Source organism: Enterococcus sp. AZ048, assembly GCF_051715125.1.
Classification (GTDB): Bacteria; Bacillota; Bacilli; order Lactobacillales; family Enterococcaceae; genus Enterococcus_A; species Enterococcus_A gilvus.
Genome location: NZ_JBIOTD010000001.1, coordinates 1,082,672 through 1,140,342, shown reverse-complemented (window position 1 = coordinate 1,140,342; position 57,671 = coordinate 1,082,672). Strand labels below are relative to the sequence as shown.

The 57,671-nt window shown below is 42.1% G+C and carries 59 protein-coding genes and 1 tRNA gene (2 of these 60 running past the window's edge); 11 read left to right on the top strand and 49 right to left on the bottom strand.

Annotated elements, in window-relative coordinates; translation table 11 throughout:
- The 3 genes in view from IGI66_RS05645 to zapA are tightly spaced (at most 60 nt apart) and all read right to left on the bottom strand, a layout consistent with a single transcriptional unit that may run on beyond the window.
- On the bottom strand, positions 1–592 hold the 5' portion of the coding sequence (locus tag IGI66_RS05645; protein WP_086305751.1) for an endonuclease MutS2. Its footprint begins 1,769 nt before the window's first position; the window shows 592 of its 2,361 coding nt (coding positions 1–592); its start codon is at positions 590–592; its stop codon lies off the left edge, out of view.
- Positions 593–652: 60 nt separating this feature from the next.
- Positions 653–1,201, bottom strand: a complete 549-nt coding sequence (locus IGI66_RS05640; RefSeq protein ID WP_086305750.1) for a CvpA family protein — start codon at positions 1,199–1,201, stop codon at positions 653–655.
- A 12-nt stretch (positions 1,202–1,213) separates the two neighbouring features.
- The gene (zapA, locus tag IGI66_RS05635; protein ID WP_438847978.1) at positions 1,214–1,648 is read right to left on the bottom strand and encodes a cell division protein ZapA; all 435 of its coding nucleotides are present in this window, start codon (positions 1,646–1,648) and stop codon (positions 1,214–1,216) included.
- Positions 1,649–1,783: 135 nt separating this feature from the next.
- Between zapA and rnhC the strand changes: the two genes are divergently transcribed.
- On the top strand, positions 1,784–2,686 hold the full coding sequence (gene rnhC, locus IGI66_RS05630) for a ribonuclease HIII (protein WP_438847976.1): 903 nt from the start codon (positions 1,784–1,786) through the stop codon (positions 2,684–2,686).
- A gap of 100 nt (positions 2,687–2,786) precedes the next feature.
- Here rnhC and IGI66_RS05625 read toward each other — a convergent pair whose 3' ends face one another.
- From IGI66_RS05625 to IGI66_RS05600, 6 genes are all read right to left on the bottom strand, one after another.
- Entirely contained in the window at positions 2,787–3,977 is a 1,191-nt protein-coding gene (locus IGI66_RS05625; protein ID WP_438847974.1) for an amidohydrolase family protein, read from the bottom strand.
- A 101-nt stretch (positions 3,978–4,078) separates the two neighbouring features.
- On the bottom strand, positions 4,079–5,545 hold the full coding sequence (locus IGI66_RS05620) for an amidase (RefSeq protein ID WP_438847972.1): 1,467 nt from the start codon (positions 5,543–5,545) through the stop codon (positions 4,079–4,081).
- Positions 5,546–5,788: 243 nt separating this feature from the next.
- Entirely contained in the window at positions 5,789–6,448 is a 660-nt protein-coding gene (locus IGI66_RS05615; RefSeq protein ID WP_288227646.1) for an amino acid ABC transporter permease, read from the bottom strand.
- Entirely contained in the window at positions 6,448–7,290 is an 843-nt protein-coding gene (locus IGI66_RS05610; RefSeq protein WP_086305746.1) for a transporter substrate-binding domain-containing protein, read from the bottom strand. The genes IGI66_RS05615 and IGI66_RS05610 overlap by 1 nt, the downstream gene beginning before the upstream one ends.
- Before the next feature lie 164 nt (positions 7,291–7,454).
- Positions 7,455–8,927 carry a ribosomal protection-like ABC-F family protein gene (gene abc-f / locus IGI66_RS05605; RefSeq protein WP_438847970.1) on the bottom strand — a complete coding sequence of 491 codons (1,473 nt, stop codon included), beginning with the start codon at positions 8,925–8,927 and terminating at the stop codon, positions 7,455–7,457.
- A 261-nt stretch (positions 8,928–9,188) separates the two neighbouring features.
- Positions 9,189–10,292 (bottom strand): alpha-hydroxy-acid oxidizing protein, encoded by a 1,104-nt coding sequence (locus tag IGI66_RS05600; RefSeq protein WP_086305744.1) that lies wholly within the window; start codon positions 10,290–10,292, stop codon positions 9,189–9,191.
- A gap of 291 nt (positions 10,293–10,583) precedes the next feature.
- Between IGI66_RS05600 and IGI66_RS05595 the strand changes: the two genes are divergently transcribed.
- Positions 10,584–10,760, top strand: a complete 177-nt coding sequence (locus tag IGI66_RS05595) for a hypothetical protein (protein ID WP_010781159.1) — start codon at positions 10,584–10,586, stop codon at positions 10,758–10,760.
- Between the two features lie 68 nt (positions 10,761–10,828).
- Here IGI66_RS05595 and brnQ read toward each other — a convergent pair whose 3' ends face one another.
- From brnQ to IGI66_RS05575, 4 genes are all read right to left on the bottom strand, one after another.
- The gene (gene brnQ / locus IGI66_RS05590) at positions 10,829–12,181 is read right to left on the bottom strand and encodes a branched-chain amino acid transport system II carrier protein (protein ID WP_438847967.1); all 1,353 of its coding nucleotides are present in this window, start codon (positions 12,179–12,181) and stop codon (positions 10,829–10,831) included.
- A 644-nt stretch (positions 12,182–12,825) separates the two neighbouring features.
- Positions 12,826–13,149, bottom strand: coding sequence for a DUF1292 domain-containing protein (locus IGI66_RS05585; protein WP_086305741.1), 324 nt, complete (start codon positions 13,147–13,149; stop codon positions 12,826–12,828).
- Between the two features lie 15 nt (positions 13,150–13,164).
- A complete protein-coding gene (ruvX, locus tag IGI66_RS05580) occupies positions 13,165–13,593 on the bottom strand; it encodes a Holliday junction resolvase RuvX (protein WP_010781173.1) in 429 nt (142 codons plus the stop codon).
- Positions 13,590–13,859, bottom strand: a complete 270-nt coding sequence (locus IGI66_RS05575; protein WP_010739601.1) for an IreB family regulatory phosphoprotein — start codon at positions 13,857–13,859, stop codon at positions 13,590–13,592. Before IGI66_RS05575 ends, ruvX begins: the two co-directional genes overlap by 4 nt.
- Before the next feature lie 251 nt (positions 13,860–14,110).
- On the opposite strand from IGI66_RS05575, the gene IGI66_RS05570 reads away from it, so the two are divergent.
- Positions 14,111–14,578 (top strand): TspO/MBR family protein, encoded by a 468-nt coding sequence (locus tag IGI66_RS05570; RefSeq protein WP_010781174.1) that lies wholly within the window; start codon positions 14,111–14,113, stop codon positions 14,576–14,578.
- A 237-nt stretch (positions 14,579–14,815) separates the two neighbouring features.
- Here the strand turns inward: IGI66_RS05570 and IGI66_RS05565 are convergent, their stop codons facing one another.
- The 4 genes from IGI66_RS05565 to IGI66_RS05550 all read right to left on the bottom strand — a co-directional run bounded on the left by IGI66_RS05565 (position 14,816) and on the right by IGI66_RS05550 (position 18,257).
- Entirely contained in the window at positions 14,816–15,748 is a 933-nt protein-coding gene (locus IGI66_RS05565; protein WP_438847964.1) for a DUF2922 domain-containing protein, read from the bottom strand.
- A gap of 49 nt (positions 15,749–15,797) precedes the next feature.
- Entirely contained in the window at positions 15,798–16,187 is a 390-nt protein-coding gene (locus tag IGI66_RS05560) for a hypothetical protein (protein WP_438847962.1), read from the bottom strand.
- A 302-nt stretch (positions 16,188–16,489) separates the two neighbouring features.
- Positions 16,490–17,830 (bottom strand): type I glutamate--ammonia ligase, encoded by a 1,341-nt coding sequence (glnA, locus tag IGI66_RS05555; protein ID WP_010781177.1) that lies wholly within the window; start codon positions 17,828–17,830, stop codon positions 16,490–16,492.
- A gap of 46 nt (positions 17,831–17,876) precedes the next feature.
- Positions 17,877–18,257, bottom strand: coding sequence for a MerR family transcriptional regulator (locus tag IGI66_RS05550; protein WP_010744471.1), 381 nt, complete (start codon positions 18,255–18,257; stop codon positions 17,877–17,879).
- A 182-nt stretch (positions 18,258–18,439) separates the two neighbouring features.
- Here IGI66_RS05550 and IGI66_RS05545 point away from each other — a divergent pair, with 182 nt between their 5' ends.
- Entirely contained in the window at positions 18,440–18,622 is a 183-nt protein-coding gene (locus IGI66_RS05545; RefSeq protein ID WP_438847959.1) for a hypothetical protein, read from the top strand.
- Between the two features lie 28 nt (positions 18,623–18,650).
- Here the strand turns inward: IGI66_RS05545 and IGI66_RS05540 are convergent, their stop codons facing one another.
- From IGI66_RS05540 to IGI66_RS05520, 5 genes are all read right to left on the bottom strand, one after another.
- Positions 18,651–19,904, bottom strand: coding sequence for an aminotransferase class I/II-fold pyridoxal phosphate-dependent enzyme (locus tag IGI66_RS05540; protein ID WP_316407175.1), 1,254 nt, complete (start codon positions 19,902–19,904; stop codon positions 18,651–18,653).
- Positions 19,888–21,132, bottom strand: coding sequence for a GTPase HflX (gene hflX / locus IGI66_RS05535; RefSeq protein ID WP_438847957.1), 1,245 nt, complete (start codon positions 21,130–21,132; stop codon positions 19,888–19,890). Before hflX ends, IGI66_RS05540 begins: the two co-directional genes overlap by 17 nt.
- Before the next feature lie 77 nt (positions 21,133–21,209).
- Positions 21,210–22,133: a tRNA (adenosine(37)-N6)-dimethylallyltransferase MiaA gene (gene miaA, locus IGI66_RS05530; protein WP_438847955.1), complete on the bottom strand. Its 924-nt coding sequence runs from the start codon at positions 22,131–22,133 to the stop codon at positions 21,210–21,212.
- On the bottom strand, positions 22,130–22,864 hold the full coding sequence (locus IGI66_RS05525) for a glycerophosphodiester phosphodiesterase (protein WP_010781182.1): 735 nt from the start codon (positions 22,862–22,864) through the stop codon (positions 22,130–22,132). Before IGI66_RS05525 ends, miaA begins: the two co-directional genes overlap by 4 nt.
- 79 nt (positions 22,865–22,943) lie before the next feature.
- Positions 22,944–23,459 carry a hypothetical protein gene (locus IGI66_RS05520; RefSeq protein ID WP_010781183.1) on the bottom strand — a complete coding sequence of 172 codons (516 nt, stop codon included), beginning with the start codon at positions 23,457–23,459 and terminating at the stop codon, positions 22,944–22,946.
- 391 nt (positions 23,460–23,850) lie between these two features.
- Between IGI66_RS05520 and clpP the strand changes: the two genes are divergently transcribed.
- The gene (gene clpP, locus IGI66_RS05515) at positions 23,851–24,444 is read left to right on the top strand and encodes an ATP-dependent Clp endopeptidase proteolytic subunit ClpP (RefSeq protein ID WP_010739616.1); all 594 of its coding nucleotides are present in this window, start codon (positions 23,851–23,853) and stop codon (positions 24,442–24,444) included.
- Between the two features lie 57 nt (positions 24,445–24,501).
- Here clpP and IGI66_RS05510 read toward each other — a convergent pair whose 3' ends face one another.
- The 4 genes from IGI66_RS05510 to IGI66_RS05495 all read right to left on the bottom strand — a co-directional run bounded on the left by IGI66_RS05510 (position 24,502) and on the right by IGI66_RS05495 (position 27,162).
- Positions 24,502–25,143, bottom strand: coding sequence for a lactate utilization protein (locus tag IGI66_RS05510; protein WP_367377802.1), 642 nt, complete (start codon positions 25,141–25,143; stop codon positions 24,502–24,504).
- A 112-nt stretch (positions 25,144–25,255) separates the two neighbouring features.
- Positions 25,256–25,972, bottom strand: a complete 717-nt coding sequence (locus tag IGI66_RS05505; RefSeq protein WP_438847952.1) for a DNA/RNA non-specific endonuclease — start codon at positions 25,970–25,972, stop codon at positions 25,256–25,258.
- 43 nt (positions 25,973–26,015) lie between these two features.
- Entirely contained in the window at positions 26,016–26,960 is a 945-nt protein-coding gene (locus tag IGI66_RS05500; RefSeq protein ID WP_010781186.1) for an SPFH domain-containing protein, read from the bottom strand.
- Entirely contained in the window at positions 26,947–27,162 is a 216-nt protein-coding gene (locus IGI66_RS05495; RefSeq protein ID WP_010781187.1) for a hypothetical protein, read from the bottom strand. The genes IGI66_RS05500 and IGI66_RS05495 overlap by 14 nt, the downstream gene beginning before the upstream one ends.
- A 146-nt stretch (positions 27,163–27,308) precedes the next feature.
- Here IGI66_RS05495 and IGI66_RS05490 point away from each other — a divergent pair, with 146 nt between their 5' ends.
- A complete protein-coding gene (locus IGI66_RS05490; protein WP_010781188.1) occupies positions 27,309–27,998 on the top strand; it encodes a CPBP family intramembrane glutamic endopeptidase in 690 nt (229 codons plus the stop codon).
- 403 nt (positions 27,999–28,401) lie between these two features.
- Here IGI66_RS05490 and IGI66_RS05485 read toward each other — a convergent pair.
- Positions 28,402–28,472, bottom strand: a tRNA-Gly gene (locus IGI66_RS05485).
- Positions 28,473–28,601: 129 nt separating this feature from the next.
- Between IGI66_RS05485 and IGI66_RS05480 the strand changes: the two genes are divergently transcribed.
- Positions 28,602–28,946 carry a thioredoxin family protein gene (locus IGI66_RS05480; protein ID WP_438847949.1) on the top strand — a complete coding sequence of 115 codons (345 nt, stop codon included), beginning with the start codon at positions 28,602–28,604 and terminating at the stop codon, positions 28,944–28,946.
- A 70-nt stretch (positions 28,947–29,016) separates the two neighbouring features.
- Here the strand turns inward: IGI66_RS05480 and IGI66_RS05475 are convergent, their stop codons facing one another.
- Positions 29,017–29,655, bottom strand: coding sequence for a redox-sensing transcriptional repressor Rex (locus IGI66_RS05475; RefSeq protein WP_010781253.1), 639 nt, complete (start codon positions 29,653–29,655; stop codon positions 29,017–29,019).
- A 202-nt stretch (positions 29,656–29,857) separates the two neighbouring features.
- Between IGI66_RS05475 and IGI66_RS05470 the strand changes: the two genes are divergently transcribed.
- From IGI66_RS05470 to IGI66_RS05460, 3 genes are all read left to right on the top strand, one after another.
- Positions 29,858–31,777 (top strand): ABC-F family ATP-binding cassette domain-containing protein, encoded by a 1,920-nt coding sequence (locus IGI66_RS05470; protein ID WP_438847947.1) that lies wholly within the window; start codon positions 29,858–29,860, stop codon positions 31,775–31,777.
- Between the two features lie 66 nt (positions 31,778–31,843).
- Positions 31,844–32,506 carry a C39 family peptidase gene (locus tag IGI66_RS05465; RefSeq protein WP_288227747.1) on the top strand — a complete coding sequence of 221 codons (663 nt, stop codon included), beginning with the start codon at positions 31,844–31,846 and terminating at the stop codon, positions 32,504–32,506.
- A gap of 457 nt (positions 32,507–32,963) precedes the next feature.
- Positions 32,964–35,327 (top strand): phosphoketolase family protein, encoded by a 2,364-nt coding sequence (locus tag IGI66_RS05460; RefSeq protein WP_431381061.1) that lies wholly within the window; start codon positions 32,964–32,966, stop codon positions 35,325–35,327.
- 47 nt (positions 35,328–35,374) lie between these two features.
- Here the strand turns inward: IGI66_RS05460 and IGI66_RS05455 are convergent, their stop codons facing one another.
- The 9 genes from IGI66_RS05455 to IGI66_RS05415 are packed head-to-tail and all read right to left on the bottom strand — an operon-like array spanning position 35,375 to position 42,862.
- Positions 35,375–36,010, bottom strand: coding sequence for a bifunctional 4-hydroxy-2-oxoglutarate aldolase/2-dehydro-3-deoxy-phosphogluconate aldolase (locus IGI66_RS05455; protein ID WP_086305726.1), 636 nt, complete (start codon positions 36,008–36,010; stop codon positions 35,375–35,377).
- Positions 36,011–36,035: 25 nt separating this feature from the next.
- Positions 36,036–37,103, bottom strand: a complete 1,068-nt coding sequence (gene uxuA, locus IGI66_RS05450; protein ID WP_438847944.1) for a mannonate dehydratase — start codon at positions 37,101–37,103, stop codon at positions 36,036–36,038.
- A gap of 22 nt (positions 37,104–37,125) precedes the next feature.
- The gene (locus IGI66_RS05445; protein ID WP_438847942.1) at positions 37,126–37,569 is read right to left on the bottom strand and encodes a PTS sugar transporter subunit IIA; all 444 of its coding nucleotides are present in this window, start codon (positions 37,567–37,569) and stop codon (positions 37,126–37,128) included.
- A 17-nt stretch (positions 37,570–37,586) separates the two neighbouring features.
- Positions 37,587–38,459 carry a hypothetical protein gene (locus IGI66_RS05440; protein WP_010781260.1) on the bottom strand — a complete coding sequence of 291 codons (873 nt, stop codon included), beginning with the start codon at positions 38,457–38,459 and terminating at the stop codon, positions 37,587–37,589.
- A gap of 28 nt (positions 38,460–38,487) precedes the next feature.
- Positions 38,488–38,994 (bottom strand): PTS system mannose/fructose/N-acetylgalactosamine-transporter subunit IIB, encoded by a 507-nt coding sequence (locus IGI66_RS05435; protein ID WP_114524166.1) that lies wholly within the window; start codon positions 38,992–38,994, stop codon positions 38,488–38,490.
- A 22-nt stretch (positions 38,995–39,016) separates the two neighbouring features.
- Positions 39,017–39,874, bottom strand: a complete 858-nt coding sequence (locus tag IGI66_RS05430) for a PTS system mannose/fructose/sorbose family transporter subunit IID (RefSeq protein ID WP_010781262.1) — start codon at positions 39,872–39,874, stop codon at positions 39,017–39,019.
- 16 nt (positions 39,875–39,890) lie between these two features.
- On the bottom strand, positions 39,891–40,733 hold the full coding sequence (locus tag IGI66_RS05425) for a PTS mannose/fructose/sorbose/N-acetylgalactosamine transporter subunit IIC (RefSeq protein WP_010781263.1): 843 nt from the start codon (positions 40,731–40,733) through the stop codon (positions 39,891–39,893).
- A 15-nt stretch (positions 40,734–40,748) separates the two neighbouring features.
- Positions 40,749–41,849, bottom strand: coding sequence for an iron-containing alcohol dehydrogenase family protein (locus IGI66_RS05420; protein WP_438847939.1), 1,101 nt, complete (start codon positions 41,847–41,849; stop codon positions 40,749–40,751).
- Between the two features lie 14 nt (positions 41,850–41,863).
- Positions 41,864–42,862 (bottom strand): D-isomer specific 2-hydroxyacid dehydrogenase family protein, encoded by a 999-nt coding sequence (locus IGI66_RS05415; RefSeq protein ID WP_301517395.1) that lies wholly within the window; start codon positions 42,860–42,862, stop codon positions 41,864–41,866.
- 284 nt (positions 42,863–43,146) lie between these two features.
- On the opposite strand from IGI66_RS05415, the gene IGI66_RS05410 reads away from it, so the two are divergent.
- Positions 43,147–44,007: a MurR/RpiR family transcriptional regulator gene (locus IGI66_RS05410; RefSeq protein WP_086305718.1), complete on the top strand. Its 861-nt coding sequence runs from the start codon at positions 43,147–43,149 to the stop codon at positions 44,005–44,007.
- Between the two features lie 191 nt (positions 44,008–44,198).
- Here the strand turns inward: IGI66_RS05410 and IGI66_RS05405 are convergent, their stop codons facing one another.
- The 12 genes from IGI66_RS05405 to hxlA all read right to left on the bottom strand — a co-directional run.
- On the bottom strand, positions 44,199–45,233 hold the full coding sequence (locus IGI66_RS05405; RefSeq protein ID WP_438847936.1) for a proline racemase family protein: 1,035 nt from the start codon (positions 45,231–45,233) through the stop codon (positions 44,199–44,201).
- 162 nt (positions 45,234–45,395) lie between these two features.
- Positions 45,396–46,031, bottom strand: a complete 636-nt coding sequence (locus IGI66_RS05400) for a YczE/YyaS/YitT family protein (RefSeq protein ID WP_288227133.1) — start codon at positions 46,029–46,031, stop codon at positions 45,396–45,398.
- Complete coding sequence (locus IGI66_RS05395; RefSeq protein ID WP_316407166.1) at positions 46,024–47,919, bottom strand: BglG family transcription antiterminator; 1,896 nt, start codon at positions 47,917–47,919, stop codon at positions 46,024–46,026. Before IGI66_RS05395 ends, IGI66_RS05400 begins: the two co-directional genes overlap by 8 nt.
- A gap of 55 nt (positions 47,920–47,974) precedes the next feature.
- Positions 47,975–49,417, bottom strand: coding sequence for a glycoside hydrolase family 1 protein (locus IGI66_RS05390; RefSeq protein ID WP_288227934.1), 1,443 nt, complete (start codon positions 49,415–49,417; stop codon positions 47,975–47,977).
- A gap of 42 nt (positions 49,418–49,459) precedes the next feature.
- Entirely contained in the window at positions 49,460–49,801 is a 342-nt protein-coding gene (locus IGI66_RS05385) for a PTS lactose/cellobiose transporter subunit IIA (RefSeq protein ID WP_431381064.1), read from the bottom strand.
- A gap of 40 nt (positions 49,802–49,841) precedes the next feature.
- A complete protein-coding gene (locus IGI66_RS05380; RefSeq protein WP_431381065.1) occupies positions 49,842–51,113 on the bottom strand; it encodes a PTS sugar transporter subunit IIC in 1,272 nt (423 codons plus the stop codon).
- A gap of 3 nt (positions 51,114–51,116) precedes the next feature.
- Positions 51,117–51,422, bottom strand: a complete 306-nt coding sequence (locus IGI66_RS05375) for a PTS sugar transporter subunit IIB (RefSeq protein WP_301516481.1) — start codon at positions 51,420–51,422, stop codon at positions 51,117–51,119.
- 144 nt (positions 51,423–51,566) lie between these two features.
- Positions 51,567–54,227 carry an HAD-IC family P-type ATPase gene (locus IGI66_RS05370; RefSeq protein WP_438847933.1) on the bottom strand — a complete coding sequence of 887 codons (2,661 nt, stop codon included), beginning with the start codon at positions 54,225–54,227 and terminating at the stop codon, positions 51,567–51,569.
- 289 nt (positions 54,228–54,516) lie between these two features.
- Positions 54,517–55,638, bottom strand: coding sequence for an aminotransferase (locus IGI66_RS05365; protein ID WP_438847931.1), 1,122 nt, complete (start codon positions 55,636–55,638; stop codon positions 54,517–54,519).
- A 128-nt stretch (positions 55,639–55,766) separates the two neighbouring features.
- Complete coding sequence (locus IGI66_RS05360) at positions 55,767–56,420, bottom strand: HAD family hydrolase (protein WP_438847929.1); 654 nt, start codon at positions 56,418–56,420, stop codon at positions 55,767–55,769.
- Between the two features lie 49 nt (positions 56,421–56,469).
- Positions 56,470–57,030, bottom strand: a complete 561-nt coding sequence (hxlB, locus tag IGI66_RS05355; RefSeq protein WP_314577649.1) for a 6-phospho-3-hexuloisomerase — start codon at positions 57,028–57,030, stop codon at positions 56,470–56,472.
- Between the two features lie 11 nt (positions 57,031–57,041).
- Positions 57,042–57,671, bottom strand: the 3' portion of a protein-coding gene (gene hxlA, locus IGI66_RS05350) for a 3-hexulose-6-phosphate synthase (protein WP_010781272.1). It continues 6 nt past the right edge of the window; only the last 630 of its 636 coding nucleotides appear in the window; its start codon lies off the right edge, out of view; it ends in the stop codon at positions 57,042–57,044.

Below are 57,671 nucleotides of genomic sequence, written 5' to 3'. Positions count from 1 at the left end.
TCACATAACGGTCATTTCTCATTGTAATGAGACTGTCGCTCAAATATTTTGCGTTCTTTCCGCGAATCAAGCCATCTAATTGTTCTCTGATCGTTTGCTCGCTGCGTCGGATTTGACTGCGAATAGTCCTCAATTCTGTAGAAGCTTCATCTCGCACTCGCCCGTCTTCTTCGACTGAGCGACGAAGTTTGCCGCTTAATTCAGGCAACGTCGTCAATTGCTCCTCCCAGAAATACAAACGTTGAAATTCCAGTTCGCTATCTTTCAGATCCTCAATGAAACGAACCAGCTCACTTGTCGTGGATAGAACACGCGAGACTTCCGCCAATTCAAGTCCGTTCAAGTTTGCACCAATCTCGATCCGTTTCATGTGCGGTTTGATGTTGTTTAATTTAGGGATTGGAAGACCGCCACGCAAACGTTGGACTTTCATTCCATCTTCGGTTTCATCCAGCCACGCTTGAATCGTATCTTCGTCGTTAGAAGGTGTCAATTGGCGGATCTCTTCTTCCCCTTGCTCGGTCGTCAAATGTTGCTGAATCATTGTTTTTACTTGTTCAAATTCCAATGTTTTTAAAATACGTTCATTCATTATTTCACCTTCTATACATAAATAAACCGAAACCTGTCAAACAGCGTCCCGGTTTTTTCTTTATCCAATAATTTTTGTGACCCATAGATTATTAAATTGCGAGCTCAGGAACAAAGAATGTTCGATCATAAAGCGCGCGTACCAGCTGCCTTCTATTTGGTTTTGGACAACAGCCATTGGAACGAAGCTTACTAGCTTCAGAATCAGGAAAATCCCGACGTAGCATACGATCAATTGCAGTATTCCGGCAACGATGCCATCGTATTGAGGGATCATCACCTTGTACAATAAATCCTTAAAGAAAATGGCTATCAGATGCGTCACTAACCATCCGGCGATCAAGATCATGACAAACGCCACACCCGCGTAAAATGCTTTGTCCAAATTGAACGCTTGCTCTACTGAGTAATACAGCATCTTAGAATCGTTCGTAACGGATGGATACGGCACAAATAATTCCAAGTGGGAACCGAGTCTCTGATAAAACATTCGTGCAACGATAAAGGATAGAAGATAACCCACTACAAAAACGATCTGGTAAGCTAGTCCTCGTCGATACCCTCCGTAAAAAGATAGCAGTAGTGCAAATAAAATTACCAATGTTAACATAGTATCCCTCACTTATTTATTTGCCGCTCTTTTTTGAATCTCACGTTTACGGTTCTCATTAACGATTTGTTGCGCTTCTACGTGATTTCGGATCGGAACGTTTTCTTTTCCGTTCTTCCGCATGATTTTCTTTGCTTCGGCTTCGATTGCTTCGATTTTCTTGATACGATTCTCTAATTCGAGATTATGGGCGGCTTGCCCTTCAAGCGTATAACGCTGCTTTTCTAACTGCATTAAGGCTTCTTGCTTCTTTAATTGATCTGAGACTGCATTAATCGCCAATAACATCGCGGCTTTCTCTTGCGTGATCTCAGGTGATAACGACATGATCTCATTTAACTGCTCATTGACTAAGGCTGTAACCATATCCATATGTTGCTTGGTTTCCTGTCCAATGATAGTATAAGTCTGACCGGCAACGATTGCCTTATAGCGATTTTGCGCCATATCGATCAACCTTCCTAAAACGATTTTTTTAATAGTCCAGTAACAAAAACACTAACATATTATATGCTAAAACCTTTCATATGTACAACTTTCATCAATTAAAAGCGAATTAACTTAAAGAAAAGAGAAAAAATTATGAGTTCTTCTGTATTAAAATTAACCAAACCAGAGATTCAAAAGCTAAAAAACTACTATGCCGATTACCTATTACTTAAAAAAGTGCCGTATAGCGAATTCTCTGCCAAAAAAAATGGTGTGAGCATCACTGCCTATACCTCTGGAAAGGTCCTCTTCCAAGGGAACAACGCGGAACAAGAAGCGGCTCGTTGGGGAAAAACGGCGCCTGCTTCCGTTAAAAAAAGCAGTCGTCTGCCTAGCGATTTTGCTTCCCTTGCCGTTCTTGGCAGCGATGAAGTTGGAAATGGCAGCTATTTTGGCCCCTTATGTGTCTGTGCTGCTTATGCAGACAAAGAACACTTGGACGCACTAAAAACATTAGGCGTAAAAGATTCAAAAATGCTGACAGACGACCAAATCAGAAAAATGGCAACGGCGATCAAAGAGATGATTCCCTTTCGCCTGCTGGTAGTCACGCCTGAGAAATATAACGATATCCAGCCAAAATACAATGCTGTACGCATGAAGGTCGCGTTGCATAATCAAGCGATCCGATTATTATTAGAAGACATCGCACCAACAAAACCTGATGCTATCTTGATTGATCAATTCACTCCCGAAGCCAATTACATGAACTATGTAAAAAAAGAAGCTAAGAGAGTCGAACAAAAAATTTATTTCGTGACTAAAGGAGAACAATACCACCTGGCTGTCGCAGCCGCGTCTATCATCAGCCGGGCGAGCTTTCTTGACGAACTAGACCAGGCTTCACAGGAGCTTGGTATGAAGGTCCCGTCTGGCGCTGGCAAACCGTCTGACGAATTGGCGGCCAAGTTATTGCAAAAAGGCGGTATTGATCTACTACGCAAGTATGTGAAGCTGCACTTTGCGAATACGGAAAAAGCAAAAAAAATGATTTAAGTTACCAAGCGTGATCCTCTATCAGAAAAGTGTTCCTCCTTGAGTACCGATGCCTGATCGAATCTTTTGAGAGGCACGCCTTTGCTGATAGGGGGTATTTTTACATCTCTTCTCCTGATAGATACACACGCTGGACATTTCTTAACGCTTCAATGTCTGCTGTAACGTCTCCTTCTACCACCAAAATATCCGCCTGTAAGCCGGCCTTTAATTCGCCAGTAGTGTCAGCCAAATCAAAGACTTTTGCCGGATTTTGGGTGGCTGTTTGGATTGCTTGGACGGGGGTCAAACCATAGCGGACCATCAACTCGAGCTCCTCCACGATCGGCACACTCGGCGCTTCCAGCATGACCATATCTGTACCCGCTAAAATCGTTAGCCCCTCATCATAAATCGCTTTGAAATTTTTCGAATACGCTTCAACAGAACGCTCAAAGAAATCTAAATGATGGGAGTAGGTTTCAGTCGACTGATTTGAATGATCGATCCCTGCTTCTTGGACCTTCTGATTGTACTCTGCCAAGAAATGATAGGCGAACATCGTAGGCGTCCATGATTGTTGCTGTTGAATCATTTGTTTCGCTTGCTCGACTGTTAAGAAATTGCCATGTTCGATCGTATCAAAGCCTGCGTCAATACACATTTGGATTCCTGGCTGTGTTCCTGAATGGACAACACATTTCATACCGAGTCGGTGAGCCTCTTCTACACCCGCCGTTAATTCTTCCTGAGTGAACTCACAAATGTCATCACGATTGGTTGTTAACAGCTTGATCCAATCAGCGCCATCCTTTTTTTGACGTCGGATCGTATGGCGGATATTTTCCACACCGTCTACTTCTTCGATACCGTCCTCGTGTCCATGGCCTCCGGTGATACAGATTCCCCGATCCGTATGCAAAATGCGTGGTGCCTTGACGTAGCCTTTTTCAGCAGCTAAGCGCAACGTCTCTAATAGAAATTGCGGTCCGCAGCAATCTCGAATCGTCGTTACTCCTTTGGCTAAACACATTTCTGCTTGTTTCTGTGCATAGTAGGCGATCATAAAGTCATTGTAGCGATGCAGATCCGGCTGCGTCCAATAATAGCCTAAATGAATGTGCGCATCCATCAGGCCTGGTAAGATCGTGCCGTCGCTATACTCGCGAACCTCTGCCTGAGGGTACTCAGAAGCTAGTCTTTGTGCTTCTCCTACAGCCACTATTGTACCCTCTGAAAAAACTACACCGCCCTTCTCGATCACCGTTTCACCGTCACCAGTAATTACTTTTCTTGCTTTCAATAAAATCATTTCTATCCTCCTGTTAAACGTTTTCAATAACTAGTTTAAGTGTACCAAAAGAACCGCCAAAATTGGTAACCAATTTTGGCGGTTCGAATCAAGGATCAGCGTTACTTGTTTGCTTGATAATATTCAGGTAATTTGAAGCCGTATTCTGTCTCAAATAATCGTCCGATTTGCAGAAGCAAGTCTTCTCTTCCCCGTGCAGCAGTGAATTGAATACCCAAAGGCAGTCCTTTTTGCGTCAAGTAGGTGGGCAAGCTAATTGCGGGTTGCCCTGTGAGATTGGCTAATTGCGTGTAGGGGGTGATCTCCAGGCTTCGTTCAAACATGCGATCAATGACATGATGCAGCTCATTTTCCGAAAGACTGGCGGCAGCTTCTAATGCATCTCGAATTTCATCGCTTTGTAGATCCTCGTCTATTTTAGGCGCCGTCGTTGCAGCCGTCGGGGTCAACAGAAGGTCATATTCTGTAAAAAGCTGCTCCATCTTAAACGCCGCATCATCCCAAAAGTTCAACGCGCGAATATAATGACTGGCAGGGATTTTCTTCCCATATTGATAGATTCCCCAGGTCATCAACTCCATATCGTTCTTCTCCACTGGGCGGCGCAATCCCTGCTCAATTCCAGAGAACATCGCTGCCGTTTCCGCGCCATTCATCAAATAATAGCTAGCGATCAATTCCTTCCCATCCACCGGATAATTGATGAGCTCGACTTGATGTCCTTGCTTTAAAAGAAAATCATGCGCTTTTTCTACTGCGCTGGCGGCTTCTGGGGAAACCGTTGAATCAATCGGCGAATCAATAATGACTGCGATCTTCAGCTGCTCTTTTTGGGCGGCTTTATGGTGTTGCCAAGCAGAGGCAGGTGCTTGATAAGGAGCCGCACTGGAGATATCTCGCATCCCATAAAACAGCTTTTCCGTATCCCGCATCGAAACCGTTAAGGCGAAGTCGATCGCTGCTCCCTGCCAACCACGCCACCCACTCGGGCCAACGGGCATCACTCCCCGTGTGGGCTTGAGTCCAATCAACCCACTAAAAGAAGCCGGTATTCGAATCGAGCCTCCGCCATCGCTAGCACCTGCAATAGGGACGATGCCTGCAGCTACAGCACTGGCCGCGCCGCCGCTCGATCCGCCGGAGTAATAATCAAGGTTCCATGGATTTCTAGCCGGTCCATAAATCTTCGCATCTGTAATGTTTTTAAACCCAAATTCAGGCGTATTCGTCTGCGCAAATGGAATAAGACCGTTTGCGAGCAGCTTGTTCGTATAATAACTATCACTGCTGGCGCGATGTGCCATCAACAATTTTGATCCTGACGTACTCAGCCAGCCTTTTTTTTCCTGTCCCAGCATTTTTAACGGAATCGGCAATCCGGCAAAGGGGCGCGTTAAGACCTCTTCTTGCTGCTGATATTCCGTTAATGCTTCTTGATCCATCACTGTGACAAATGCATTCAACAGTGAATTTTGTTTCCGAGCTTTTTCTTCAAACAAATGCAACAACTCTTGAAAACTGATTTCTTTTCTGCGTAATTTTCCTGCCCAGTAAAGACCATCTTTCATCCCTAACACCTCAATAACTTTTTTATTTATTATCACAAATTTTTTTTCATAATACTAGCAACAGACTCGATAGAACCCTCGAAAAGAAAAAAGCCTGATAGAAAAGAGTTCCTTTCTTTCTATCAGACCCAGCTCTCGTGCTATACAGATCATTTTCTAATTTTTCTTTTTGAAGCCTCTGATCGCCAGAATGATTTTTTCACATGACTCAAAAGTCCAGACTCTCATCCATTCCAACATTTCTTATACATATTTTTGCTGAAAATAGTTCTCTAATCGATGCTGCAGATAACCGATCCCTATACACAGCAGCCAATAAATCAATGCAACTAAAATGTACATTGATAAATAGTCAAATGTTCGCCCACCAATGATCTTTGCTTTTTGAAAGATATCGGGCACGGTGATCATTGCCGCTAGCGATGTTCCTTTAAGTAGGTCCATTGCGACGTTGCCCAACGCTGGGATCGAAATACGAACCGCTTGAGGCAAGATAATGTAACGCATGGTGGGGAAAAATCGATTGCCTAAAGCGTAGGCTGCATCCCACTGACCACCATTGACACCCGCAATTGATCCACGATAGATTTCTCCAATAAACGCACTACTGGTCAAACTAAAGCAAATAACTGCTGCGACCACTGCATTTAATTGATAGGGTAAGCCAAAATAGAGTAAAAACAACAGAACCAGTGCAGGAGTGCCTCGCAAAAAGGATAAATAAAATCGCACGAACAGTTTGATCGGCAGCCATGGAACGAAGCCTAAAATAGTTAATAAAATTCCCAAAAGATTTCCGAAGAAGAACGCCGCCAGACTGATCCCTAATGTATACCCCAATCCACTCAGTAGAAAAGGGACGGATTCGATCATCAAAGGGATATCGATCGTAGGGATGTACATTAGTCCGCTGACACTTTCTCAGTGACTTCTTGTTTAGGCTTCACCGAAACGTCCGTTCCGAAATATTGTTCTGATATTTTCTTCAGCGTGCCCTCTTCTTTCAACTCTTGAAGCGCCGTATCAATTTTTGATTTTAGTGCTTCGTTTTTCTTATCGAATAAGAAGCCGGTCTCGTTTGCATTAAAATAGACATCCTCCAAAATTTTCACCGGAATATCAGGCAACGCTGCGACAGACATTTTCTGCAAATAGTAGTCATTTAAGATCACATCGGTCCGACCATTCGCCACGTCCGTTAAATACTGATCGTTGGTGGCATTGTCATACGTAACAGCTTTCGCTCCATACTTCTCAGCAATCTTCATATAGCTTGTGTTCGGTTCTCCTGCTGCTTTTTTCCCTTTCAAATCCTCTAAGGAATGAATGCCGGAATCGTCGCTTTTCCGAACGATCATGCTGTCAAAGGAATGTTTGATTGGTGACGATAAGGCAAATTTCTTGCTGCGTTCTTCTGACATTCCAAAATCATTCGCAGCAAAATCTGCTTCTCCACGATTGACTGCGGTTACCTGACCATCCACATTGTATTCCTTAAAATTAATTTTCAAATCTAATTTTTTAGCGACTGCTTTCGCCACGTCTACGTCATAGCCAATCAACTGATTGTCCTCGTTGTAATACGAAGATGGAAAAAGTGTGCCTGATGTTGCGACTGTCAGTTCCTTTTTCTCTTCTACCTTTTTCCAACTCGTATCTTCACTTGTTTGACCTTGCCCATTCCCGCAAGCAGTAAAAAGCAGTCCTGCCACCACAAGTGCTAAACCCACAAATCCTTTTTTCATTGTTCTCGTCTCCATTCATTTGCTGATAAATTCTACTCACTCATTTTGTTATAGCATATAAAAAACAGAGATTGATAGAAAACTGCTCATGAAAAACAGCTTATAATACAGATTAATCAGAGGAATAAGTGTCATAGCACACCCATTTAAATAACTATCATCATTTAAAACTGAGTATTTTTCAGTTTAAAATCACTTATTTCAAAAATTTCATCAGCAACTTTTTCTACAAAATAGTGATCGTGGGAAGTAACTATCACTGTCCCTTGATAGGACAAAAGCAAGCGTTCGAGGGCTTCCACTGTGGTCAAATCAATAAAATTTGTAGGTTCGTCTAGAATTAGTACATTGGATGGCTTCACAAATAGCAACGCGATTTGAAGCCGCGTCGCTTCACCGCCACTCAAGTTTTTGATCGGTTTAGTCATCTCCAATTGAGAAAACCCCAGATTATGCAAAATACTGCGAACGAGAGCTTCCTTATAGCTTGTATGCTTCATTGAAAATTCTAAAAGTGACTGACTGTCCACCATTTTATAGGACATTTGATGGTAGGTGGCAAACAAAACTTTCGGCGATATTACGATTCCCTCTTCATTATTCAGGATACTTTGAAGCAGTGAGGTTTTTCCACTGCCGTTTTCTCCAACAATCGCAATCCGTTTCCCCAGAGGAAATTGAAAATCACAGGATTCAATCAGCAATTTTCCACCCCGCTCTAGTTGAAATGCTTCTCCTCGGATTGGAAATTTATTATGAACGGCTTGTATTTTTGAAGGTGGAAACACGATCTCTCGTCGTTTCTCAAACCTCTCGACTTTTTCCAATTGCGCTAAGCGGCTTTCCATCGCGGTCACGGACTTTTGTAAATTTTTTTGGACCGTATCTTTCTGTTTCGACGAGGACAAGCGATCTGGTCGGATGTTCTGCTGACTCTTTTTCGTTGAAACCTTGGGACTTCTTTCTGCTTGCTCCTTCTTTTTACTGACTGCTGATTCCAATCGTTTCTTTTCCTTTATATATTGTGCCGCTTCTCTTTGATTCACGAGATTTTTTAATTCTTTCTGCTTACAGTAATCTTCGTAATTTCCAACGTATTCCTTGACCTCGCCAGCATCTATCTCCCAGATTTTCGTCGCCAGTTGATTTAAAAAATGGCGGTCATGGCTAACGAACAACAGCGTTCCGTAGTAATAACGCAGCTCTTCAATCAACGTCTGTATACTTTTGCGATCAAGGTGTGTTGTGGGTTCGTCCAGAAGCAAGCCCGGTTTGTAACTGGAGAGCGTTTGCGCCAGACGGTATTTATTTTCCTCCCCGCCACTCAACGTACAGGCAGGATTCTTAGGGATAGAGAGTCGGGCTACCAATTCCCAATCAATCTCTTCGAAATTGGTCCCTTCATTTATTTCTTCGATTTGAGTAAAGAAATTAAAGTCGATTTCTCTCTGGACCTTGCCGCTATCTGGATTCATCTCCCCTTTGATCAGTTTTAAAAGAGTCGATTTCCCTTGACCGTTTGCTCCGATGATCCCGATACGATCTCCCTCATAGGCGGATAATGAGTCGATTGAAAAAATTTTTTTGGCACCAAAACGGTGTTCTATTTTTGTTAATTTTACAGATAAATGTTCCATTCGTTTTCTTCTCCTTTTCGCTAGGAAAAGGAAAAAGTGTACAAAAAAGGGCCCAGTCTCAGACTAGGCCTCTTTCGTTCTTTTTAGAAAAGTATACACTGATCCCTTGAAATTGCCGCACCTAGACTTTTGAATTCATCGTTCATTAGTTATTCAAAAAGTTTTTACGCAATTTCATTGAAGCAGTCATTTCTTTTCCTCCTCGTGTTCGGTTAATAAAAAGATAGCATCCACAAAATAGAAAGTAAAGAAAAATACGTTTTACAAATAGCGATTTTCTCTTAAAACAATGCCTTTAATGTCTTCAACCGTTTGTGTTCCTGCTAGCTGCATGACCATTTCCAGTTCTTTTTTGAAGAAATCGAAGACCTGCTGAACGCCTGTTGTTCCGCCCAATGCCAAGCCATAGATTGCCGGACGGCCAATGGCAACCAAATCTGCTCCAGAAGAAAGAGCTTTAAAAACATGCTGCCCGCGACGAACCCCGCTGTCAAAAACGATGGGGGCTCTGCCTGCTACGGCCTCCGCCACATATTGCAGGGAATCAAAGGAAGCCGGACCGCCATCTAGTTGGCGCCCACCGTGATTCGATACCCAGATACCTGAAGCACCGGAGCCAAGAGCGCGTTCTACGTCTTCTTCTGACTGGACGCCTTTAACGTATACCGGCAGATCCGAATAACCTGCGATAAATTCAACATCTTTTGGACTTAATTTTTGTTTCGAAGAGCCATAAACGGCATCCATTGTTTGACCGATCCCTGATTGATAGGCTTGAACGATCGGCATGGCTAACGGAAATGTAAATCCGTTTCGACGATCGGTTTCACGATTGCCTCCTACTGTCGCATCCGCGGTCAAAACGATGGCTTTTGCGCCGTTACGTTTCGCCATATCGATGATATCGCGGTTGATCCCATCATCTTTACTCATATAGAACTGAAACCATTGAGGTGCCTTTGCCCCGCCAGCCTCACGTATTTCTTCTAATGTACAGGAAGCGTACGAGCTCGCGGTATAAATCGTCCCGAATCTAGCGACCCCCTTCGCGGACGCCCGCTCGGCTGCTACATTAGCTAACCCGTGGGCAGCGACCGGAGCCATAATGATTGGTGCCGTCAGCTCTTCGCCTTCAAAGGTTACTCGCGTATCTGGTAACTCAACATCTCGTAGTACGTGAGGAATAATCAATTTATGATTGAATGCCTTTTCATTTTCTTGATAAGTAAAGACATCCCCTGCACCACTGCTGATATACCCGTAGCCGCCTTTAGGAATGACTTCTTTAGCCCCTTCTTCTAAATCATTCATATTAATAAAATCAATTGCACCCTCTGCTGTGCTTGCTTGATAAATCTTTTCCATCAAAATCCCCGCCTTCAATTTGATAACGTTTACAAAATAATGGTACGCCTCTCTAGAAACGTTGACAAATGATTTGTTCGTCCGCTTATTTTGATTGATTCTCAAAAAAATAATTTGATATTTTGCTCATTATTTCGTTTTTTATTCAAATTGTCGTTTTCGTTCACGAGTCTTTTTTGACCTTTTAAGACAAAAAAACAGTTTTTACGATTCCTTCGTTTAAACTTGAAGGGGTAAAAGGACACCTCCAAGAACGGCCACTCGTGAAAATCCAAGAAAGTGAGGATGCTTATGAAAAAAACTATCCATGATGCTGTCGCTATCGGAATTGTATGCTTTCTTGCATCGCTAAGCAGCTATATCGCAAAAGGAGAATTAACTTTTGCTACGTTTATTTATTTGATCCTCCCCTCCTTTTTTATCGTTACCTTCGGCTCGATGCTCTTGATGACCTTATCCAAAAAGTAACCGATGATCAAAAAAAGCCTTCCATACAGAAGAAGGCTTCTTTGTTTTTGATTCTTTTATCTTGAAGATTACTCCGCTAGTTTTCTCTCCTTGATCAGAGCGTACATTCCCCCAATTAGAAAGCCGACAAAGGCTGGCAACACCCACCCCATACCTATCGTAAAGAAGGGTAAATAGTGACTGACAAACTTAAGAATGGACACAACGATCGGATTCGTTGAAATGGCGGCCGGACTCGCTGCTAAGGCATCAAAAATCGCTGCGATAGCTGTTAAAGCTGTTGTTGCCTGATACACAGGTTTTCTATCCTTGAACAATGGACTCAAAATAGCAAGCAGGATCAGCGTCATGGCCAAGGGATAAATGAACATCAAAACAGGCAGAGAGATCTCGATTATTTTTGTTAGACCAACGTTGGCAAAAAGGCAAGGAAGAACACTGGCAAGAACAATAAAAAAGCGATAACTGAACTTAGGGAACAGCTTGACAAAGGTCTCCGAAAAAGCTGTTACAAGCCCAATCGATGTTTTTAAACAGGCTAAGATAACAATCGCTGCGAGCAAAATACTCCCCACCGTACCGAGATAATGATTGGCGATCTGTGCTAATGCGATCCCGCCGTTTTCACTTATAGCAAATTTTCCTAAGCTCATGGCTCCTAAGTAGGATAGCAGTGTATAGATGATTCCCATTAATACGATACTGATCGCACCCGATTTGATCGTTCCTTTAGCGATCTGATTCGGCTTTGTTACCCCCATAGATCGTATCGTAGTAACGATGATGATTCCGAATGCTAAAGAAGCCAAGGCATCTAGCGTATTGTACCCTTCGGTAAAGCCCTTTAAGAAAGTCGCCGTTTGATACGCTGGTTGGACAGGTGCCGTTTCAATGGCACCTAATGGATGAAGAAATCCTAGAAAAAGCAACCCGCCGAGTAGAATAAGAAAAATGGGATTCAAGAATTTACCGACATAATCTAATATTTTTGATGGCTTGCGAGAGAACAACCAGGTTATTACAAAAAACAATACGCTGAACAGCGCCAAGCCAAGCCCGAGATGATCGTTTGAAACAAACGGAGCGATCCCAATTTCAAAGGACGTCGTCGCCAAGCGGGGCAAGGCGAAAAAGGGCCCGATCACTAAGTAAATCAGAAAAGTAAAAATAAATGCATAGTTCCTACCAACCTTTGAAGCCAAATCTAGAACGCCCTCACTTTGAGAAAGCCCGATCGCTATGATCCCTAAAAATGGCAGCCCAATTCCTGTAACTAAAAAGCCGAGATTGGCTAAGAAGATATTGCTCCCCGCTGATTGCCCCATGTTGACCGGGAAAATTAAATTGCCGGCACCAAAGAAAAGCCCAAAAAGCATTGACCCTATATAAATATATTGCTTAAACGAAAGTTTTTTCTCCATAATTTCTCCTCACTGTGACCGTAAATAATGATGCCATTCATTTTACACAACTATCTCATTACTGACAAAAATTTTGAATAGGTATACCCGTTCCTCGGTTCCCCTTCGACTCAAAAAGCATGAGCCCGATTCCCTAAAAAAGAAGATACCTAGATTAGTGAACTAAAAAAGCAGCGTTCGAATTTTCCCATAAAAAAAGAGTCCCCTTTTAAAAAAGGAACTCTGAACGTTCGAAGCACGATAAAAGCTATTTTACGTATAGCTACGAGATGATGGATCACGCTTCCTTCCCCCGACTGGCTCGGTTAGTAGGAACCTTTATCCATCCATCTGGCGGTTTCTTGCTATTTCTCATCATTGTTAACATCAAATGGATTAACTTTGTGCTTTTGTGATTATTTCTCATTACACACACATCCTTTTCTGTTAGCCTAGCAATATTTTTAGGAAGGTTTCTTCCCTGCTTTTATTTTACACCATCTAGATAAGGCATCCCTCAAAGCAACTCAAACTTTACGTAACCTATACAAAGACTTTACATTACTGACCAGATTGTTCTCAAATTTATGAGCGATTGAGCCTTCCTCGTTTTTTGTCAAAAAAAAGAGAAACCTTTTGTATCAAGGTTTCTCCTAGTATTAAACTTATTCTTCTTCTTCTGTCATGAATGTATTGAAAACTTCTTCAATCATATCCCATTCAGCATCTGTTTCGATTTGTTGCAATTCGCCTTCACTGCCGTCTTCATTTTCAACGTATGCGTAAGCTTGCAATTCAACGTCTTCATCTTCAGGTGCGCCTGCTGGATAAAGCAATACATAATTGCGGTTAAATTCTTCTTGACCATCGATCGTCAATAAGATTTCATACAGCGTTTCATTTCCTTCATCATCCACTAAAGTGATGACTTCATGTTCGTGGTCGTGATCATGTTCATGATCGTGGTCGTGTGTGTGTTCGTGTGCCATAGTTATTCCTCTTTTCTAAAGTTTATTGCTGTTGCGATCAAGATAATTTTGTAAAATCATGACTGCTGCAAGTTTATCGATAACTTTTTTTCTTTTCGAACGAGAAACATCTGCTTGTTCTACTAGCATCCGTTCTGCTTGAACAGTAGTTAATCGCTCGTCTTGATACTCAATCGGCAAGTCAAAGAGTTCTTTGATTTTCTCAGCATACGCCATGGAGGCTTCTGCTCGAGGACCGATTGAATTGTTCATATTTTTAGGAAGTCCCACAACAAATTTAGTGACTTGGTACTGCTTCACTAATTCGCCTAGCCGTTCAAAACCGAACTTCCCCTTTTCTTCGTCGATTCGGATGATCTCGACTCCTTGAGCCGTCCAGCCAAATGGATCACTCACCGCGATCCCGACAGTTTTCGAGCCGACATCAAGTCCCATCACTCTCATCGAATATCTATACCGTGATCTTTCAAGTAATATTTTACCAAAACTTCCATAACTTCATCGCGCTCATGACGACGAATCAAGTTTCGTGCGTCTTGATAACGAGGAATATATGCAGGATCTCCTGATAATAAATAGCCGACGATTTGGTTAATCGGGTTGTAGCCTTTTTCAGCCAACGCGTTATAGACGATCGTTAATGTCTCGCTGATCTCTTTCTTACGATTGTCATCAAAATCAAAACGGACTGTTTCATCTGTGTATCCCATTTTCTCACACCTCTCCTTGGAATTATCAACAATTATATTTTACTAAAAGAAGACAAAACTTACAAATTTTGCAAGTTGCCAATCTCTTGGCTTTAGAAAATCTTCCGAATTATTATAACACGCTTTTGCTTTGTTTAGGTCAGTTTTCTTAAGCATCTTTTTTTCTTTTAAATAGAATGCTCGTTATACTGAAATAGTATTAGCTTTTATGAAGGAATGATTCGTAAAAAAAAGGACAAAGGAGGATTATTATGTTAAATAGATTTTTTAAACTACTCGCATGTATCATCGGAGTTGAATTGATCGGATCATTGTCCGGTTTTTTTGCGGGAGATATTCCCGCAGTCTACGCACAATTGAACAAGCCCTTCCTGGCACCACCTGGAAATATCGTGGGAATTATTTGGACAGTTCTCTATGCATTGATCGGTTTAGCTTTATTTTTAGTGATTGACAGCAAAGAACCAAAAAACAAGACGCGCTCGTATATTCTTTTTGGAGTGCAGCTCGCACTCAACTTCATATGGAGCATCTTATTTTTTGGCGGCTCTCATTTTTGGATCGCGTCATTTATCAGCTTGTTCCTTTGGTTCTCGATCATTTTCAGTATTCGAGAGTTTCGAGGGATTTCTAAAGGCGCGGCGATTTGTTTTGTCCCGTATCTTGTATGGATCACTTATGCGACCTATCTTTCTTTTGGATTAGCACTCTTGAATTAACACTCTTGAATTAACACTCAAAAAGACATCGGATTTCGTTCCGATGTCTTTTTACTGTTCAAAATAAGAAACGGCATTGTTTTCCCATTCTAAATGAATGCCTACTTTGACTAGGAATATATTGAAAAAACACCATGACAAATAACCCCACTGTGAGTGAGCACATTCCCCTTTTTCCTTCTAACGACACTCTCTTTTATCCCAACGTTGGTTTTTTGATCAAGTATCAGAAATTCGTTATTCTCGCTTCCGAATACGCTTGAGCAGGCGATGACGGGTACGACTGACGAGTTGTTTGCCTTGAATCGGCAAAGAGTCTCCCTCTATTTTTCTTGGTGTGGCCCCACAAGAATAGGGTACAGGCTCCTTCTCCATATGCTCCTCTGAACGTACAGGCGTTTTTGGCGCATTATCAATGACTAGCTCATCCAATGCCGCATTTATCGGTAAAGAGGCCATGGTTACCCAATTCGTTTGTTCCTTTGTCTGCTCCAGCGGATCGATTTCTGGATCTATTCGTTCATTTGTAGTTGTTTCTTTCGTTTCTTCGGAGAAACTACTACCTGATAACGTATGGACGGAAGCCGGCACTCCCTCCTCTTCCTCCGACAATGAAGAGACGACCAATAATTTCGCTGGTGTTGTTTCACTATCGATAAAACATTCCTTCAGTGTGGCCTTTGCAGGAAGACATGAGGTCACCACTCGGTAGTTTTGTTTCTCGGACAACGTCGTCGGATCGATCCCATCCGGCAGTGCGATCAATTGGATCAACGTTCTCGGATCAGGTTTCTCTTCAATGATCGTCAAGTCTTGCGGGAGTGCGAGCGTTTCCAAAATATCGGCTGGTTCTTCCATCGTATACCCCATTGCCGCTGCCATTTCTGAGAGTTGCGCAAAGAAATCTTTTTCCTCTGTTTTTTGTTCCTTTTTTCTTTCTTCTTTAAACAGCACCGTATCTGTCCGTTGGATCATTTTTGCTTCTAAGAGTTCTTTATATAGACCGATGCCGTCTTTTTCAAAAATATCCAGCTTGGTCAGCTTCGTTAGTGCAGCCTTCACTTTTTCAGCCGGCTTATTTGGATCAAAGCCCTTCATACGAAAATGATGTTTTTTCCCCTCACTGTTCGCAAAGAGAGCATCTAATGTAATCGTTGTTGTCGTAAACATTTCCTTCCCCTCCTTTGTATTTTTTAGTCTCTTCTTGTGAAGGCACCCCTCATGATTCTGCGCATCCAATAATTTCTTCTTCACACATTTGCGCTTTGACCACTTCTGGATCTTCTTCGTTATACGTAAGCACAGGAAATAATTTTGCCGTTAGTAATTGCCAATCTTTCCCGCTGAAATAATCAATAAAATATAAATAAAATCGACGCATGATTTTTGTTGTACGTGTTCTTAAAAAGATGCGATACACCACGCTTGTCAACATTCTAGAGAAATCAAAAGCGTCTCCAGTCAGTTCGTCCCGCACTTGTAGTGCAATCAGCATTTCAATCGTTGTCTTTTCATCATGAGTCTGATAATAGAACGCATGCAATCGTTTTTCTAATGTCCGTCGCTGCAAGGTGAAAAGCTTTTGTCTCGCTAACCCATAATCTTCCATCCTTCACTCGACCTCCTTTTTTGTCCATTTTTCCTTTTCGTAAGATATCTTCACGAAAAAGGTACTGCTATTTTTTGAAAACGTCAACACCAAATTATTTATTGGAAGTAACTTATAACGAGCATCTGAACCTTGCCTCCAATGTTCCTTTAACATGCGTTGGATAAAAAGGACGCAATTATTTTTTTCTTTCTTTTTTCTTAATCCGCAACAATCAAATTCAGTCATTTTTCTTTGAAATCGTTATTTTTTGGTCAAAAAAAGACCCTTGAGGATGTCCTCAAAGGTCTTGCGAGTTTGGATTAGTAAAGCTCTAGATATTGATCGCGTTCCCACTCAGAAACAGTTTGACGGAAGGCTGCCCATTCCATACGTTTTGCTTCATTGAAGTTTGTGTAAATATGGTTTCCAAGGGCATCCACCATGATTTGATCTTCACGCAATGCTTTGATCGCATTGTGGATCGTTGATGGCAAATCATAGATCTCTGCTTCTTTACGTTCTTCTTCCGTCATCACATAGATGTTGCGGTCAACTGCTGCCGGCGGTGTTAATTCGTTACGGATTCCGTCTAAACCAGCTTCCAACAGAACAGCCATAGTCAAATATGGATTAGCTGCAGGGTCGACTGAACGTAATTCTAAACGAGTAGACAAGCCGCGAGATTCAGGGATACGAATCAATGGCGAACGGTTGCGCCCGCTCCATGCTACATATACGGGTGCTTCAAAGCCGGGAACTAAACGTTTGTAAGAGTTTACGATCGGGTTACATACTGCCGTGTATGCACGCGCGTGTTTCAATAATCCTGCTAAGAAGTGATAAGCAGTTTTACTTAATTTCATTGGGCCGTCTTCGTCATAGAAAACATTGCCGTCTTCATTGAATAAGGACATGTTGCAGTGCATACCAGAACCATTGATGCCGTATAAAGGTTTCGGCATGAAGGTCGCGTGAAGACCATGCTTGCGGGCAATTGTTTTCACTACTAATTTGAACGTTTGGATGTTATCGCATGCTTCGATCGCATCGGCATATTTAAAGTCGATTTCATGTTGTCCTGGTGCAACTTCATGGTGCGACGCTTCGACTTCAAACCCTAAACTTTCAAGCTCTAACACGATATCGCGACGGCAATTTTCACCTAAGTCAGTCGGTGCAAAATCGAAGTAGCCGCCTTTGTCGTTCAAATCTAATGTAGGATCGCCATTTTCATCCATTTTAAATAGGAAAAATTCTGGTTCTGGTCCTAAGTTGAATGATGTAAAACCAAATTCATCCATTCCCTTTAAAATGCGTTTCAAGTTCCCACGAGGGTCCCCTGGAAACGGCGTGCCATCTGGACTGTAAATGTCACAAATCAAACGTCCCACTTTGCCGTGATCACTTTCCCATGGGAAAATCATCCAAGTAGACAAATCTGGATACAAGTACATATCGCTTTCTTCGATCCGAACAAAGCCTTCGATAGATGAACCGTCGAACATCATTTTATCATCTAGGACTTTATCCATTTGGCTCACAGGTACTTCAACGTTTTTGATCGTCCCCATAATATCTGTGAACATCAAGCGTAAAAATCGGACGTTCTCTTCTTCAACAATTCGTTTAATATCCTCTTTACTTAGATCTTTTTTCGGCATAATATCTAATCCCTTCCTCGCACTTCATTTTTTTATTCCACAACCGCTACAGCTTAGGCCCTTGCGATTGGTATGGATTTTGTTGTTGAAAACCGCCTTGCGTCAGCATCTCATCGTAGAAAATACGACGAACATCTTTATCAGTCAATGGTGGTTTCTCTTTGGCCGCTTTGACCTCTTCTTGGCGCATTTGATAGACACGCTTGATTCCCGCCATATTTAACCCATCGGATAAATAATCCTTGATTTCAAGCAGCACATCAATGTCATTTAGAGAATACATTCTACGGTTGCCTTCACTTCGTTCCGGATGAATCAATTCTTGCTCCTCATAGTACCGGATTTGCCTTGCGGTCAAATCTGTCAGTTTCATAACTGTACCAATTGGAAAAACTGCAAGCGAACGACGCAATTCTTTTTCCCGCATACCATCTCCTCCTTGTATTTTGATGTTGAAAAAAGGATACCATCCGACGAACCAATCGTCAAGGCATAATGTTAGATTTTCTTACATAGAAATTAAAAACGTTCGGATTTAGAGAGAAAAGCTTTTATTATCAAGGTTTCTGTTTTATAAAAGTATCGTATACTCATTAAAAAGAAAAGGACGTGAACGCTTTGCCCCGTTTCCAAAAAGGTGAGACCGTTAAAATAAAAAAAGACCAACCGATGGCTGGCTATTTAGGGATCATCGTAAATTACAACAAAGAGACCCATACCTATCTTGTAAGATTCAACCACGAACAGCAGCTTTCCTTTCCTGAAACTGCTTTAGATAGAAAACAGGCCTAAAAAAAAGAGCTCAAGGTTGAGCTCCTTTTTACTGATGATAGACTTCATTCACAGCGTTCGTTACTGCAACTTTGACGTGTTCAAATGTCAGACCGCCTTGAAGATATAACGAATAGGGTTCACGCAAAGGACCATCTGCACTCAATTCGATGCTTGCTCCTTGAATGAATGTCCCCGCCGCCATAATGATGTCATCCTCATAGCCTGCCATATAAGAAGGAATAGGGGCAACATAGGCATCGATGGGCGAATACTTCTGAATCGCTTGGCAAAACTGGATCATTTTTTCACGATCCCGAAAATCAATCAGTTGGATCAAATCCGTACGCGGCTGATCCCACTTAGGGGTGGAGGCCAAATCGTATTCTTCCAATAACGCGGCAGAAAAAACAGCGCCTTGAATCGCTTGGCTCACCACATGAGGTGCTAGGAAAAATCCCTGTAACATATCAAAGACACTGCCAAGCATCGCACCGCCTTCAGCTCCTACACCCGGTGTCGTTAAACGATAAGCACAACGCTCGATCAATTCCTGTTTCCCAGCGATATAGCCGCCTGTTTTAGCGATTCCGCCACCAGGATTTTTGATCAATGATCCCGCCATCAAATCGGCACCTACTTGCGTCGGTTCCAATAATTCAGCAAACTCTCCATAGCAATTATCGACAAAGATCACGACATTCGGCGCGATCGTTTTGACAAAATCACACATTTCTTTGATTTTTTTTATCGTAAATGAGGGCCGTGAGGCATAGCCCCGTGAACGCTGGATCGCAATCACTTTTGTTTTATCCGTGATCTTCGCTTTGATCCCATCAAAATCAACGGCACCGTCTTCCAATAAGTCAACTTCGTCGTAACCGATGTTGTATTCCTTAAACGACCCGATTCCATTGCCTTGTACGCCGATAACTTCAAGTAATGTGTCATAAGGCGTTCCGGTAATATAAAGCAGATCATCCCCAGGACGCAGCACACCAAATAACGAGGTGGCGATCGCGTGTGTCCCAGAAACGATTTGAGGGCGTACGAGTGCAGCTTCCGCGCCAAACGTTTGTGCGTACACGGCTTCCAAAACATCCCGTCCCTGATCGTCATTCCCGTACCCGGTAGAAGGTAAAAAATGGCTTTCCGAAACATGATTCTCTCGAAACGCGGCCAAGACTTTCGCTTGATTTGATAACGCGACCTCTCGTACTTCTTGCAATCGGCCAGCGATTTTCTGATCGACTCGGTCGACTTTTTCAACTAACTCTGGTGCTAGATCAGTTGTCCAATTCATCATCCATTCTCCTAATCCAGAGAGAATTCTTCTTAGCAAACCCACGGACAACATAGTGTTCGTTTTCTTCATCAAAGGTTTCACTCAAGACAAGGGTCTCTCGTTTCATTTCACTTAATGCCTGGCCTTCATCCGCATTCAACGTTACTATATAAGGCTCTAATAAATTCATGATCTCCTGCTTGATGGAATCCTCAAGTAATTCCTTGCCTCTGTTGGTCTTTGCTGAAATCAACACACTTGGGAACAAGGTCGGAGTAAATGTAAATTCATCAATACGGTCGGCTTTATTGTAGATCGTCAGCATAGGGATAGTCTCCATGTGTAAATCTTTCAATAAGTCATTTACTGTCTTTTCTTGTTGCTGACGGTCCTCAGCACTAGCATCAACGATATGGAGCAGCAAGTCCATGCCGCGGCTTTCTTCCAGCGTGGACTGAAACGCATCCACTAATTGCGTCGGCAAATCTTGAATAAAGCCAACAGTATCCGTGATCGTCGTTTCCATCCCTTGAGGAAGATGCCAACGCTTTGTCAAAGGGTCCAACGTCGCAAATAGCTGATCCTCAGAATACGTATCTGCATTCGTCAGCAGATTTAGAATAGTCGATTTCCCGGCATTCGTATAGCCAATCAATCCCATCTGGAAAACGCTGGATTGCTGCCGTTTTTGCCGGCTTCGTTCCCGATGCGCTTCGACTTCCTTCACTTCTTTTTTGATGGCAGAGACCCGACGACGAATATGACGGCGATCGGTTTCTAGTTTTGTTTCCCCGGGTCCACGTGTCCCGATCCCACCACCGAGCCGCGACAAGCTTTGCCCTTGTCCAGTCAGTCGAGGCAATAAATACTCTAACTGTGCCAATTCTACTTGCAGCTTTCCTTCTTTAGAACGCGCTCTTTGGGCAAAAATATCTAAAATCAACTGAATACGATCAATCACAGGAACACCAATTCGCTCCTCGATGGTTTGGCTTTGACGCGGCGTCAATGCATGGTTGAAGATGACCAGCTCTGCTTCATGGGCGTCTACCAATTGTGCCAGTTCTTCTACTTTCCCTTTACCGATGATCGTTTGACGATCGATTCTTGGACGTTTTTGGGTCAATGAAAAAACTATTTCGCCATGAGCCGTTTTGGTTAGTCCAGCCAACTCATGCATCGATTCCAAAAAGTTATACTTGGTCTCATCTGTTTCGACGCCGACTAAAATGACTCTTTCTGACAATTCGTTTCCTCCTAAGTAATGCTGCTGTATTTTTTAAATAAAAAAAACTCTTTCTGCTTCTTAACGGTCGATTTCGTCTATTCTTTCTCGCTAGACAACCATTTTTCTATAGCTGCTTCGACCTCGTCAATTGCTTCTGGATGTTGAACCAGATCATACCAATGAACCGACATCCGATTTCGAAACCAAGTCAATTGACGTTTTGCATATCTTCGTGAATGTAATTTTACTTCCTCGATCGCGCTGTCCAATGAACACTCGCCTGAAAAATAAGGGAAGAATTCTTTATAGCCAATTCCCTGTGCCGCCTGAACTTCTGGAGTCTTTGCTAATTGCCTTGCTTCTTCCAACACGCCTTGCTCCACCATTAAATCCACACGTTCATTGATTCGTCGATACAAGCGCGTACGCTCCGTGTTCAAGCCGATCAAAAAGCTGTCATAAAGTTCTTTCGGTTGTTCTTTCGGTTCTAAAATGGAATGGCCCGTCAATTCAAACACTTCCAGTGCTCGAATCATTTTTTTTCGATTGTTGTAATGGATTTTTTCCGCAGCCAATGGATCTTTCGCCTGCAGGAGCTTCCACAGCGCTTCATTCCCTTCAGCTTCAGCGATCGCTTCGTATTTTTCTCTTAATGACTCGTCCGTTCGTTCGCCTTCACTTCCAAGTTTGTAGTCCCATAACAACGATTGGATATAAAGTCCTGTTCCGCCGACAACAATGGGGACTTTTCCTCGATCAGTGATTTCTTGAATCACTTCTCTAGCCGCCTGTTGGAAGTCGGCTGCAGAATAGCTTTGGTCTATATCTCGCACATCTATCAAATGGTGCAAAACGCCAGCCTGTTCTTCTAAAGTCACTTTTGCAGTCCCGATATCGAGGCCGCGATAGACTTGCATGGAATCGCCGCTGATGATCTCTCCGTCAAATCGTTTGGCAAGGTCGATGCTCAAGCTCGTCTTGCCAACTGCTGTCGGTCCCACGATTGCAATTACTTTCATTGCTTATACCTGCTTCTCGCACGAATCGCTTTTTCCGGAAAATCAGTGATGATTCCAGCGAGGTTCTTTTCATAACAAGTCATCATCGTCTCGTACAGATTTGGCGTCCACGGACGGATGGTTTTCTCATAGTTTTTGGCTATTTCTGGATTCTGTTTGACCCAATCATAACTAGGATGCAAGCCCTCAATAAAATCAGTATCCAGAACGACTTGGCTTTTTTCCAAGTCATTTTTTTGAATCAGATCATATTGAGCATCCGGTTCAAATTGATGCATAATATGCAGCGAATCAATATTGAAACTTGCATACCAATACGTAAATGGCCACTCTTTACTAGTCATGACCGCCGATATTTTTTCTTCGATCCCAGGATAATGGAATTTATTTGTTTTGATCTCAATACACAAAAAACCGCGAAAGCGCATTTGCAGCAAGAGGTTCAAGACTTCCTGCAAGGTCGAAATCTTCGTTGCTTGGTATTTTTCATCAAACCAGCTTCCAGCATCTAGTTTTTTGATTTCCTTTAATGTCAACTCACGGATCAAGCCCTTTCCGTCAGTCGTTCGATCAACGCTCTCATCATGAATCACGACTAACTGCTGATCCGCAGTTAATTGAACATCCAGTTCGATCCCGTCTGCACCGGCTCGCACTGCTTCCATAAACGCAGGCAATGTATTCTCTGGATGTGTTCCAGCACTCCCGCGATGAGCAATAATTACTGTCATCTATAGTCACCTCGTCCGTAGTCAACGATCATTTTTCAATAACCTGATATAAGTCTGCTCACGAGTATTCGTGAATGTATTATTGTACGTTAAAATAGCGTAATGGTTGTTTTGTTGAGCGAGATAATTTTTGTTTTTTCTCGTTCAATATTTCTAAAAGTTGTTCAGAGAAGGTCTCCATCACAATGCGCCCGCCTTTATAAGTATAGCCGCCGATTTTGACCGTTTCTTCAGGGGATAAAATAACTTTTCGATGGGAAATATTTTTGAAGAATTCTTCAATTAAATAGTTTGGCAAATAAAAATTATTTTGCGCTGTGAATGAGTTCAAGTAGATAAAGTCATCAATCGTAATGTAGCAATCATCAAATGAATTAAAGGATACATATTCTTGCATCATCACATTGCGCTTTGATAAAACCTCATTGATTTTCTTGTTTAAAAGGTTGATTGTTTCGATTTCTTTGACCTGATGTTCCAGTTCTCTTTCACGAATATGGCGCGAATCAATATATCTAAAAACAAAGTAGACGGCGATCCCCGTCAAGCCTGCCCCGATCAATACACCGATTAGTCCGATTAATGCAATTTCCACATTTGTTCCCTCCCAGTTCCTATTAAGGACTATTTCTTTAAAAACACGTCGCTGTTCACTTTGTGATCCCCTTGAAAATTTTAAAAAATGAGACGATCGCTTTTAAAGATATAAATAAAAAAAGCTCGTCTAATTTATAACATTTTTTTGTGATATACCATTTTTTAAAGGATACACGGTGAAAATAAAATCAACGAATGAATAGTTTGTTCTTTTCGTTATTAATAGTACCATATTTTCGTGTTTCTAGGATAGTTTGATACGTCTTAAAAATCGAAGCCTTCCATTTGACCAAAACTGACCAACGTTGTATACTTTCTTTAAGTTTTAGCAATCCAACCTCGTTTGTGCTAAACTAAATTACGAACACTATTTTTAAGGAGGATTCACTATGAATTTAGTCCCTACAGTCATTGAACAATCATCTCGTGGCGAACGTGCTTACGACATTTATTCTCGTTTATTGAAAGACCGCATCATTATGTTAAGCGGTGAAGTGAACGATGATATGGCGAACACTATTATCGCCCAATTACTTTTCTTGGATGCCCAAGACTCTGAAAAGGATATTTATCTTTACATCAATTCACCAGGTGGTAGCGTATCTGCCGGTTTAGCAATTTTTGACACAATGAATTTTGTCAAAGCCGATGTGCAAACCATTGTACTTGGTATGGCTGCTTCTATGGGAAGCTTCCTGTTGACCGCTGGCGCGAAAGGCAAACGCTTTGCATTGCCAAACGCTGAGATCATGATCCACCAACCTCTTGGTGGTGCGCAAGGACAAGCAACAGAGATTGAAATCGCTGCTCGCCACATTTTGAAGACCCGCGAACGTTTAAACAACATTTTGTCTGAACGTACTGGTCAACCGATCGAAGTCATTGAACGTGACACAGATCGTGATAACTTCATGTCTGCCGACGAAGCAAAAGCTTACGGTTTGATCGATGAAGTAATGGAAAACAGCAGTTCTTTAAGCTAAACAAAGAAAACCGAGGAAAATTCCTCGGTTTTTTTGTGTTCTCTATAAAATACTCTCCTATAACCCAACATCTTCAAGGATCAAAAATAAAAGGATACGGTCTTTCTCCATCGAGCGGCGAGTAATCGCGATCGTATTGCAAATGCATTCTGTGTTCAGACAGTCTCCGCAAGTACCTTTCTTTATACAAGGGGTCTTTTCTAACCCTAAACGGTGGGCATTCAATGGCGCCGTGTTTTTGCGAACCATTTCTAAGGTAGTCTCAAGATTCCCATACACTTTTCTCATACTGACAAATGCGATTACTTTATCTGGTCCATACGTTAACGCAGCTACCCTGTTGCCAACACTGTCGATGTTTACCAATTCTCCCTCTTCAGAGATCCCGTTGATACTAGTCAAAAAATAATCAGCAGTCAACGCTTGCTTCATCACTTGATGCCGCGCCTCCACCGAATTCGTTTGTTCGCGATCAATCATTTTCTGATCTCGCTGATACAACCTTTCAATTATCCCAGATTGTTCCACTGTAATAGAGCCGCCAAGCCCTACTGTCTTGTTCGGATCAATCATATCTAACGCATGATCTGCTGCTTCCTCTAAATTTCGACAAATGATTGGTTGAAATTGTCGGCGCGCTAATTTTTTACTAAGCGTCATTGCTGCAGCCAGATAACGTTCCCGTTGGTACTCTTCCATTATTCGTAACCCTCTCCTTTAGCTTCTTCTTTATTCTCAAGGAAATTTCTCATAATAACAATAGGATAACGACTTTTTCTAATAAAAAATCACCCAAATTTGGGTGATTTCTTTACTCCTTTTGCGAATAGCCTGTTTGATAATCAATCGTAATGCCTTCTTGCACATTATAAACAAAAAGGTTAAAAGAAATTTGATCATCTTCGATACTTTCCGCCTCCATTTGAATGCCTCGCGCAACCAATTCTTCCCCTTTGAAATAAGGCGTCACCCGATAACGGACATGGTGATTGGTTTTACGTATATAATTTCCGATTTCCTTTTCGTGATCGTTCATCCCAGGGTCATTCAGTGAAGCTGTTCCCGTCATCAAGTTCTTAAGATTGTTATTTTCTCCTGAAAATTGATAGGCGATCAAATGAGCTCGATTATACAAAGGCTCATCGTTGTAAAATTTTTGATGCCAGCCGGTCGGTTTGACAAATAAACGTTCCCGTTCTTGGTGGGGCATCAATTCTTTTCCTAACATCGCATTTGCAACGCCAACTCGATTCAACGCGTCGAGATCAGAAAAGCTTGTCCAAGTACGCTGCTCAAGAGAAAGATCCTTTTTAGAAAAATCCGGTTGGTTATGATTTATCTCAATTGTTTGATGCTCACCGTCATACTCAGGAATCTCTGATAACTGACTTATAGCGACTTCCTTGTTTGAATTTCCTGATTGGCTATCCGGTGCTATTTGGGAATAAAGTCCATATATCCCGGCTAACGCAATGACGATTGCGGAAATAATTTTTGGTGCTTGCTTCTTTGCTGCGATGGTTCTCAACTCCTACTTTCTACTATTAGTGTCTCCCATCACACGAATCTCTTTAGTTCGTTTGTTTCCAAATTTCCTTGATTGCCGGTACATTGCCGAGTTCGGTTAAATTACTTGGCATAATAACAGTATTGCCATTGTTTTCAACCACGTGCTTGAAGGCTTCGATCCCCAAGTAGGCAATCATTTCATCCGTCAAATTGCTTTCAGCAATGGCTTTATTGATTTCTCTGATTCGAGAAGTTTCCGCTTCGGTGATCTTTTCAATCCGTTCCGCCTCTGCTGCTGCATCGATTTTCGTCCGTTCGGCGCGGGCATCTGCATCGATTTTGGTTTGTCTTGCTCGAGCTTCTGCATCGATCTGCATTTCAGAGGATTTTGCTTCAGACTCTAAAATCACAGACTGTTTTTTCCCTTCCGAAATGGTGATCAAGGATTCTTTGTCTCGACTAGCAGTAATTAACTTATTCATCGAATTGATGATCTCGTTGGAAACCGAAATCTCTCCGATATTGATCCGATCTATGGATAAGCCATAACCGGCCGTAATGTCCTTCACACTCTCGTAAAGATTAACATTGATTTCTTCTGTGCCGTTTAATACCTCGTTCAGTTCCATTTTACCAATGATGCCTCGTAAATTGGATTGGCAATCTTGGATCATAGACGTGACAGAATCTTCATTATCATACACAAAAGCCCGTGCATCTGTCACGTGATATTTTATCGCTTCATCGATCTCTACGATTACATTGTCTCGAGTAATCACACTTTGCGGTTCGATCTGAATAGGCGTTTGCTTTAATGACACACGACGGCGCACAACATATAAAATAGGGATCAGAAAATGCAGTCCCGGGTCGATTGTTTTTACATACTTCCCAAAGCTTTCTACGACCTTGACTTCCCCTTGCTGAACAATGACTACCAATTGACTAATGATAAACAAAACGACGACAGCTATGATTATAAATAAGATAATATTAACGATGAACAAGATAATTCACATCACTTTCTTCTAAATTATTATTGATGACAACAAGCAATTCACGACTGGTAAAATCAATGACCTCCAACATGTCGCCTATCTCTGGTGGCCCGTTTACTACTTTAAAATCATACCAACTGCCTAGAATTCGGATTGTTCCGATAACACTTGTTCCCTTGCTGCGAAAACATTTCCCCATGGTCTTTTGCATCTGATAATCCACACTCTCTCAACCCCTTTTTATTAGCTTCCTTTGATTATACCAAAAAGTTGCCAAAAGAAATTTTTCTTTCGTTCAAATTGCTTTACACTTCTTGCCTATTTTTTTACACTTATGCAAGAAAGAGAGGTAACGATATGGAAGCAACAAAAAAACAATGGTGGGGACTTCTGATAATCCCTTTGGAATTATTGATAGGCGACTACCTTTTTCCGCTCCTTCATCTTGATAAGGACCCAAAAATTTCTTTGTTAAGTTCAACTGGTTTATTTCTAGCAGGTTTTCTGATTATGATTTACTTATTTCATGATTTTCTAAAGGAACAGTGGCAACTATATCGTCATAGACTTTTTCTTAAATTGCTGTTGAGTATCGTCTTAGTCGCGATCGCTTTCTTTATACTCAGTTTCGTACGCAGAATGATCCCTAGTGAACTTCTTCAGCTTCGCAGTTCAGAAAACACTTCTGGGCAAACACTCAGCGCTGGTTGGGCCGTCTTGGCCGCTGTCTCACCGTTTATTGCTCCCTTTGCTGAAGAATTGACGTTTCGCTATTTATTGCTAGGAAAGTTTTCCAATGGATTTTTACGAATCGTCATGCTTTTTGTTCAAGGAATCTTATTCGGACTGGTTCATTGGAACAATTTCAACGGGAATGTCTATGCCATGATTCCCTATATGGTATTGGGTGTTTACTTAGGCTTGATCTATTTATTTACTAAAAATATTTGGGGATCTATTATGGTTCACTGGATGTTAAACACAATGAACTCGATGTTTCCCGCTCTTCTACTATTTGTATTAAGCTTTTTTGGAATCACCACGTAATCCTCCATATCGGGGGATTTTTTCGTGTCTGTTTCCGATACCGTTTTTAGAGTTTAGTCACCAATATCGTCTTGTCCAACTAAGAACGCTACAGCATTCAAGGAAAAGATTTTTATGAATCCCCATAAAAAAGCCTTTATTAAACGAGTTTTCTTTGTTTACCGGTTAAAATCACAACTAATCACCCATGCATAATTCGCTTACAAAAGAATATAAAAAAAAACCAACGCTCAGCCACAAACGTTGGTTTAATAAGGATAAATACCTCTGAGTGGGAGAACCCTCCCACATCACCTTTAGCATACATCAAGCACAGATTGAATAGCAAGAGTCCGTCAAAAGAAAAGTAAAAAATACCAAAAGCACCGCGACTGATCACAATCAAGTCCACGGTGCTTCAAAAAGCGGGTGACGAGAATCGAACTCGCGACGGAAGCTTGGGAAGCTTCTGTTTTACCACTAAACTACACCCGCAGTACATTAGAGAGTATAACGCTTTTTATGAAATCAAACAACTATTTTTCTCAAACAACTAAATTGACAATTTGACCAATTCTGATTATCTTACAGATAGTAAGTATTTTTCAGGAAAGGATGTGTGCCATGGAAAAATTGAGCATGGTTCAAGAGTCTTTATCTAATGAGGCAAATAATGTCGTGTTCATCTCTTCTGAAACTTGCAGCATCTGTCATGTAGATGAACCGAAAGTAAGAAAGCTTGCCGAAGAGGCATCTATTCCTTTTCATCGTTTAGACATTCTGCACGAACCAGAATTGGCAGGCTTTTTTGAAGTTCTGACTGTCCCCGCCGTTTTGGTCTACCACGACGGAAAAGAAATTGCGCGTCAAGCCCGTTTTATTGATTTCACCACTTTAAACGAGTTATTGCAGCAATTGCCAAAAGATTCGGAAACCACGGACTATCAAATGCTATTCGGTGACCAGTAAGCGAAACATTTGAGTTTCAACACCTCTATAAGCTAGACAGCAAAAAAACTGAGCACAGGCTCAGTTTTTTTTATTTGTCGTTATTGTTGTGGTGCAAGAAATAAATCAAGGTCTGCAATTCATTGGTCAGATCCACACTTTGGATAATAACATCCTCTGGTGCAGTAAGACGAGCGGCTGTAAAGTTTAAGATTCCTTTGATTCCAGCTGCCGCTAATTGATCCACCACTTGTTGCGCTTGTTGTGCTGGTAAAGTCAGAATAGCGATTTCGATTTGTTGCAATTTGATCTGTTCGACCATGCTGTCTAATGGGTACACAGGGATGCCATCAACGATACGTCCTACGATATCTTCTTTAACATCGAAGGCGCAGCTTACTCGGATGCTGTTGCTTTGATGGAACTTGAATTTTAACAACGCGCTTCCCAAATTACCGACACCGACTAATGCGACGTTGGTCAACTGGTCGTCATTTAAGATTTTACCGAAGAAATGCATCAAATCTTCGACATCGTATCCATATCCACGTTTCCCTAATTCACCGAAGTATGAAAAGTCCCGACGAATCGTTGCGCTATCGACCTGGATCGCCTCGCTTAGTTCTGTAGATGATACTTTTGTTTTTCCAGCATTATTTAAAATACGCAAATACCGATAATATAACGGCAATCGTTTAACAGTCGCTTTTGGAATTGAATGTTCTTTCACAATAACTCTCCTCTATCAAAAATTTTCGTAAATGTTGACTACTGCACTATAATAGCAAGAATCTTAGTGAAAATGCAACGCACTTGCTCGAAATTTTGTGAAAAAATCACGATTAACTGAAATGACCGCTTCCAATCGCAAGGTCTGCGAAAATATGATAGACTTAATCCATTCGGAAAAATAAATTTAAGGAAGATATCCAATGATTTTATTACAAGCAAATCAAATTGCTCGCTATTTTGGCGCAGACACGCTATTTGAAAATATCCATCTTGAAGTCGCCAGCAAAGCACGGATCGGTCTCGTTGGGCGAAACGGTGCGGGCAAATCGACACTACTAAAAATTATCGCCAGTATCGAAGCACCCGATGCGGGGCAAGTTATCAAAAATAAACAAGCCACGCTGGGCTACCTCGCTCAAGATACGGGGTTGGACTCAACAGAAACGATCTGGCACGAAATGCTGAAGGCTTTTGAAAAAGTCCGTCAAATGGAAGCACGAATGCGAGAAGTCGAAATCGCTATCGGTGATACCCCAGAAACTGAGGCTCGCTACGCTTCTTTATTGAAGGAATACGATCAACTACAGCATGATTTCAATGAACAGAACGGGTACGGCTATGAAAATGAGATTCGAAGCGTCCTTCACGGGTTTAAATTCGATGACAGTTTTTACGATAAAGAAATCAGCACTCTTTCGGGTGGTCAAAAAACGCGTCTTGCTTTGGCTCGTATGCTGCTAGTAAAACCAGACATCTTGATTCTTGATGAACCCACCAACCACTTAGACATCGAAACACTGGCCTGGCTGGAAGATTATTTACAAGGCTATGCGGGGGCTCTTTTAATTGTCTCTCACGACCGTTATTTTTTGGATCGCGTCGTAAATGAGATTTATGAAATTTCTCGCCATAAGATTCGTCATTATAAAGGAAATTACTCTCGTTATTTAGACTTAAAAGCCGCGCAGCTTGCTAGTGACTGGAAGGCGTATGAAAAACAGCAGGAAGAAATCGGAAAGCTTGAAGATTTCGTCGCCCGCAATTTAGTCCGCGCTTCAACGACAAAACGCGCCCAAAGCCGCCGCAAAACATTAGAGAAAATGGATCGGCTAGACCGGCCGGATGGCAAGGAAAAATCAGCAAGATTCATGTTCGATATTGATAAAATTTCAGGCAACGTGGTCCTGCAAGTTGAAGAAGCTGCAATCGGCTATGAGGATACGTTGTCCGAACCAGTGGATCTAGATATCCGTCGTGAGGATGCCATCGCCCTTGTCGGACCAAACGGGATCGGAAAATCTACGTTATTAAAATCCTTGATCGGTCAGTTGCCCTTCATCAAAGGGACTCCCCATTTTGGAACCAATGTGACGATCGGATATTACGATCAAGGGCAGGCGGATCTCCATGGAAATAAAACGATTTTAGCTGAGCTTTGGGATGAACATCCGACGACCCCCGAAAAAGAGATTCGAAGTGTTTTAGGTGGTTTCCTATTCAGTGGTGAGGATGTCGAAAAGACAATTCCGCTACTGAGTGGTGGGGAAAAAGCTCGTGTGGCTTTAGCAAAACTATCAATGAACAGAGAAAACTTTTTGATACTGGATGAACCTACCAACCATTTGGACATCGACAACAAAGAAGTGTTAGAAAACGCGCTGATCGATTATCAGGGCACCCTGCTCTTTGTTTCTCATGACCGTTATTTTATCAATCGCATCGCAAACAAAGTGATTGAATTATCTCCAGAGGGCAGCAAATTATACCTTGGTGATTATGACTATTATTTAGAGAAAAAAAGAGAAGAAGAAGAAATTGCTGAATTGCAAGCGAAAGAAAATGACCCTGTCGAAGTGCCTAAAAAGAAATTTCATCAGGACAAAGAACAGCAAAAGCTGATTCGTAGCTTACGTCGTAAAATCGAGTCGATCGAGGAAAGCCTCTCGTCTTTAGATGAAAAAATCGATGCACTTGAAACACAAATGAGTCATCCGGATATTTTGAATGATCATGTTCAATTATTAGAATTGACGAATGAATTGGAAACGGCTAAAGCATTTCAAGAAGAACAGCTCGCAAGCTGGGAAGAACTCAGCTTGGAATTAGAAGAATTTGAATAAGTACAACTTTTGCCCGATGGCACCTCTCTCCTTTTTTGTTTTACTATAGGAGTGGAGGTGTTTTTTATGAAAAGACGATCTCGTCCCTTTTCTATTTTATTAGGCATCGTTTTAGTGTGCGCAAGTTTAGGCGCCCTCTCGTTGAAATTTTTTCCATTTAGCAATAAAGCAAATAGCCAGCAGAATTTTTCTGCTTCCGCCAATCAATACCTGCAAGAACATGGTCAGGATTTTTCATTGATTTTACAGACAGATCCGCGATGGTCTGGAAAAGCATATGGCAGCGGTTCTGATACGAATGATTTAGCCACAAACGGCTGCGCGATCACTTCTTTAGCCATGATTCTTTCCTTTCAAGAAAAGCGAACAGTCTATCCAACAGAGATTCTGCAATGGAGCGGTGATCGCTATTATGAAAATGGACAAGGAACTGCATGGTCTATATTTCCTGCTTTTGCTGAACATTACGGTCTGACTGTTCAGAACCTTGGGAAGGATCAAGGAAAGATCCAGCAGTATTTGAATCAAAACCAGCCATTGGTGGTATCAGTCACCCCTGGTGAGTTTACAGAAGTTGGGCACATCATGGTGATCAAAAAGGATGTCCAGAGTGATCAGCTTATCGTTTATGACCCGAATGACAGCCCGGAAAAAAATCACTACATGCAAAAATATTCACTCGATTCCCTCTTGCCGCAACTCGCAAACGTATGGGTATATACAAAATAAAGCTGGTGCTTACGCACCAGCTTTATTTTTGGGGGTTCCTGCTTTCACAGGGGAAAAGAATTACTTTAGGGTTACACTTATCTTACGTCAAAGATTTGAAAAAGCTATGAGCTTTTTGATGCAAAGTAAGAAAAAAATGTGGCGTATTTATGAATGTCTGTCAATTTACCTCTTCTCCTTTTTTTACACGGTGCCTCTAATTCCTCTTCATTAATGAACGCTTGTTTCTCTTTCTTAACAAAATAATAAGCGATTTTTTTCAGTATGAGGAATTGTTATTAAAAAGTTTGTTTAATATATCACAAAAGCTTTTCTTTTATCCCTCCCGTTATGTTAATTTGTGATAATAAATAATTAATGTAAAAAATACCAAAAAAAGGTTTACAAGCGATTTGAATACGGGTATATTGTGTGTGTAAACATTAAAGTATTTTATACTTAAAAAGGAGTTTTATCTATGTCAAACAACTTAGATTCTCAAGAGTACCTGAATAAAGTCGATGCATGGTGGCGCGCGGCCAACTATATCTCCGTCGCTCAAATGTATTTAAAGGACAACCCCTTATTAAAGCAACCAATAAAAAAAGAAGACGTTAAAACCCACCCGATCGGTCACTGGGGAACTATTGCTGGGCAAAATTTCGTTTATGCACATTTAAACCGTGTGATTAATAAATATGATTTGAATATGTTTTACATTGAAGGGCCTGGTCATGGCGGACAAGTGATGGTCTCAAACTCTTATATCGATGGCAGCTACACAGAAATATATCCTGAAATCACTGAAGACGCTGAAGGGATGAAAAAGCTATTCAAAATGTTCTCCTTCCCTGGCGGTATTGCTTCTCACGCAGCACCAGAAACACCTGGTTCCATTCACGAAGGCGGCGAATTAGGGTATTCCCTTTCTCATGCGACGGGGGCTATTTTAGACAATCCTGATGTTATCGCAGCAACTGTTGTTGGAGATGGCGAAGCAGAAACAGGCCCTCTATCTAGCGGCTGGTTCTCAAATGTCTTTATCAATCCGGTCAATGACGGGGCGGTATTACCGATCCTTTACTTGAATGGCGGAAAAATCTCGAATCCAACGATCCTTTCACGTAAAAGTGATGAAGATTTGGCAAAATATTTTGAAGGCCTGGGCTGGAAACCTTACTTTGTAGAAGGTACGGACCCTGAAAAAGTGCATCCGATCATGGCAAATGTACTTGATGAAGTCATTGAAGAAATCAAATCGATCCAATCTGAAGCGCGTAAGGGAAATGCGGAAGATGCTGAAATGCCTCATTGGCCAGTGATCATCTTTAGAACCCCTAAAGGCTGGACTGGTCCAGAAACTTGGAACGGGGAACAATTGGCCGGCACTTTCCGTGCGCACCAAGTACCGATCCCTGTAAGTTCTGAAGATATGGAGCATGCGGATAAATTGGTAGATTGGTTAAAATCGTACCGTCCAGAAGAATTATTCGACGAAAACGGAAAAATTGTGGCTGACATCCGAGCGCTCTCTCCTAAAGGCGACAAGCGTATGGCAACAAATCCAATCACAAATGGCGGAATCGATCCTAAACCAATGGTGATGCCTGATTGGAAACAGCATGCGATTGATACGACTGTTCCAGGTGCAGTGACTGCACAAGATATGATCGTCTTCGGCGAACAAGCACGGGATATGATCACAGAAAACCCAACAAACTTCCGCATTTTTGGTCCTGATGAAACAAAATCGAACCGCTTGAACAAAGTTTTCGATGTTACGAATCGCCAATGGTTAGAACCAAAAAACAGTACGGATGAATGGCAATCCTCAGTGGGTCGTGTAATCGATGGCCAGTTATCGGAACATCAAGCAGAAGGTTTCTTGGAAGGCTATGTACTGACTGGTCGTCACGGATTCTTCGCCAGCTACGAATCTTTCTTGCGTGTCGTAGATTCTATGCTGACACAGCACTTCAAATGGATGCGTAAAGCCAGCGCACATTCTTGGCGTAAAGAATACCCAGCATTGAACTTGATCGCGACTTCGACGGTCTTCCAACAAGACCATAACGGCTACACCCATCAAGATCCTGGTGTATTGACTCATTTAGCTGAGAAAAAACCTGAATTTATTCGTGAATATTTGCCTGCTGATGCCAACAGCTTAATGGCGGTAATGGACAAAGCGATGCAAGACAAGCAAGTGATCAATTTGATCGTCTCAAGCAAACATCCACGTCCGCAATTTTATTCTGCGGATGAAGCCGAAGAGTTGGTGGAAAAAGGACTTAAAGTCATTGATTGGGCAAGTACTGACAACGGGGCAGAACCTGATTTAGTCATCGCCGCAGCTGGTACAGAACCTAACTTAGAATCATTAGCTGCTGTCTCTATTTTGAACAAACAATTTCCTGAATTAAAAATTCGCTTTGTCAACGTTGTAGACATCTTGAAATTGCGTCATCCGGATATTGATCCGCGTGGTCTGACAGACGATGAATTTGATGCGATCTTTACAACCGACAAACCAATTATTTTTGCTTTCCACGGTTATGAAGGCATGGTACGTGACATCTTCTTTGACCGTCACAATCACAATATCCATATCCATGGTTACCGTGAAAATGGAGATATTACAACACCATTTGACATGCGCGTCTTCAGTGAAATGGATCGCTTCCACTTAGCACAAGATGGTGCTAATGCCGTTTACGGTAAACAGGCTGCGAACTTCTCACAACAAATGGACGACACGCTGCAAAAACACCATGACTTTATTCGTTCAGAAGGAAAAGACTTAGTTGAAGTAGAAGATTGGAAATGGGCACCTCTAAAATAAAAAAATAAAGCATCAGGAGCCGATCATTTGATCACTCCTGATGCTTTTTACATTTGTTCTACTAATGATTGTAGGATTCGGTCCATTTTCTCTCCATTGTCTTCCATGATGACCTTTTCCGAAAGAATGAAGGAGCCGCCTACACCGATCACGTGAGGATTATCCAAATACGAAACAAAGTTGTCTTTAGTGATTCCACCAGTCGGCAAGAATTTCATATCGTAGAAAGGGCCGCTTAATGCATTGATAGCATCCAGTCCCCCATAAATATCTGCTGGGAAGAATTTCACAACTGTAAGGCCATAATCTGCCGCAATTTGAATGTCCCGCGGTGTTGCTGTTCCTGGAAAAACTGGGATTTCTTGCTCTAAACAAAATTCGATCACTTCAGGTACCACCGCTGGAGACACCACGAACTTCGCACCATTTTCAACAGCGATTTTTGCTTCTTTCAACGTACGGACAGTTCCTGCCCCTACCGTTAATTTTCCTGATTCTGACAGTTTCTTGATGGCTTCTGCCGCACGGTCGCTGCGAAAAGTCACTTCGATCAGCGGAACTCCGTTTTTCAACAAAATCTCTTCCACCTTATCTAAATACTCAAGATTCGTTGCGGTATAGAGCGGTAACAGCTTTGTTTGTACTAACTGTTCATACACTTCATGCTTCATCGTTACTGACATGTTTTCCTCGCTTTCTATCCAACTGCTAGCTTTTACTTTTTAAAATCGCCTCGTGCAGCCCTTGCATATACGTGATCCCCATTGCTCGGTCATATAGTCCGTATCCTGGACGTGCGACTTCGCCAAAGAGCGTCCGTCCGTGATCCGGGCGAATCACGCCATCAAAACCAACTTCAATCAGCGCTTCCATGATCGCGTACATATCCAATGACCCTTCCGCAGATGGATGGGCGGTTTCTTTGAACTTCCGGTAACCAAGAAATTCCACGTTGCGGAAATGAACAAAGTTGATTCGATCCCCGATTTCGTGAACGATCTTCACCATGTCGTTTTCAGGATCTGCACCTAGGGCACCCGTACACAACGTAATGCCATTGTAAGGAGAATCCACCATGCTGATGATTCGTTTTAGATCAGCTAAATTTTTCGTAATACGTGGGAACCCGAAAATTTCCCATGGCGGATCATCCGGATGAATCCCCATTCTCACGTCTGCCTCTTCACAGACAGGAATGATTTTTTCAAGGAAATACTTCAAATTCTCGAATAGATCCTCTTCCGTCACGCCCTCATACATCTCAACTAATGAATTAAATTTGTTCAAACGTTCTTCTTCCCAACCGGAAAGCTGGAAGCCTTTTGACTGGCTGCTGATCAGCTTGTACATATCTCCCGGTTCCATATTGTCTACAACCTCTTGATCATAGAGCAACGCCAAGCTGCCATCTTCATTTTCATAATTAAGGGTTGTTTTTGCCCAGCCGAAAATCGGTTTGAAGCTGTAGCAAATCAAATCCACCCCACACTCAGAAAGGTTTCGGATCGTTTGAATGTAGTTATCAATGTAATGGTCCCGTTCATCGGTGCCGGCCTTGATCGCATCATGGATCGCGACACTTTCAATGCCTAGCAACGCCAATTCTTCTTTTTCAATCGATTCTTTCAGTTCCTGAATTTCTGCAACTTCCCATACATCTCCGGGCATCTTATTCAACAATGTGCCAACGATACCATTGATACCGGGAATCTGCCTTACATGATTTAAAGGAATGGAGTCGCCTTTCTCTCCATACCATCTAAAGCCCCATTTCATAAGTTTTAGTCCCCTATCCTAATTAAAAGTCGTCTTCTTCGTCTGTTTCTTCCACTGATGAGATATGCCAAATAGCCAAGCTGTCTGCCCCTTGTGCCATCACTGCTGGCGCAGCTTCTTCTATAGGTGTACTTAGAATTTGATGATTGATCGTTTCAAGCAGCATCGGTAAATTAACGCCGCCGATGACACAAACGTTCGCTTGAAGCGCAGCATCTAATTCGTTGGTGATCAAGACTGACTGATTGTACGGGCTGGCGCTTACTAGGTCCGTTAAGACAACGACCCCTTCGCCGTTATCAACTTCCTTTATAGCCGCCTCGATTTTTCCGCCTAATTCCTGAACATCGTCCCCGGGATTCAAATTCACGGTCGCGATGTTGTTCGTAGTCCCAATGATCACTTCCGCAGCATCTTTTAAGCCATCACTTAAGGTGCCATGTGTGGCGATTACGATTCCTAGCATAATTTCCTCCATTTCTCTCACTGAAACAAACTTGTTACAGCAGCAATATTTTTCATATTCAGCTTTTTCTCTTTTAAATCTGCGGCCTCTAAGTAAAAAGCTGCCTTGTCTTCATCTCTTCGTGCACTGAAAAGATAGCTTACTTTTTGATTTGCCGCCTGATAATCAATGTCTTCTATTGCTTTTTTGCTACTGGGTGTCTCACCGATCAAATGTAACGGGGCTGAAGCCCCTACGCTGTCTAAGTAATAAATCTGACACTGACGACTGACCTGCTTTTGTAATTCGTCTAATCCTTTGCTGCCGTAGCTGCCTTCATCTAAAAAGGCATAGGCGACTTTTTCTTGTCGCTCATCGGCGATCATCTTCAACATCGCTAAAATCGACGAGGTGTTGCGAACCAATGTTTTCCGCTTAGACAATCCTTTCGTGACTTTTCCTAAGAGAACAAAATAGGCGCCGTAAGCAGCCACTATCATCAGTGTGCCGAGTGAATTCAATTGAAAGGAATGAGGCGACAGCCCCATGTAGACCAGCGTGCCTATGATCCCTAAAAGAATTGCCAAAATCGTGCTCACTAAAATGTAGGTCGTCGTCTTTTTCGCTTGGTCCTTACGATCAAACAACTGGTAGGAGCCAAAGCTCTCAGGAGGAGTATCATAGAATGTACAGATCACACGTTCTGCCTTTTCGACATCGCCGACATAGACGTTCCGAGATGCATATTTCTTTTGCTGATCGTACTCGATCACTCGAATATCTTCGCGCATCTTTGCGATATCCGTGACTAAAGCGCTAAGAAATCTTTTTTTGCTTTTCTCTGTTCGACGTAACCGATAAACATATTGGTATCGAAATAGCCAATCGTTGAAGATCTCTGTTTGCTCCATGTTTACTCTCTCCTCTCTTTCATTTTCTCTATAATCCGAATTGTTTCAAGACATCCTTCAAGCTTGATTTAGGTGCAGAGGGTGTGGCTTGGAAATAGATATCTTCCACACCGTAATTTTCATTCATGTCCTTTAAGCGTTCTGCGTCCTCTTTGTTTAAGTACACTGATTTTGTGACCAACAAATCTTTATCAGGATCTTTTTGAGCGATCCCGCCAATGTTCAACTCTTTCATCGGTACACCATGCTTTACCAGATCATAAATGACACTGACTGTCTTGGTGATCAAAATACAGTTGTATTCTTTAAAAGTAAATTCATCCCAATAAAACTTCGCTTTTTCCGGTGTGATCACAATCGTTTTCTGACCTGTCCGACTGCCGGCATTCTTGTAAAGATCCCGCATAAATTTGTCTTTCGCTACCACTTCATCTACAACAAAAATTGAATTGACCCCACTTTTTTGTGATAAAGTCATCATTACTTGTCCATGGATCAATCGTTCGTCTACTCGAGCTAAATTCACTACGCCCATTTCATACACATCCTTTTTCTATTTATAAGATTCCGATTCCAGCTAAAATGATCAAGATCAAGGTCAGCCAAAGCAACGCTTGTGTTACTTTCAGACCCTTCTTCGTATAGAACCAGTACACCCCCATCACGACAACTAAAGGCAAGATGCCCGGAACGATCTGATCAAGAATCTCTTGAATAACGAATTTCCGTCCAGAGATGGCAAATTTCAATGTGGACTCGACTTTTACGTAGTTCCCGGCAAGAATCCCCATCATGAACAGACCCAGTACCGAAAGTGCTTCGATCGCTGTTTGGACACCTGTACTTTGCATCAAGCCTGTCGCATTACGCCCCATAGTGAAGGACTGTCTAGCAAAGAATACGCCCAGTGCGGCTTGGTAAAGTGCGAAGCAAATAAATGGGAACAACGCACCTAGCGCACTTCCTTGTTGTGCCCAAGGAACGGCGATGGCGATGAAGATATATTGGACCGTCCCTGAATCGATCGCATCCCCGATCCCGGCTAACGCCCCCATCAACCCTGCCTTCGTGTTGTACATCAAATCATCTTGCATCAAAATTTCTTTATTCTCATATTCCTCTTGTGCCCGTTGCTGCTCCATCGAAGACATCAAGCCAGTGATGACCCCGCCACCCCAGCTCAGCTGCGTATTAAAGAAGAGCAATTGGCGTTTGTACGCTGCTTTTAACGCATCATCGTCTTTATACAACTTTTTTAAGATCGGCATCATCGCATACAGCAGCGAAGGCGCCAAATAACGTTCGAATGAATGCGGGATCTCATTGGCAAAATGCCATCTCAAGTAAGCTTTTGTAACGTCTTTACTGGTGATCTCTTCTGGTGCTAAACTTTTATTTGTAGATACTTCAGTCATCGTCTTTTCCTCCTAATTAGAATCCATCATCATAGTCGTCGTCATCGTCAAAGGTCGCAGAGGAACTTTGTCCACCAGCATCCGCTGCTGGCGCGATTCCCTTGCCTTTTTGCGATTGAACGAAGATCAACGCGATCAGAATACCGAAGATTGCGTAAGTAACCATCGTGATCTCAAGTGACTTGAACACTACACTCATGAAGTAAGCAAGGAAGAAAAAGACCATATAATCTTTCCGACCAATAACATAAACGGTTGTGGCGATCCCTATTGCAGCTAATCCGCCCCCAACTACTTCAAGAATATGAATGACAACTGTTCCTTCCAATGCATTGATGACATCAGCAATGATCGGTGCTCCTAAGTAAAGAGCAATAAATACTAGTGGTACGAAAAGCAAGAATGACGCAATCGTCGGATAAAGGATGATCGACCGCTTCATTGCTTTGGCGTTCAAATCTTCCACTGCTTTATCCGTGTATTTCCCTAAGAATGTGTTGATAAAGAAACGGAATTGGTACAAATAACTTCCTAATAATCCAACCGGTACGGCCACTGCGATCGCAGCTTCCGGTTTCAAGTTTCCCAACAAAGCGACGGGAACTGCAATTGCCGCAGCAATCGAAGGTTCCGCTGGCATGGAGCCTCCTGGCGAGAACACACCCATATAAATCATTTGCAAAGCAGCCGTAACGATCATCGCCTGAGCGACATTTCCCATGATGATACCGACAACCAGTCCAGTCATCAACGGGGAGAAACGCAGCGTGAGTGTCGCGCCCCCTCCTAGCCATCTTGACATTACCGCAGCGACCCACAAAGCAATCAACAGACTCTGCATTACACTTAAAGTATCCATATGATCCTCCTTCTTTTAACTCTTATTGATATAATTTTCTAATTCTATGATTGATTCCTTCAATAATTCACTAGTCATTGGTATTGGCACTAAGTGAACTTTTTCCTTTGAATCTACAAAGGCCACGATCTTATCGATCACTTCTTCTGCTGGAAAAAGCCCCATTTGTTTTAGCGACATCGGCAACTGCAATTCCTGATAAAAAGGGATCAGTTCATCGATTTCGTCCCATTTTTTCTCGACTGCCAATTGATAAAATATTCCGTAGGCTACTTTCTCTCCGTGCAGGAAATCATGACTTTCTGGAATAAATTTACTCATACCGTCATGCATAGCATGGGCAATCGCGTTTCTCGCATACTTGTCACCTAAACCGCCAACTAGCCCCGCGACACCAAAAACGATTTCTGATAAATGAATGAATTCTTCGGTTGCCTCTCCCGCCTCCATGTCCTTGATGGCTTTGGACGAATCCTTCATGATCGCTGTTTTACAAAGCTTTGCCGTGTATTCAGCAACCTGCAAAAAGGGCTCATTTAGAAGATGCTCCTGCGCCAAAATTGCTTCTGATTCGTACCATTTGGCGATCGTATCTGCCAATCCAGCAATGAAATATTTCGTAGGCGCAGTTACTACCAGCTCGGGATCTGTGATAAAGAACGATGCCTGTCGCAAAAAGTGTTCGCTTTTCCCTTCTGATTCTCCATTTTCCTTGTACATGACAGAAAGCGGCGTCCAAGGGGCACAGTTACTAGCAAGTGTTGGGATCACCCCAAAGTTCACATTTAGGGTATGTGCTGCATAGCCAACCAAATCCGTCAGCTTTCCGCCTCCCACGCCAATAATGAAATCGATTTGCGCTTCTTTGACTACGTTGCTGATTCGTTCGGCTCCGTAATAGCTGCATTCACCTGTGTACCGCAAAAAATGGAAGTGATACGCGGAGTCATTAAGGAAGCGCAAGAAAGGTTTCGCCTTCTCAAAAGAGATCCCCCCATGGACGATCAATACATTTTTTGCAGAAAATTCCGTTAGCAATTCTGGTACGAAGTCAATCGCTCCAACGTGGTAACGATAAAATTGCGGACCGACCTTGACCTTTAAATCCGTTAACATCCATACCCTCCTTTTTAACTCACACCTATTCTTTCTCCCTGAACAGAGCGTTCAGGAATTTTCCCTGCGACAACATCTTCGACATCTCGAAGGCATTTCGCACCCATTTCTTGTAAACACTCCATCGTATAGGCTGAGGTATGTGGTGTCATGACGACATTACTAAAAGCGAGATAAGGGTGATCCTTGCGGCCCGGCTCTTCTTCTAGCACATCGGTAGCGACCCCAGCGATTTTCCCTGATCGTAAAGCGCTGACAATTGCTTCTTCATCTAATAACGCGCCGCGTGCGCTGTTTGAGAGGTAAACATTGTCTTTCATCTGAGCGATCTCTTTTGTAGAGATCATATGGTAATTGTCTTCATTCAAGCTGGCGCAAAGACAGATGATATCAGATTCCTTCAGCAAGTGCGGCAAATCCACTTTCTTCGCTCCATAGCTTTCGATGTGTAAAGCAGACTTGTACGGATCATATGCTAAAACATTGCAACGGAAGCCATTTCGAAGGGTTTCGACGACACAGCTCCCCGTATTGCCGACACCAATGACACCCACTGTTTTATTAAACAAGGTACGACCTACGAAATTCGCACGATCCTCCCAGCTATCATTTTTAACACTCGAATCTGCTTCCACGGTCTTTCTCAACAACGCTAATAAATTGGTGATATTGTTCTCCGCCACTGCATCTCTTTCGACCAAAGCGGGGATGATCGAGACGAGGGTGTCATGCTCTTTTGCTGCTTCAATGTCAATATTGTTATACCCAATGCCATGCCTTGTAATTAAAATAAGTTCATCTTTGTGATCAAAAAATTCTTTCGTAAAAAATGGTGTGACACTCGCAATAATGATATTGTAGCCCTGCAACAACTCCGCTAATTCACGTCCGCCGATTTCTCCATCTACTGTAAATGCTTCGACTTGACCGATTTTTTCAAGACGTTCTAATTGATCATGAAAAATCTTTCCGAAACTGCTTGAATTAACGATCGCTATTTTGTATTTTCCCATTTTTAAAATCCCTTCTAGTTTTGCTTGACCTTGTTACGCCTGACAAACGAACCACATCTTCTTTCTTTTTTGTCGGTTGATCGCTCCTTTCGTCATTGCCGCGATGGACATTAAGTTGAACTTTTTTGGGAATCGGTTTCTGATAACGCATTCAACTTTATACTTTTATTATACAAAAAAATATTTTTTTGTAAACAATAAAAATAAAAAATATTTTTGTTGATTTTTTTCGTCATTCTTAGTATCTTATGAGTAAACAATTATTAGATGAAGGAGGGATATTCATGTCTAGCCCTATTCACTTACAGATCAAGTCTATGTACAAAGACTTTAGTCCTAAAGAGCAAGCGATCGCTGACTATATAGTAGAAAATCCTATTAAAGTCAGCCACAGTTCGATCAGTGATCTTGCTGCCGAGCTAGGTATTGCAGACTCAACATTCTTTCAATTTACAAAAACATTGGGATTTAATGGTTTTAAGGATTTTAAATTGGCTTTATTGAAGCAGGAAAATGATCTGACTGCAGTCACGATTCATGAAAATGTTCAAGAGGATGATTCCGAGTTGGTGATGGCACAAAAAGTGTTTGACTCGAATATGAAGACCTTAACGGATACAAGAAAGCTGCTGAAGGAAGAGGAGTTGCAAAAAGCGGTTTCGATGATCTCTGATTCAAGAAGACTCTATTTCTTCGGCGTTGGCGGATCAGAAATCGTCGCGACAGATGCGTACCATAAATTTCTGCGTTCCCCTATTCCTGTCGGTCATAGTACGGATTACCACATTCAACTGATGGAAGCTTCTTTACTTACAGAGGAAGATTGTGCACTGTTTATTTCTCATTCAGGAAAATCGAAAGAAACGATCCACATTGCGGAGGCCGCAAAGAAAAATGGTGCCAAAGTGATCGTTGTAACGAGCCAAGTGAATTCGCCGCTGGCAAAATTGGGCGATGTCGTATTCATTTCGATCTCTGAAGAAATCGAATTTCGTTCCGAAGCTCTGGCTTCACGTATTGCGCAGCTAAGTATTATTGATTCACTCTATGTCATACTGATGTTCTATTATCGTGAGAACGCGCAAGATACGATCTCAAAAGTTAGAAAAGTCATCTTAAGCATCAAAGAAAACAAGGGCGATTGATCCAAACGCTCTATGCCTCCCTTCTGTCAGCTAGTTGCTGCACAGGAGGGAGGTTCTTTTATACAATAACTTGCTATACTATTAGTTTACCTGCTTTTTCTCTGTATATTCCTTTATAGAGCGCCTTTTTATTTATCGACTGTAAAAAAAAAGAACCTTAAGCTTTTGGCTTAACGTTCAATGAATATCTTTTATTTAAGATGAAATCCGTACCTCAACGCATCCTCGGGATCAATGAAGTAGGTCGCCTGACTCGTGATATAGGCACTTCCGGTGATTTTCGGAACCACAGCCCGATAACTGCCGACCTTCTCCTCTTCTAGAAGTTCCCCAACGAAACGACTCCCTATAATACTCTCATTGATAAATGACTCATGCAGTGCAAGCTTCCCTCGAGCGTACATCGCAGCCATCATGGCACTGGTTCCCGCTCCGCAAGGTGAACGATCCACTTGATAATCGCCAAATATGACGACGTTGCGATTCTTTAGTTCATCAGTATCAATCATTTCATAAAATTCGCAAGTAACGACTTCCGTGATGTCGAGATTCGGATGCTGGATGTCGATGTCTCGATTAATCTTCTCCAGCAGTTTGATTCCAATTGCCGTCAACTCAGCCAAATCAGACGAACTCACCTGCAATCCTAATTGACTGGCTTCCACCAAAGCCATAAAATTTCCGCCAAAAACAAGATCGTATTGAAACAAGTAATCATCAATCTCAATCGTTTGATTTTCTTTATACAAGAAAGATGGAACGTTGATAATACTTACTTCTTTTGCCTTTCCTTCTTCAACCGCTACCTTGGCTTCGATCAGACCCGCAGGTGCTTCGAGAGTAATCGCTGTATACGGCTCCGACACTTCAACGAGGCCCGCCTCCACCAAGGCTGTAGCCGCTCCCATTGACCCGTGCCCGCACATCGGCATATAGCCCGTCCCCTCCATAAAAATCACTCCAAAATCTGCTTTTGGATCGATCGGTTTTGTCAACAATGCACCGAACATATCCTTATGCCCTCGAGGCTCATCCATCAATGCGCTGCGGTAATGGTCATGATTTTTCGCCACATCCTGCATTTTCTCCAACATTGTTTCGCCTTTGGGCTCAGGAAATCCATCTAGAATGATTCGAGTAGGTTCCCCTTGCGTATGCGTGTCGATTGCTGTGATACTCGCTTCAAAATGATCTAAATTGAGTCTTGCCTGCTTGTTTCTAACCATTCATATTTCCTCCTCTTATACGCAACTAAGCTATACACAATAAAACCAAGGAATCGTTTCTCTATCAATTATAGGCTAAATATCATCACTTGACGATTCTTACTCTACAAAAAAGAAAAGAGAATGCATCTTAGCAAATACATTCTCCCCATAGTCTATTCACTATTCTGATAATTGTTTTTTCTTTTCGCAGTAACTCAAATTATTTTTCTTGCTTTGTTTTAAAACTGCCAGACAGCTTTGAATCATCGGTCCTAACAGGAAAATCGCAAAAAGCGTGCCTAAACCAATTGTGCTCCCCAGCAAAACACCGCTAACAACGATCATAAAATCCAGTAATATTCGTCCCTTTTGCAAAGAAAGATGCAAGAGATCGCAGACACAAAACATCATTCCTTCCAAGGGCCCTGAGCCTAATTCTCCTCTTAAATAGATCGCCGTTCCTAATGCCATCACACAAAATCCTAATAAAGAAGCCAAAATATTGTTGGAAAGAACATCGATAGCTTGGATGGCTGGAGCTGTGCGACTGATCGTTTCCCCTACTAAAAATGTATTAATGATACTGCCGATTCCCAACATACTGCGCTTATAAATAAAGGTAATTAGCAGAAACAGCACACTGATTAATTGACTCCAGCGACCAAATGGCAGCGCGGAATGGTTCATCAATCCCAAAATCAAGGTACTTACTGAATCAAAGCCTTGATTTGCCACTATGATTACTTCGATTCCTATCCCCATTAAAATCGTGCCAACGATGACTAATACTAGGCGGCTGAAAATATTTTTATTCATCCGCATCAACCATCGTTTTCAAACGTAAAATGAATTCGTCAAAATCCTCACTCATACTTAACTGCTTGGTATTGATGGGCTCTGAAACAATCTCAATAAATTTTTCGAAAAACTCATTAAAGTCATTTGCTTCATCTTTATTGATCGCAATGTATGCGACCAGCTTGATTGGATGATCCGCCCAAAGGAGTGGTTCTTGCATGGTCATGATGGCAACACCGCTTTTTATTGCTTCTAATTCAACTGAGTGAGGAACAGCGATGCCGGAGGGGAAGCTCGTTGGTGACATGCGCTCCCGCTTTTCTACCCGATCGGAAAAAGTTTCATCAACAAAGCCTGCTTGCACCATCCGCTGATTCATTTGTTTACGTATTTCAATCGGCACTAATCCAGCAGGATCAATCTGATTAAAATAGAGTTCTGGAAAAATAAAATTTTCGATTGCCTGGTACATTTTTCGTTTTTCACGCTGTGACTTCAAAGAATCGATCCGCTTTTCTATTTTTTTGACATCTTTGCTGGTTAAAAAAGGATGGATGAATACGGACCCTGCATACTCAGAAGCTGTCTCACGATCCGTCGTCAATAGTAAATCATAATCACTCGTTGCGACTTTCCATTTTTCTGTCACTACGATATCTACACTCTCGCCAAAACGCTCTTCAATTTGTTTGCTTAGGTTACTGCCGATATCATGATAGTCGTTAACGATCAACTGGATCGTCACCTGATTGCGAAAATGCTTCTGTGTTTCAAGAAAAGAACCGATATGTAAAGCAATGAAGGAAATCTCATCATCATTGAACCAAATATCTAAGCGATCTTGAATCAAGGAAGAAATATAGACCGCTAAATCATAAATCAAGGGATAAGCTGTTTTCAAATCTAGCAAACTACTATTCCTGGTGAACGTCTCGTAATGTGAACGATAGTAAAGACTCTGTAAATGGATCGCAAGTTTATTGAAAAACTCTTCATCATGTAATTCGACTAGATAAGTTCGTTCTACTTCTGCTAAAACATCCTGCAATGCGGTGATGATCTTTTGATCAACAAAACTAGAAAGCTGATGACTGTCCTGATTGGTCAATGTTTCATTTTGCATTCCGATAAATAATAACGATAATTGTTCTAACTCAGCATGTGAAAAATGAATATCATACTGCTGTGCTAATTTATCACTGATTTCTTCGGCAATTAAAAATTCTGAATTATTTTGACTGCGATCATTATTCAAGCTTTTCTTTAGGCTATGTCCTTGGCGAATCCGCTCGATACTGATGGCAAAGTGTAGAACAATATTGTTTAAGGAATATTGATTGATCTGAATCGTGTGCTCTGCTAAAACATCTTGAATCGTCTGCTGCAATTTTTCCAGCGAGATATAACCGATCATTTGCTGAATGCTGACCTTTAGTTTTTCCTGTACATCACTTTCATTGTAGAGAAGCGAAATAAGGTAGCGCCGCTTAGCCCGCTCAGGCCCGGTTAGTTTAATATAATCTTGGTCAAAAATGATTTGAATCGCATCATTGGTGATTTCTTTTTTTAGTTGTTGAATATCATTTTTCAATGTGGATTCAGAAATGAAGAGCAGCGCTGCCAAATCATAAAAATCAACACCATTAGAAGAATGCTTCAATAATTCTAAAAAGATCCGCGACTTGCGATCCTCAGTTCCATCACTTGTTAATTTCGCTTCCGAGTTCAGTTGATAGCCTAAATGACTGGTTAGAATAAGCGCTGGATTATTTTGATTGATCTTAGCTACTCGATTACGAATTGTTCGTGTCGTACAATTACTATATTCGGCTAATTCATCGGAAGTAATCCAACGATTTTTCTTATCTAAATAAGCAATAAGTTCTTTTTCTTTTTTAGTCAGCATTTTTTGTACCTCCACTCAAAGAAAAGCTGATCACGAGGATCAACTTTTCAATTGATTATAAAGCTTCGCCATTTGAAGCAATCACCTGTTTATACCATTCAAAACTGTCTTTTTTAATTCGTTGACCCGATCCTTGTCCTTCGTTATCCAAATCAACATAAATGAAACCATAACGTTTTTCCATTTGTGCAGACGAACAACTAATAATATCGATCGGTCCCCAAGCACAATAAGCAATTACATCTACCCCATCGTACATCGCTCGCTTCATCTGTGCGACGTGTTCTGATAGATAAGAAATACGATAATCATCATGTACCTGTCCATCTTCTAATTTGTCATACATACCAAAGCCGTTTTCAGCAATAATGATAGCTTTGTGATAGCGGTCCCAGTATTGCGATAAGGAATTGTACAGCCCTTGTGGATCAACTGCCCAGCCCCATGGATTGGCCTTCAAATTCGGATTCGGTGTTACTGATGACGGACTCATCGTATTTTTAGAGGCGTCAACCATTTGCGAATAGTAATAAGAGAGCGCCAAATAGTCCATCGGATGATCTTTTAATATTTTTTTATCTTCAGCAGTAATGTCTAAGTGAATGTCATTTTCCGCAAAATAGTTCAATGCATATTGCGGATATTCTCCTTGAAATTGCACATCTGTATAGAAATATTGCATCCGGTTCCGTCGTAAAGCTAAATTCACATCGTCTGGATCACAAGAATACGGATAGGCTGTACAATCGGCCATCATTGTTCCAATCATCATATCAGGATTAATCGTTTTCGCATAGGCGGCCAATTTCGCACAGGCGACAAACTGATGGTGGACTGCTTGGAAGCTTGCTTCTTCATAATTGTCTACCGTATCATAAGGGATGGCCGTTGAATTGAAGGGTTCGAATTGAATCAAATTAACTTGATTGATCACGATCCAATATTTTACTTTTGATTGATAGCGTTCTAAAACGACTTTCCCATATTTGACAAATAAATCGATCACGTTACGGTTGTTCCAGCCTCCATATTTCAAAGTGATTTCGACTGGTGTTTCATAATGTAAAATGGTAATAATCGGTTCCATGCCTAATTCGATAATCTTGTCGATTAAACGATCATAATAGGCTAACCCAGCTTCATTCGGTTCCTCTTCTTCCCCAGTTGGAAAAATGCGTGTCCAATCAATTGATGTACGGAAAGTTTTAAAGCCCATTTCGCTAAGTAGTTCCAAGTCTGACTCATAGGTATGATAGAAATCGATCCCATGACGTTTTGGATAGTACCCTTTTGTATCGGCTAAGTTCGCTTTTACATCAGCCATTGACATGCCTTTGTGCTGTTCTTCAGCAATTTCAGCATTGCTCTTATCTGGATAGTATTTGTGCAGGTCTGCTAAACTGATTCCTTTTCCGTCAATTTTATAACCGCCCTCTGCTTGGTTAGCTGCGATTGCTCCGCCCCATAAAAAATCCTTAGGCATTTGATAATTTTCCAATGAAACTCCTCCTCATATACTCGTGTAGTTTGATTTTCTCTACTATTTTTTACTAAAGTTTTCAAATAGCCGAACTAAATGTTCACCGATCAAAATCTCGCTTTGCGCAGTCATCAAGGTATCTTGTGCATGGCAAAATAGTGTTGAATAACGAATTTGTTCGCCAGAAGCCTCTAACTGCAAAGTGTCTGTTTGTAATCCATGAGCGATGACCACTTCTTTACGTGCTGCCTTCACTTCTGTTTTTGCGGTTTCAAAATCCATCGTCTCTAAGCTTTCTAATGATTGAACCAAATGATCACGTGCATTACCGGCATGAACCAAAATGTTCATGGATAACTGATTCAATTGATCATTTTCCTCTAAAAATGTTGTCTCTTCCATAAGCAACCTCCTGCTAACTTCTTTTGATTTGAAATTTATTTTAATGAACCGCTTCGGCCGCAGCTTCCGCTTCTTCCAGAGCCTCTTGCGCCTCTTGTTTCACTAATGAATTGTCATAGGCTTTAAAGAATGGCAAGAAGATCAACCAAGTGATTACGAAGATCAAAGCACAAACAACAATTGCTCGCCAATCCTGTGTAGCCAGATAAGAGGTAATCGGATAAGGCATATACCACAATAGGAAGGTACTTGATGGTACATTAACTAACCCTAATGACATAGTGACATAAGCGATCGTTGGAACGATGATACTATTGATCCACATCGGCACCATCAGATACGGGTTGAAAGCTATGGGAGCACCAAATACCAATGGTTCATTAATATTAAAGATTGAAGGAATGATAACTGCTTTACCAATGGCTTTAAGCTGAGCTGACTTACTTAGAAGCACCATCATGACTGAAAGTGCTAAAGTTGTCCCGACTCCCCCCATTGAAGAAAAGGCATAACAAGTTTCTTGCGTAGCGATATTCAATGCTTGCCCGCCATTTGCTACCGCTTCAGCATTTGCTGCCAAGCCTGACATGTAGACTGGATAGATAACTGGCATCATGACCCAGCCAGAAATTCCGAAGGTATACAAGAAAACTGGAATGAAGACCGATAGAACAAATCCAGGGTATGATTGAACAATATTTGCCAACGGACTGAAAACTAATAGTACTACATCGAAGAAGTCGATCTTGAATTGGAAAGTGATCAACCAGCCAACAAGTAAGACAAAAGTAATCGGCAGCAAGCTGTTGAACCAGCCCACTACAAAATCAGGGATCGGTGTATCTTCGTCAAAGAAAGAATACTTCACCGCAAAATTCATGACGAATGCGACAAATAGTCCAGTAATCATCGACAGAAACATTCCTGTAGCGCCGAAGCGAGAAAGAATGAAGACCGCTTCTCCATCGGCTGTCATAGTCGGAAACAACAGCATCATAAATAGTACTAACGAAGCCGCACCCGAAATTAATTTTTGACCGCCATAGCCTTTCTTTTCCATCAAATAATAGGGAATCAGGAAAGCTACCACTAATGCATACATCCCGAAAGAAAAATTGCTGATCATTGAAAAGTCAGGCATCCCGCTAAAAATATTTTTCAGCAAAGAAACGACTGTCACTAATGATCCAACAAACACGAGCGGCAGGGCGATCATAATCGAATCCTGGATTGATGATATCCAGGGATTCTTTACTACCTTATTCACTTTTGGCGCAAAAGAATTCGTCATAAAGTTCATAATTTTATCCATCGTCTAGTCCTCCAATTTTAAAATTAAATCTAATGCTTTCTCTCCATTCAACGTGCCGTAAACCGCTTGAGGAATTACTGCTGCTTTAACATTTTTATCTTTGGTCTTTTCTTGCAGATCATTCAGCATGTATGACAGATGCGGCCCAATCAGCAAGTAGTCGATTGAATCAATACGATCATCCAATTGAGATTCACTGGATGCTTTGACTGAGAACTCTAGTTTTCTTTTTTTAGCCGCTTTTCTAATCGCTGCCGCCATAAAACCACTTGAAGCTCCAGAACCACAAATCAACAAAATATTTTTCATTTTCTTCACCGCTTTCATTTATTTACATGCTTATTATAGGAAATCTAGGAGCTAGCCTACAAACTTACTTTTTTCCTATTCATGGGAAAAATAATAATTTACCGTCAAAAAAAAATGCTGAACTATCTCTAGTCCAGCGTTTGATTAATTGTATAGTTCTTCAATTTGTGTTTCTTGACGTTTCAACCGAATCCATTTATCGATTTCAGTAATCACTAAAATCATCAATCCGGCCAACAGCGTAATGCCCCACTCGACCACACTCATAGAGGCGGTATGGAAGACATGCTGCATAAACGGTACATAGGTAAGAATCACTTGCAGCAGAATCATGACCCCGATAATCAAGAAGGCCGGTTTATTGCTGAAGAATTCTTTTGATAAAGCAAATTTAGAGGTACGAATATTGAATAGGTAGAAAATTTTGCTGATAACAATGATATTCACCATCATCGTGCTGGCCGTGGCTTGATCGACGCCTTGGGCCAACAGCCAGTCATGGGCGATGATACTGATGAGCGCCATCAAAATCGAAACGTAGCCCATTTGAAAAATATCGTGTTTGTCCATTAAACGGCTCCCCGTCTTTTGCGGCGGACGTTCCATGATTTGGTCTTCTGCCGGCTCAAAAATAAAGGCGAATTGGATCGTGATGGCTGAGACCATGTTGATCCATAAAAGCTGTGTCGCCTGAAGCGGCATTTCTTGCTGCATTAGGATCGTGAAAGCAATGATCAGTCCTTCTGCAAAGGACGTGGGCAATAAGAATAAGATACTCTTCTTGATATTGTCATAGATCCGGCGCCCTTCATGGATCGCCAAGGACATCGTCGCAAAATGGTCATTGGTCAGAATCATGTCCGCGGAATCTTTCGCTACGTCCGTCCCTTGAATTCCCATCGCTACACCGATATCTGCTCGCTTCAAGGCGGGGGCATCATTGACCCCATCCCCAGTCATTGCGGTCACTTTGTCTTTTGCCTGCAAAGCTTCGATGATCTCCAGCTTATTTTTCGGTGTCGTTCGTGCGAATACTTGGTGGGAAACGGCGGTTTCTTCTTTCTCATGCTGAGAGAGTTGATCCCACTCTTGACCAGTGATGACTCGTATCCTTGGTGCCAATCCGAGCTTCTCACCAATCGTCTTGGCAGTCAGCGGATGGTCTCCGGTGATCATTTTGACCTCTACTCCGGCTTTACGCATGTCCTTTAATGATTCAATCACTTCTTCCCGGGGCGGATCAATGATCCCGGCCAAACCGAGTAATGTGATTCCTTCATACAAAAGCTCATGACTGATTTCGTCTAATTCAGGCGAAACTTCTTTATACCCAACTGCGACCACCCGTTTTCCAGTCTCTGAAAGGTCGCGCACGATCTTAGACCACGAATCGTCCTGCAGTTGCGCCATTGGAAAAAGCTTATCGGGCGATCCTTTGATGAAAATCAGTTGTTTGCCCTTCGCATCTTTGACTAATTTCGCAATGTAGCGATATTCTGAATCAAAAGGCAGCATATCGACTTCCTCATAGCTGGATTCCTGTTCTTCACCAAAATACTTATGATACAACGTCAGGAAGGACCCGTCTGTCGGTTCTCCATTGATTGTCCAACGATCTTTTTCTTTGTTCAGCAATGTGTCGTTGGCTTCATACCCTGCCTCTAGGAACAATTCAAGTGTCTCATCCTTCTGAACTTCACGACCTTCTTCCGTGATCCTTCCCTTTGGTTCATAGCCATTCCCGCTCACCTGATAGTGATGACCCGCCAGAAAAACATCTTTGACGGTCATTTCGTTTTTCGTCAATGTCCCTGTTTTATCAGTAGCGATAACGTCCACGGAACCTAGCGTCTCAACCGCAGGCAATGTCTTAACGATCGTATGCTTGTTTTTCGCCATGTCGCTGACACCCATCGCCAATATCACGGAAGTCGTAGCCGGCAATCCTTCTGGGATCGAACCTACGATCATTGTAACGATCGCCAATGATAAGACCGATAATGAATACGTCTCTAGCAATAGACCAAAAATGAACAGCAACACCGCCGCGCCGATCACGACATAAGAAACACCTTTTCCAAGTCCGTCGATCTGCTGCATCAATGGAGATTTACGCGTCTTCACCTGACCAACTTCCATCGAAATCTGACCAATTTGTGTCTTTTCGGCTGTTGCTGTGACCACGCCCAATCCGCTCCCGTTCGTTACGGAAGTGGAGGCAAACGCTCGATTGAGTTGTTCAGCTAACGGAACGTCTTCAGTCGGCAGATCCTCTGCTGTTTTCTCGATCGAATCGGCTTCACCGGTCAGTGAAGCTTCTTGAATCCGCAAGTTGTCGCTATCAACGATTCGTAAATCTGCGGGCACCCGGTCTCCTGCTTCTAAGAAAACGACGTCTCCAACGACCAGCTCCTCTGTCGGGATATCCATTCGTTGCCCTTCACGATAGACCGTTGCTTCTGCAGCAAGCATTTCCTTGATTTTTTCTAACGCGTCAGAGGCATTTGCTTCTTGATAATACCCAATCAGCGCATTGATCACGATAACGAATCCAATGATTACAGCATCAGAAGAATGCCCCATCAAGACCGTTAATAACGCTGCTACGATCAGGATATAAATGATCATATTATGGAACTGGCGGACAAACAGCCGCCACTTTGGTGTTTTCTTCGTTTCCAGCTTGTTCGGTCCATCTGCCAGCAACCGCTTCTCTGCTTCACTGACTGTCAGTCCTTGTTCAAAATCCTCATTCAAATAATCCTTTTTTAATTTGTGAATACTCTGGTGATAGTCTTCCTTCATTCGTTCTCTTCTCCTTATTTTTGAATACGACAAAAAAGCACCTTGCTTTATACAACGCACTGAAATAAGCCTGCCTATTCTTTTTGAAAATAAGGAATTTTTTGTTTTAACAACGACGTCTGTTCGGCGTCAGGGTCCATGTACCGCTCACCTCCACTTGTTTTAGTAAGTTCAATCTAACAAAACTAAAAATTTTCGTCAAATTTATTGAATGAATTTAATAAAAAGGCAAAATATAAATAGATAAAGAAAGGCGATCCTTCTCGTTCAAAGGATCGCCTTTCTTACACTAGATCGTTGCTAAGTAATCAGAAAATTTATCGAGACCCGCAAGCAGCTCTTCTGTCTTACAGCCATAGCCGATTCGAACGCACCCTTCAAACTCGAAGCATTCTCCCGGCGTAAACAACAAGCCATGGTTATTAATCAAATCAAGACAGAGCTCTCTGCTTGATCGATTAAAGTCATAATACAGCAGTGTTACCGTTCCAGCCTGAGGTTTGACATAAGAAATATGCGGTTCCTTCGCTACCCACTCGTCCAAAATTTTCAAGTTGTCTCGAATGATCTTTTGATTACGAGCCAACACTTTCTCTTTGTTCGCTAAAGCGATCGCCGCCAATTCCTCATCAATAAGTCCGCAGCTGATCGTGTTGTGGTCCCGATGAAGGATGCATTGCTCTAGTGCTTCTTTGTCCTTCGTCGCGATCCAGCCTAAACGCAGACCGGCCAGCGACCAGACCTTAGACATGCTGCTGACGCTGATTCCTTTTTCGTACATGTCCGCGATCGAGGGACTTTCAACATCCGCCTGTGTCAACCCACGGTACGTTTCATCAGAGAGGATGTACGCACCTGCTTCTCTAGCAATCGCGATGATTTCTTCCAGCATCTCTCGATCCATCAATGAACCGGAAGGATTGTTTGGATTGTTGAGAATGATCAGTTTAGTTTTTTTGCTGACCATCTCCTTTAATTCTGCGATGTCTGGCAGAAAATGATTTTCAGGTGTCAGTACGTGCTGCTTCACAGTCGCTCTAAACGACGCAGGGATCGAGTATAGCTGCTGATAAGTTGGCAATACGGCGACTACTTCGTCCTCAGGTTCAACCAGTGAATACAGCACCAAATGATTCGCGCCGATCGCCCCATGAGTGGTCGTGAGCTCTTCTTCTTTGATTGTTTCATAAAGAGAGGCGATTCCCTTTTTAAACGCTGGATTGCCGAAAATATGTCCATAAGTCAAACGCTTTTGCGTAAGTTCAGTCAACGCTTTTTCCTTGTCCAGTCCAGCGATCTCAAATAACTCGTCCATACTGATCGAATCAACACAGGTCTCCCCTGTATTGTAAATGGCTTTCTCTTCATGTTCATTCATCCATAATTCCACTTTAAACGGCTCTATTTTCATTTTTTGCTCCTCTCTTTGATGAAAATACTGTTATCAAACTTTCATCGTCCTTTTATTATAGAGGATAGGCTTTCATCTAGCCAATAGGATTTTACTTATACGTCACAAAAAAAGCAGCTCTCGGCTGCTTAGTCTGAAGAAAGCGTCAATCCATCCAAAACTTCAAAAAAATCAATGCAGCTGCTTTCGACTAGCTGTTCGATCTCCGGCGTAGGATCAACAAAATTTTTAATATGAACACAGGACAGTCCGGCATGAACAGCCGCTAATATGCCATTAGGTGAATCCTCATAAACGATGATCTGATCCGCTGGCTGCTTAGCAAGCTCGATCGCCTTGAGATAGATTTCCGGATCAGGTTTTCCCTTGTTCACCTGATCGCCATAAACCCCAAAAGAGAAATAGGAAGCAAGTGACATATTCTCTAGAATCCCTTCAGCCTCCTTTTGATAACTAGACGTAACGATCCCACAGGTGATGTTCGCTTTTGCTAGATAATCCAGATACTCATGACAGCCTTCGGTTATGGGAAAAACCGCATTCTTCTGTGCCTGTTTCCGTCTATCCATAAACTCCTCGAACAAGCGATCAAACATCGGCAGCTCGCCGAAATGCTGTTGAAACTTCTCCTTCAAGATCGACGTTGGTGAGCCCACCACACTTTGATAAAAATCCTTTTCCAAACAATACCCTTCTTCAGCCATCAACTCCTGCCAAATAGAAAAATAATAGCGTTCAGAATCGATTAGTGTTCCATCCAAATCAAACAATGCAATTTTCATTATGTCCTCCCTACCCAAAGAGCACCGAGCCAAAGCTCGATGCCGATTTTTATTCAAGATTTGCATGACGGTAATCCATATCCGTCTGATCTTGTTTTAACTCCTTTTTCAAATCAACGATCATGGAATCGTAGACCAGCCAAGAGAGCTGTTCAAAGGATGAACCATTGGGCTGAATCGATGGCGCCTTTTCAGTCGCTTTGTCTCCCGTTGAGATGCCGGGAATTTGAATCAGCGCATCCGCCATTGTACCGATCGGATTTTTCGGATGAATCGTGATCGTCGCTAATTGGGCTTGCTCACTTTTTGCCTTTTCCGCCATATTCACTAGACCTGATGTCCGTCCCGAACCTGATCCAATAATTATCAGATCACCTTTACGGAGCGAAGGTGTCGTTGGTTCGCCTACAAAGTATACAGTAAAGCCTAGATGCATCAAGCGGTTAGAAAATGCCCGGGCGGCAAAACCAGAGCGTCCGGCACCCGCGATAAAAATTCTTTTTGCTTGTAAGATCAATGCTTGAACCTGCTCCAATTGGGCTTGATCAATCTGCTGTGCATCTTCTGTCAATTCGGTTAAGATAGCCGATAAGTTTTTTGATGGTGTCATCAGCTATCACCCTACGCTTTCGCCAGCATCGCTTCTTTGATCAAGCGTGCTTCTTCTACAGGATCCGGCGCGTGAGTAATACTGCTGCCAACGATGATGATATCAGGATTCAGTGCAACATAATTATCGATCGTCTTGCTGCTGATGCCACCTGCTACGGCAATCTTAGTTTTCTTCGCGCAAGAAGTCATGACCTTCAGATCATCTAGCGGCGTCCGTCCGCAGGCTTGTTGATCCGCCCCTGTATGAACCGCCAAAACGTCCACACCCAGCTCTTCCATCTCAGCGACCTTTTCTGCAAGATTCGCGACACAGATCATATCAACCACGACTTGTTTTTCAAAATCATTTCCTGCCTTGACACATTGCTTGATCGTCGCCACATCGGTCACACCCAAAACCGTCACATACTCAGCTCCAGCTTCGAAGCCTAATTGCGATTCGTAATAGCCACCGTCCATAATCTTTTCATCAGATAAAATTTCTTTATTGGGAAATTTTTCTTTAAAGCGGCGCACAGCCTCCATTCCAGAATCAATCACAAACGGCGTGCCAATCTCAATAATATCGACGTGTTCCTGAACCTTTTCTGCAAAAATCAGTGCTTCCTCTAATTTTAACTCATCCAAAGCTAGTTGTAA

Coding starts and splice junctions, on each gene's coding strand:
- IGI66_RS05425 (WP_010781263.1), bottom strand. CDS start 40,733: ATGGATACTTTAAGTGTAATGCAGAGTCTGTTGATTGCTTTGTGGGTC.
- rnhC (WP_438847976.1), top strand. CDS start 1,784: ATGAGTTCTTCTGTATTAAAATTAACCAAACCAGAGATTCAAAAGCTA.
- IGI66_RS05490 (WP_010781188.1), top strand. CDS start 27,309: ATGGAAGCAACAAAAAAACAATGGTGGGGACTTCTGATAATCCCTTTG.
- IGI66_RS05625 (WP_438847974.1), bottom strand. CDS start 3,977: ATGATTTTATTGAAAGCAAGAAAAGTAATTACTGGTGACGGTGAAACG.
- IGI66_RS05465 (WP_288227747.1), top strand. CDS start 31,844: ATGAAAAGACGATCTCGTCCCTTTTCTATTTTATTAGGCATCGTTTTA.
- IGI66_RS05370 (WP_438847933.1), bottom strand. CDS start 54,227: ATGAAGGAAGACTATCACCAGAGTATTCACAAATTAAAAAAGGATTAT.
- IGI66_RS05395 (WP_316407166.1), bottom strand. CDS start 47,919: ATGCTGACTAAAAAAGAAAAAGAACTTATTGCTTATTTAGATAAGAAA.
- IGI66_RS05600 (WP_086305744.1), bottom strand. CDS start 10,292: ATGGAAAAGATTTATCAAGCAAGCACAGCAGAGGGTGCAATTGATTTT.
- IGI66_RS05480 (WP_438847949.1), top strand. CDS start 28,602: ATGGAAAAATTGAGCATGGTTCAAGAGTCTTTATCTAATGAGGCAAAT.
- miaA (WP_438847955.1), bottom strand. CDS start 22,133: ATGAAAGTAATTGCAATCGTGGGACCGACAGCAGTTGGCAAGACGAGC.
- IGI66_RS05575 (WP_010739601.1), bottom strand. CDS start 13,859: ATGGGATACACAGATGAAACAGTCCGTTTTGATTTTGATGACAATCGT.
- uxuA (WP_438847944.1), bottom strand. CDS start 37,103: ATGAAATGGGGCTTTAGATGGTATGGAGAGAAAGGCGACTCCATTCCT.
- IGI66_RS05365 (WP_438847931.1), bottom strand. CDS start 55,638: ATGAAAATAGAGCCGTTTAAAGTGGAATTATGGATGAATGAACATGAA.
- IGI66_RS05380 (WP_431381065.1), bottom strand. CDS start 51,113: ATGGATAAAATTATGAACTTTATGACGAATTCTTTTGCGCCAAAAGTG.
- IGI66_RS05540 (WP_316407175.1), bottom strand. CDS start 19,904: ATGAATTGGACAACTGATCTAGCACCAGAGTTAGTTGAAAAAGTCGAC.
- IGI66_RS05360 (WP_438847929.1), bottom strand. CDS start 56,420: ATGAAAATTGCATTGTTTGATTTGGATGGAACACTAATCGATTCTGAA.
- IGI66_RS05375 (WP_301516481.1), bottom strand. CDS start 51,422: ATGAAAAATATTTTGTTGATTTGTGGTTCTGGAGCTTCAAGTGGTTTT.
- abc-f (WP_438847970.1), bottom strand. CDS start 8,927: ATGGAACATTTATCTGTAAAATTAACAAAAATAGAACACCGTTTTGGT.
- IGI66_RS05405 (WP_438847936.1), bottom strand. CDS start 45,233: ATGGTTAGAAACAAGCAGGCAAGACTCAATTTAGATCATTTTGAAGCG.
- IGI66_RS05455 (WP_086305726.1), bottom strand. CDS start 36,010: ATGTCAGTAACGATGAAGCATGAAGTGTATGAACAGTTAGTACAAACA.
- glnA (WP_010781177.1), bottom strand. CDS start 17,830: ATGCCGAAAAAAGATCTAAGTAAAGAGGATATTAAACGAATTGTTGAA.
- IGI66_RS05435 (WP_114524166.1), bottom strand. CDS start 38,994: ATGGGCGTAGTGAATTTAGCTCGAGTAGACGAACGATTGATCCATGGA.
- IGI66_RS05510 (WP_367377802.1), bottom strand. CDS start 25,143: ATGGAAGAGTACCAACGGGAACGTTATCTGGCTGCAGCAATGACGCTT.
- IGI66_RS05470 (WP_438847947.1), top strand. CDS start 29,858: ATGATTTTATTACAAGCAAATCAAATTGCTCGCTATTTTGGCGCAGAC.
- IGI66_RS05620 (WP_438847972.1), bottom strand. CDS start 5,545: ATGAAAGATGGTCTTTACTGGGCAGGAAAATTACGCAGAAAAGAAATC.
- IGI66_RS05550 (WP_010744471.1), bottom strand. CDS start 18,257: ATGCGGGAAAAAGAATTGCGTCGTTCGCTTGCAGTTTTTCCAATTGGT.
- brnQ (WP_438847967.1), bottom strand. CDS start 12,181: ATGGAGAAAAAACTTTCGTTTAAGCAATATATTTATATAGGGTCAATG.
- IGI66_RS05415 (WP_301517395.1), bottom strand. CDS start 42,862: ATGGGAAAATACAAAATAGCGATCGTTAATTCAAGCAGTTTCGGAAAG.
- IGI66_RS05610 (WP_086305746.1), bottom strand. CDS start 7,290: ATGAAAAAAGGATTTGTGGGTTTAGCACTTGTGGTGGCAGGACTGCTT.
- zapA (WP_438847978.1), bottom strand. CDS start 1,648: ATGGCGCAAAATCGCTATAAGGCAATCGTTGCCGGTCAGACTTATACT.
- IGI66_RS05445 (WP_438847942.1), bottom strand. CDS start 37,569: ATGCTAGGAATCGTAATCGCCACACATGGCACCTTAAGTGATGGCTTA.
- IGI66_RS05595 (WP_010781159.1), top strand. CDS start 10,584: ATGAAAAAAACTATCCATGATGCTGTCGCTATCGGAATTGTATGCTTT.
- IGI66_RS05420 (WP_438847939.1), bottom strand. CDS start 41,849: ATGTTAACGGATTTAAAGGTCAAGGTCGGTCCGCAATTTTATCGTTAC.
- IGI66_RS05440 (WP_010781260.1), bottom strand. CDS start 38,459: ATGGAGCAAACAGAGATCTTCAACGATTGGCTATTTCGATACCAATAT.
- IGI66_RS05615 (WP_288227646.1), bottom strand. CDS start 6,448: ATGTACATCCCTACGATCGATATCCCTTTGATGATCGAATCCGTCCCT.
- IGI66_RS05585 (WP_086305741.1), bottom strand. CDS start 13,149: ATGGCACACGAACACACACACGACCACGATCATGAACATGATCACGAC.
- IGI66_RS05570 (WP_010781174.1), top strand. CDS start 14,111: ATGTTAAATAGATTTTTTAAACTACTCGCATGTATCATCGGAGTTGAA.
- IGI66_RS05460 (WP_431381061.1), top strand. CDS start 32,964: ATGTCAAACAACTTAGATTCTCAAGAGTACCTGAATAAAGTCGATGCA.
- IGI66_RS05385 (WP_431381064.1), bottom strand. CDS start 49,801: ATGGAAGAGACAACATTTTTAGAGGAAAATGATCAATTGAATCAGTTA.
- clpP (WP_010739616.1), top strand. CDS start 23,851: ATGAATTTAGTCCCTACAGTCATTGAACAATCATCTCGTGGCGAACGT.
- IGI66_RS05640 (WP_086305750.1), bottom strand. CDS start 1,201: ATGTTAACATTGGTAATTTTATTTGCACTACTGCTATCTTTTTACGGA.
- IGI66_RS05495 (WP_010781187.1), bottom strand. CDS start 27,162: ATGCAAAAGACCATGGGGAAATGTTTTCGCAGCAAGGGAACAAGTGTT.
- IGI66_RS05410 (WP_086305718.1), top strand. CDS start 43,147: ATGTCTAGCCCTATTCACTTACAGATCAAGTCTATGTACAAAGACTTT.
- hxlB (WP_314577649.1), bottom strand. CDS start 57,030: ATGACACCATCAAAAAACTTATCGGCTATCTTAACCGAATTGACAGAA.
- ruvX (WP_010781173.1), bottom strand. CDS start 13,593: ATGAGAGTGATGGGACTTGATGTCGGCTCGAAAACTGTCGGGATCGCG.
- IGI66_RS05430 (WP_010781262.1), bottom strand. CDS start 39,874: ATGACTGAAGTATCTACAAATAAAAGTTTAGCACCAGAAGAGATCACC.
- IGI66_RS05565 (WP_438847964.1), bottom strand. CDS start 15,748: ATGTTTACGACAACAACGATTACATTAGATGCTCTCTTTGCGAACAGT.
- IGI66_RS05400 (WP_288227133.1), bottom strand. CDS start 46,031: ATGAATAAAAATATTTTCAGCCGCCTAGTATTAGTCATCGTTGGCACG.
- IGI66_RS05525 (WP_010781182.1), bottom strand. CDS start 22,864: ATGACAGTAATTATTGCTCATCGCGGGAGTGCTGGAACACATCCAGAG.
- IGI66_RS05560 (WP_438847962.1), bottom strand. CDS start 16,187: ATGGAAGATTATGGGTTAGCGAGACAAAAGCTTTTCACCTTGCAGCGA.